This window comes from Burkholderia sp. 9777_1386 (genome assembly GCF_015712265.1).
Taxonomy (GTDB): Bacteria; Pseudomonadota; Gammaproteobacteria; order Burkholderiales; family Burkholderiaceae; genus Burkholderia; species Burkholderia cenocepacia.
On record NZ_JACCQB010000033.1, the window covers coordinates 1 to 55,449 of the forward strand.

Consider the following 55,449-nt stretch of genomic DNA (forward strand, 5'->3'; position numbering starts at 1 on the left):
GCCCTTCCCTCGCTGTTCCCCGCCCTCACCCGCCGCTCGCTGCGAATCTGGCGCCAATATGGTGTTTTCTGGCTCGGCGCGATCGTCGTCGGCCTCGCCGCCGTACTGTACGCCCGGTTGATCGACTGGGGCTACGAGACTTTCCGCGCGATGCGCGATCACGCCGTCTGGCTGCCGCTGCTGCTGACGCCGGCGATCGCCGCGATGTCGGTGTGGGTCACGCGCCGTTTCTTCCGCGGCGCCGAGGGCAGCGGCATCCCGCAGGTGATCGCGACGCTGCATGCGCGCCCGAGCGCATTCGGCGCCCGGCTGCTGACGCTGCGCATCCTGTTCGGCAAGGTACTGATCTCGTTCCTCGGCATCCTCGGCGGCTTCACGATCGGTCGCGAAGGGCCGACGGTACAGGTCGGCGCGGCGCTGATGTTCAACCTGCGGCGCTTCTACCCGCGCTCGAACGCGCAGATCGAACGCCAGCTGGTGCTGGCCGGCGCGGCGGCCGGGCTGTCGGCCGCATTCAATACGCCGCTCGCCGGCATCGTGTTCGCGATCGAGGAGCTGACCCGCAGCTTCTCCGCGCGCGCCAGCGGCGTATTGATCACCGCGATCATCCTCGCCGGCGTGGTCGCGCTCGGCCTGAACGGCAACTACACGTATTTCGGCACCATCGACACGGGCCTCCATTTCCCGAAACTGCTGGCGGTCGCGGTGCTGGTCACCGCGATCGTGACGGGCATCGCGGGCGGCCTGTTCTGCTGGCTGCTGCTCAACACGGGGCGTTGGCTGCCCGCGCAACTGCTGGGCCTGTATCGCGAGCGGCCGGTCACGTTCGCCGCGCTGTGCGGCTTCGCGATCGCCGTCGTGGGGCTCGTGTCCGGCGGCACGACGTTCGGCAGCGGCTACGCCGAAGCGCGCGGCCTGCTCGACGGCAGCCAGCAGTTGTCGGTGTTCTATCCGTTCCTGAAGATGGTGTCGATGGTCGCGTCGTACCTGCCGGGCATCCCGGGCGGGATCTTCGCGCCGTCGCTGTCGATCGGCGCCGGCTTCGGCAATCTGCTGCATGCGGTGTTCACCAACATGAGCCTGCCGATGCTGATCGCGCTCGCGATGGTCGGCTATCTGGCCGCCGTCACGCAGTCGCCGATCACGTCGTTCGTGATCGTGATGGAAATGATCAACGGTCATGCGCTCGTGATTTCGCTGATGGCGACCGCACTGGTATCGAGCCGCGTCTCGCGCTTTTTCGCGCCGCCGCTCTACGAAACGCTCGCGCAGCGCTATCTCGCGCCGCCCGTCGCGGCCGCCGCACCGGCCGCGGCAACCGCTGCGTCCGCTGCGAGCAACGTGACCGATGTGACCGAACCCCAGGACGCGAACGCGGCCCCCGCCGATCCGCTCGACACGCTGCGCGACGAAGATGGCAGCGAGCCGGCCGCCGCTGCGGCAGCCGACAGCGCCGCGCATGCGCCGGCGCCGCACGATGCCGGACCGGCTGCGACCGACGCGAACGGTCCGGCGCAACAGCACGGCCCGCGCGACGCTCAATAGATCACGACGGGCGCCGGCCGGTAGTAGACCGGCCGCGCCGGCACGACGATGCACCCGGCCAGCGTGATCGCGACGAGCACGATGGCGATTGCGGTTCTTTTCATCGCGCGCCTCCATCAGGCCCAGTGGCCACGCGTCCAGAACCAGTTCGGACCGCGCTGGTCCCAATGCCCCGGCACCCATTGCATGCCGACGCGCTCGGTTTCCCAGTGGCCGCCGATCCACACGTAGCGGCCATGATCCCAGCGCCAGTGTCCGCGCTCCCACACATAGCCCACGCGCATGGCCGGTACGACCTCGTAGCGCACGGGCGGCGGCGCATTCGGCGCGACGACGACGATTTCCTCGGTGCGCACGGCGACCGGCTCCGCGATCACCATGCGGCCCTGCGGCGCGACCACGGGCGTGCCGACGAGAATCTCGTCGGCCTGCGCGGCAAACGGGGCGACGACGGCCGACAGGCCCGCGGCGAACAGCGCGAGCGAAACGATACGACGGGAAACGGTAGGGACAGCCATCGGAACCTCCTGGTTGAACAAGTCACGCGAGCGTATTCGTTCAATGCGGGAAGGTCGATTACGGCCGACAGGCGCCGTGTTACGGCGTGCCCGAAAATGCAACAGGGCGTAAGACGCGCACGGCGGCGGACGCCGCCGTGCGGAGGGACACGCGCCAAGCGTCAGGCTTGCGGGATCTCGATCTTCACTTCGAGGACTTCGAGATCGTCCTGGCGCTCGAGGCTCACGCGGATGTCATCGTTCGAAATATGGACGTACTTCGAGATGACCGCGACCAGCTCTTTCTGCAGCGCCGGCAGGTAATCGGCCGGCGGCCGGCCGCCGACCCGCTCGTGCGCGATGATGAGCTGCAGGCGCTCCTTCGCGACCGATGCGGACTTCTTCTTCTCGCCGAGGAGAAACGAAAGGATGGACATGGGCGGCCTCCGTTACTTGCTGCCGAAGAGGCGCTGCAGCAGGCCCGGCTTCTGGTAATCGGTGAAGCGCAGCGGCTTGTCCTCGCCGAGGAAGCGCGAGACGACGTCCTTGTACGCTTCCGCGACGTCGGTGCCGTCGATATGCACGGCCGGCAGACCCTGGTTCGACGCGTGCAGCACGGCTTCCGACTCGGGCACCACGCCGATCAGCTTGATGCGCAGGATCTCGCTGATGTCCTCGAGCGACAGCATCTCGCCTTCGCTCACGCGCTTCGGGCTGTAACGCGTGATCAGCAGGTGTTCCTTGATCGGCTCCTTGCCTTCCGTCGCGCGTTTCGTCTTCGACGACAGGATGCCGAGAATGCGGTCCGAGTCGCGCACCGACGACACTTCCGGGTTCGTGACGATCAGCGCTTCATCGGCGAAGTACATCGCGTGCAGCGCGCCGGCCTCGATACCGGCCGGCGAATCGCAGACGATGTATTCGAAATCCATCGCGACGAGGTCGTTCAGCACCTTCTCGACGCCGTCGCGCGTCAGCGCATCCTTGTCGCGCGTCTGCGACGCCGGCAGGATGAACAGGTTCTCGCACTTCTTGTCCTTGATCAGCGCCTGGTTCAGGTTCGCTTCGCCCTGGATCACGTTCACGAGGTCATACACGACGCGACGCTCGCAGCCCATGATGAGATCGAGGTTGCGCAGGCCGACGTCGAAGTCGATCACGGCCGTCTTGTGGCCGCGCAGCGCGAGACCCGACGCGAAGCTCGCGCTCGTCGTCGTCTTGCCCACGCCGCCCTTGCCCGAGGTCACCACGATGATTTTTGCCATTTACCCAATACCCTGTGTTCGTCAATGAGAGCCGACCGATCCGGAGCGCACCGCGTGAATCACGTCAGGCGCAGCGGTTCGATCATCAGTTTTTCCTCTTCGAGCCGGATCTGCACCGATTTGCCCAGTACGTCGGCGGGCAGCGGGTTCTCGGTCGTTCGATAGATACCCGCGATCGAAATCAGTTCCGGTTCGAGACACGTGCAGAAAATGCGCGCGTCGTGATTGCCGTGCACGCCCGCGAGGGCGCGGCCGCGCAACGGCGCGTAGATGTGGATATTGCCTTCCGCGATGATTTCCGCGCCGTGACTGACCGGCGCGAGCACCACGAGGTCTCCTTTCGCGTAAATCTGCTGCCCCGAACGCAACGGCCGGTCGATCACCAGCGTCTGGCCACCGGCCTGCAAGAGCGTCGGCGCGGGATCCGACGACTGTTCGGGCGCCGCTGCGGCTGCCGGAGCGGCGGCGGCCTCGACGGCTGGCACAGCCGCCGGTTCCGCTTCGTCCGCAGGTTTCGCGGCCGGCGCGCGGCGATCGCGCGCCTCCAGCAACGGCAGGCCGGCTTCCCCCGCCCAGCCCTGCGTTGCCAGTGCGACGACGCCCACCGGACGCATCCGCACGTCGTTCAGCATCTGGCGGATGTCCGCGAGCGCGACGCGTTCGCCGTCAGCCAGGCGGCGGACGTCGATCGCGACGACATCGTCGGCGAAAAACTCGGGAGTCGCTTCGAAGCGCTTGACCAGTTCGGTACGCAACGCATCGAGATCGGTCGTCTTCACGGTGAACAGCAACGTATCGACCGATCCGCTGCGCAGCTCGAAGAATGGCGATTTTTTAAGCGACATGGACACTCTGCAAAAAATTTTTGCGTATTTTACAGGCGTCCACGCGTGCAGCCATTATTTTTGGGACTCGGGGTCGCGGCGGCCCGGGCGGACGCGCGACCGGCAGAGGGCAGGCAGGCGGGCGACCGGGCTGTCATCGCGCCGCGCGGCTGGCGTTTCGGCGTCGCGTCAGTGCTTCACCTGCGATACGAACAGCGATTTCATCGCGCCGGGCATCCGGGCGATCGGCGCATGTTCGCCGGTGTTGCCGAAACCCGCGCGCTCGTAGAAGCGGATCGCGTTGCGGTTCGCATCGGCGATCCACGCGTAGACGTCGGTGGCGCCGCGCTCGGCGAGCCACGCGGTGGCCGTCTCCAGCAGCAGCACGCCGCCGCGCAGGTGACGCACCGCGTGCGCGACCCACAGTTCGCTGACGAACGCGCGCCGATCGGGCGTGTTGTCGAAATACGCGCCGATCATGCCGGCCGGATGGCCTTCGGTGTACAGCAGGAAAGTCGTCGACTCGTCGGACACGGCGCGCTGCGCGGCGATCGCCGACGCTGCGTCCGCTTCGACGGTCAGCAATTCGGCCTCCGGCGCTTCGCCGGGCGCGTAGGGCTCACGCAGCGATGCAGCGCGGAGTTCGCGATACACGCCGCCCTGATCGGCAGCGATACGACGAACGGTCAAGGTCGAACTCATGCAGGCACAGCCCCCTTCGGACAGCAAGCTATTAGCTTCAACCGAAAGCGGGGCATGAGTCAAATCGTAATTTTCAAATGGCGGCGCGGATCGAAAGGCAGCAGGTGTCATCAGCGACGACACGCGCCGATCGGTGTGCAGGTGCAGCATCGGGGCATTGACGCAGGCTGTCGGACGGTGAACGTGCCGTCCTCATTTGGCGCATCGCCCCGTTCTCCTTGCCATGCATGGCCACCCGGTTTCAAGTCGCGCTGAATGGCCGCGCGGCGGCCGTAATGCTGCGTAATATAAGCAAACGAAAAACACGCTGTGCCAATCCTTCGTCACCGTCTTTATTGCGACGCAACATTTGTTGCAGCCCCATCACCCGGCATGCGCTCGCCGCGCGCCGGGCCATTCATCCGACGAACGCGACGCTCCGTGCGGGTCGATCCGCCCTCGCCTGCATGTTTCAATCGGCGCGTGTCGGCCCTTCCCGGCGCGCGGTGCGCGCACCACGCCGTTTGGAGCGACGCGCCTAGCGCCGGGGTTTGGCAAGCGCGCGCACCGGTCGTATAACAGGCAGAACCGGGCGACGATCCGGAGGCCGCCGCGCACGCCGCGGACCACGAGGATTCGAACAATCTTGCATGCGGCCGTCGGCGGGCCGGCCGACTGGAGGGAGACAATGGCAATGACCGACGAATCGGCTTCGGGCTGGTCGGATGGCAAGCGTTACCTGTGGCTGCTCGGCGCGCTGACGATCACGCTGCCGATCCTCGCTGCACAGCTCGCGCTGTCGACGGGCCTGCATGTGTTCTGGTGGTTCGGCCCGCTGTTCGCGTTCGGCGTGATCCCGATCCTCGACACGCTGATCGGCGACGATCGCGACAATCCGCCCGAGGCCGTCGTGCCGCATCTCGAACGCGAGCGCTATTACCGGTACATCGTCTATCTCGCGACCTTCGTCGAATACGTCGCGTTCTTCATGTGCGTGTGGATCGTCGGCACGCATGCGCTCGCGTGGTACGACTATGTCGGCTTCGCGCTGTCGCTCGGCGCCGCGACCGGGATCTCGATCAATACCGCGCACGAACTCGGGCACAAGACCGACCGCTTCGAACGCTGGCTCGCGAAGATCACGCTCGCGCCGGTCGCGTACGGCCACTTCTACGTCGAGCACAACCGCGGCCATCACGTGCGCGTCGCGACGGCCGAGGATCCGGCGAGCGCGCGCTACGGCGAGTCGTTCTGGGCGTTCCTGCCGCGCACGGTGACCGGCAGCATCCGCTCGGCGTGGCGGCTCGAAAAGGCGCGCCTCGAACGGCTCGGACAGTCGCCGTGGACCTGGCGCAACGAAGTGCTGCACGCGTGGGCGATGACCGCCGTCGTGTGGGGCATCGCGATCGCGATGGCCGGCAAGGTCGTGATTCCGTTCCTCGTGATCCAGGCCGTCTACGGCGCGTCGCTGCTCGAAGTCGTGAACTACGTCGAGCACTACGGGCTGGGCCGTCGCAAGCTGCCGAGCGGCCGCTACGAACGCTGCACGCCGCAGCATTCGTGGAACAGCAATCACGTCGTCACGAACCTGTTCCTGTACCAGTTGCAGCGACACGCCGACCATCACGCGAATCCGACGCGCTCGTACCAGGCGCTGCGCCACTTCGACGATGCGCCGCAATTGCCGGCCGGCTACGCGACGATGATCCTGTTCGCGTACGTGCCGCCGCTCTGGTATCGCGTGATGAACCCGCGCGTCGTCGCCCACTATCGCGGCGACATGGCGCATGTCGAACATCAAGCCGTCGATCCGCGACAGGGTGCTGGCGCAGTATCCGGCGGCGGCGTGATGGTTCTGTGAGGGCTGCGTAGAAACTGGTGGGCGCACCGGCTGCCGGTTTTGCACGCGTGCGCGGTGCGGCAGCCATGCAACGACTGTCAGGACTTCCGACGACCGGTTCGTCACGGGGCGATGGTGTTCATCAAGCAGCCGGGCTGCATCGAAGATGCGACCCGATGCGGGCGCGCCGCCGGCCCAAAACGAAAAACCCCTTGATCCTGCCGGATCAAGGGGCTTCGTATTTTGGCGGAGAGGGTGGGATTCGAACCCACGGTACGGGGAAACCGTACGCCTGATTTCGAGTCAGGTACATTCGACCACTCTGCCACCTCTCCTTCCTTACTGCATTTCGCGGCTGGTCGTTTCCGCGAGAAAAAGATTATAAGACGATCACTTCGCGGCTGACAAGCCCTTTCTGCAAATTTTTTGCGAGGGCTTCGAAAGACCCGCGTTACGAGGTCTGTGCCGGCGCGTCGATCCGCTCCATGCCGCCCATGTACGGACGCAGTACTTCCGGCACCGTGACCGAGCCGTCCGCGTTCTGGTAGTTCTCCAGCACCGCGACGAGCGTGCGGCCGACCGCCAGACCCGAACCGTTCAGCGTATGCACGAGCTCCGGCTTGCCCTGCGCGTTGCGGAAGCGCGCCTGCATCCGGCGCGCCTGGAACGCCTCGGTGTTCGAGCAGCTCGAGATCTCGCGATAGGTGTTCTGCGCGGGCAGCCACACCTCGAGGTCGAACGTCTTCGCGGCCGAGAAGCCCATGTCGCCCGTGCACAGCGTGATCACGCGGTACGGCAGGCCGAGCTTCTGCAGGATCGCTTCCGCGTGGCCGACCATCTCGTCGAGCGCCGCGTACGACGTTTCCGGCGCGACGACCTGCACCATCTCGACCTTGTCGAACTGGTGCTGACGGATCATCCCGCGCGTGTCGCGGCCGTACGAACCGGCTTCCGAGCGGAAGCACGGGGAATGCGCGGTGAGCTTGATCGGCAGCGCGGCGCCGTCGACGATCGACTCGCGCACGGTGTTCGTCAGCGAAATCTCGGACGTGGAGATCAGGTATTGCGTGACCGTGTTTTCCGCGCCGCCCTTCTCGACGCGGAACATGTCGTCCGCGAACTTCGGCAACTGGCCCGTGCCGTACAGGATCTCCGGGTTCACGATGTACGGCGTGTACGTTTCGGTATAGCCGTGCTGCTGCGTGTGCGTGTCGATCATGAACTGCGCGAGGGCGCGGTGCAGGCGCGCGATCGGGCCGCGCAGCATCGTGAAGCGCGCACCGGCGAGCTTCGCGCCCGTCTCGAAATCGAGGCCGAGCGGCGTGCCGACGTCGACGTGATCCTTCACCTCGAAGTCGAACTGGCGCGGCGTGCCCCAGCGGCGCACCTCGACGTTGTCGGCTTCGTCCTTGCCGACCGGCACGCTTTCGTGCGCGACGTTCGGCATGCCCAGCATCAGGTCGGACAGGCGCGCCTGGATCTCGCCGAGCTTGGCTTCCGACGCCTTCATGTCGTCGCCGATCCCGCTGACTTCGGCCATCACGACCGACGTGTCCTCGCCCTTCCCCTTCATCGCGCCGATCTGCTTCGACAGGCTGTTGCGGCGCGCCTGGAGCTCTTCGGTGTGGGTCTGGATCGCGCGGCGTTCCGCTTCGAGTGCGGAGAACGCGGCGACGTCGAGGGTGTAGCCGCGATCGGCGAGGCGCTTGGCGACGCCGTCGAGGTCTTTGCGCAGCAACTGGATGTCGAGCATGGGAGGACTTGGAAAATCGTTGTGTAAGACGGGAATTCTAACGCACCGCGCGGCCGCCACGGCACCGTCCGGACGGACAATGCCGCAAATGGGGCGAGCATGGCAGTATCGCATTGCCGGTCTGCGCGTCGGCGGCCGGCGAATTGCCGCGCGACGCGCCATGGCGGATCGCAAACCGCCCGCGCCGGCTGGCGCCAACCGATTCAGGCGGCGCGCCGGCTCCGTATCACAGCACGCCAGAGAATCCGATGACCATCGAACTCGACAAGGATGTACGCGACCGTGCGATCGCGTCGCTGCAACGTTATTTCACAGAAAACATGGACGAGCCGATCGGCAACATCCAGGCCGGCGCGCTGCTGCATTTCTTCGTCCAGGAAATCGCGCCGGCGATCTACAACCTCGCGATCGCCGACGCGCAGGAGCGCCTGCACGCGCGGATCGCCGAACTGGACATCGAATGCCACGAAGAACCGTTCGAATACTGGAAGCAGCAGCCGGGCCGCAAGCGCTGACGCGTCCGCGAGGCGCAGGCCGAACCGGCCCGCGCGGCCTCGTCAGTCCTTCTTGCCGGCTTCGCGATCGAGCTCGCGCAGCCAGGCGAGCTTCTCGGCGATCTTCGATTCGAGCCCGCGCGGCACCGGCTGATACCAGCGCGGCTCGCGCATCCCGTCCGGCAGGTACGTCTCGCCGGCCGCGTACGCATTCGGCTCGTCGTGCGCGTAACGATACGCGTGGCCGTAGCCGAGTTCCTTCATCAGCTTGGTCGGCGCATTGCGCAGGTGCACGGGCACCTCGCGCGACTTGTCCTGCTTCACGAACGCCATCGCCTGGTTGAACGCGTTGTAGCCGGCGTTGCTCTTCGCCGCGCACGCGAGATAGATCACGGCCTGCCCGAGCGCGAGTTCGCCTTCCGGCGAGCCGAGCCGTTCGTAGGTCTCGGCCGCGTCGTTCGCCACCTGCAACGCGCGCGGGTCGGCCAGCCCGATGTCTTCCCACGCCATCCGCACGATGCGCCGCGCGAGATACTTCGGATCCGCGCCGCCGTCGATCATCCGGCAGAACCAGTACAGCGCGCCGTCCGGGCTCGAGCCGCGGACCGACTTGTGCAGCGCCGAAATCTGGTCGTAGAAGTTGTCGCCGCCCTTGTCGAAGCGCCGCGCGTTCAGCGTCATCGCGCTGCTGACGAAATCGGCATCGATCGTCGCGACCCCGGCCGACGTCGCCGCCGTCTGCGCCTGTTCGAGCAGGTTCAGAAAGCGGCGCGCGTCGCCGTCCGCGTAGCCGACCAGCGTGTCGATCGCCTTGTCGTCGAACGCGAGGCCGTCGAGCGCGATTTCCTGCGCGCGCTTGAGCAACTGACGCATCTCGTCGTCGTTCAACGATTTCAGCACGTACACCTGCGCGCGCGACAGCAACGCCGAATTGACTTCGAAACTCGGGTTTTCGGTCGTCGCGCCGATGAAGGTGACGAGACCCGACTCGACGAACGGCAGCAGCGCGTCCTGCTGCCCCTTGTTGAACCGGTGGATCTCGTCGACGAACAGGATCGTGTGGCGACCGGTGCGGTTCAGCGTGTCCTTCGCCTGCTCCATCGACTCGCGGATGTCCTTCACGCCGCCGAGCACCGCGGACAGCGCGATGAACTCGCAGTCGAACGCGAGCGCGGTGAGCCGTGCGAGCGTCGTCTTGCCGACGCCGGGCGGCCCCCACAGGATCATCGAATGCGGCTTGCCCGATTCGAACGCGAGCCGCAGCGGCTTGCCTTCGCCCAGCAAATGCGTCTGGCCGATCACCTCGGCGAGCGTTTTGGGCCGCAGCGCCTCGGCGAGCGGGCGGCGCGGCTCGACTTGAAACAGGTCGGACATGAACCCTCGCTCCACATCAAACGATAGCGGCCGAACCGGCCGCCGGACCCGACATTATGACAGCCGCGCGAGCGCGCCGCCGGGCCCGGGGATGCCCACGCCTGTTACCCGCGCCCGGAAACGACACGGGCCTGCCGTCGCCGGCAGGCCCGTTGCAGGAGAACGGCGCGCGGCGCCGGTCAGCCGTTGATCACGTCCGCGCCCTTCGGCACGACGAACTTGAACGTATCGCCCTTCAGCGCCGGGTTCGTCTGGATGTTCGTGAAGGTCAAGAGCGTGACGTTGCCGAACACGTCGTGCAGCTCCATCGCGGCGAGCGTGCCGTTGCGGAAGCCGATGCCGATCCGCTGGAACTGCGTGTCCTGCGCCTTCGGCAGCATCTCGAGCCACTCGATGCCGCCCTTCTCGCCGGCATCGCGCAGCGTGTAGTTCTTGTCGAGATCGTTGCTGCCGAACAGGATCGCGGCGGGGCTCGCGCCCAGCGCGCCGTTCAGCTTGCGCTCGGTGACTTGGTTCAGGTCGCGGTCGTACACGTAGAGCTTGTCGCCGTCGGCCTGCAGCACCTGCTGGTACGGCTTCTGGTACGTCCAGATGAACTTGCCCGGACGCGCGAACACGAACGTGCCGCTCGAATTGTCGGTGGGCTTCGGTGCGGCCTGTGCGGCGCTCGCGCCCTTGGCCGGCGCCTTGACGATCTGCTGCGTGAAATCGCCCTTCGCCGAACGCACCTGCGACACGAAGGCCTTCAGTTGCTCGGTGCCGCCCGCGAACGCGTGCGTCGCCGCGAGCATCAGCGATGCGCCGGCGAGCGCCGCGCCGAGCCAGCGCCGCGTCGAACGAAGGAAAGGGACGAACGAAAGTTGCTGCATATTGCGGTTTTCTCCCTGGGTGGCCGGCGCTGCGGGCGCCGCGGACTCATTCCGCGTCGCGCGCCGGCACAAGAATTTCGCGGTTGCCGCTCGACGACATCGCCGACACGAGCCCCGACTGCTCCATCTGCTCGAGCAGCCGCGCCGCGCGGTTGTAGCCGATCCGCAGGTGACGCTGCACGAGCGAGATCGACGCGCGGCGGTTCTTGATGACGATCTCGACCGCCTGGTCGTACAGCGGATCAGACTCGCCGCCGCCTTCGCCGGTTCCCGCGCCGGCCGAGCCCTCGTCGCCGTCGGCGGTGCCGCCTTCGAGCAGGCCCTCGACGTAGTTCGGCTCGCCCTGCTCCTTGAGCTTCTCGACGACGCGATGCACTTCGTCGTCGGCGACGAACGCGCCGTGCACGCGCACCGGCAGCCCGGTGCCCGGCGGCAGGTACAGCATGTCGCCCATCCCGAGCAGCGATTCGGCGCCCATCTGGTCGAGAATCGTGCGCGAGTCGATCTTCGACGACACCTGGAACGCGATCCGCGTCGGCACGTTCGCCTTGATCAGGCCGGTAATCACGTCGACCGACGGACGCTGGGTCGCGAGGATCAGGTGGATGCCGGCCGCACGTGCCTTCTGCGCGATCCGCGCGATCAGTTCCTCGACCTTCTTGCCGACGACCATCATCAGGTCGGCCAGCTCGTCGATCACGACGACGATGTTCGGCAGGCGGCCGAGCGGCTCGGGATCTTCCGGCGTCAGGCTGAACGGGTTCGGGATCTTCTCCTCGCGCTTCGCCGCGTCGTCGATCTTGTTGTTGTAGCCCGCGAGGTTGCGCACGCCGAGCTTGCTCATCAGCTTGTAGCGGCGCTCCATCTCCGCGACGGTCCAGTTCAGCGCATGGCCGGCCTGGCGCATGTCGGTGACGACCGGGCACAGCAGGTGCGGAATGCCTTCGTAGACGCTCATTTCGAGCATCTTCGGATCGATCAGGATCAGGCGCACCTGCTCGGCGGTCGCCTTGTACAACAGCGACAGGATCATCGCGTTGATCCCGACCGACTTGCCCGAGCCGGTCGTACCGGCCACCAGCAGGTGCGGCATCTTCGCGAGATCCGCGCACACCGGCTTGCCGCCGATGTCCTTGCCGAGGCTCAGCGTCAGCGCCGACGACGCGGCCGCATACACCTCGGAGCCGATGATCTCGGACAGGTGCACCGTCTGGCGGCGCTGGTTCGGCAGCTCGAGCGCCATGTAGTTCTTGCCGGGAATCGTCTCGACGACGCGGATCGACACGAGCGACAGCGAACGCGCGAGATCCTTTGCGAGGTTGACGATCTGGCTGCCCTTCACGCCGGTGGCCGGCTCGATCTCGTAGCGCGTGACGACCGGGCCCGGATACGCGGCGACGACGCTCGCCTCGACGCCGAAGTCCTTCAGCTTCTTCTCGATCAGGCGCGACGTGAATTCGAGCGTATCGGCGGAAATCGCTTCCTGCGTCTTCGGCGCGGGGTCGAGCAGCGACACCGGCGGCAGCGTCGAATCGCCCGGCAGGTCGGTAAACAGCGGCACCTGGCGCTCGCGCTCGACGCGCTCGGACTTCGCCGGCGTGACGACCGGCGGCACGATCGTCACCGGCTCGTGGTCCTCGATGCGCACGCGCTCCTCTTCGACCTTGCCTTCGCGGCGCACCGCCGCGGCCTCGCCGAGCTTGCGGTCGCGCTCGGCCTCGCGGCGCAGCTTCGCGACGTTGACGGCGGACAGGATCGCACCGCCGACGCGCTCGGCGACCGACAGCCACGAGAAGCGGAAATACAGCGACAGGCCGATCGCGAGCGCGATCAGCAGCAACAGCGTGCCGCCCGTGAAGCCGAACGCATGCGACATCGCGCCCGCGACGGCTTCGCCGACGACGCCGCCCGGTGCACGCGGCAACTGCACCTTCAGCGACCACATGCGCAGCGCCTCGATGCCGTCGCACGCGAGCACGACCAGCACGAACGCAAAGATTTCGGTGAGCCAGCCGATCGGCCGCTCCGGTTCGTCGGGAATCGCCTCGTGGCGCGTGATGCGGCGGTAGTTGACGGCGATGCGCCGCCCGAGCGGCACGATCAGCCAGTAGGCCGACAGGCCGAACAGCAGCAGGATGATGTCGGCCGTCCACGCGCCGACGCGGCCGGCCCAGTTCGAGATGTGATCGACCTGGGCGGCGTGCGTCCAGCTCGGATCGCGCCGGCTGTAGCTCAGCAGGGCCATCACAAGAAAGGCGCAGAGCGCGACCTGGAGAATCCAGCGGATCTCCGTGAGGAGCTTCGACATCCGGTGCGGCAACGCCTGTGCCTGGGCGGAATAAGGAGCTTTTGCCATGAATCCGTATAAAGAGGACGGGCCGTGCGCCCGCCTGTCGTTCGATCGCGCTTATTGTAAACGCTGCACCGCGCCGCCAAGTGTAAATGACGGTTACATCACGGGGACGGAGCGCCGAACCGGCGCCGCCGACGGCCGCAAGCCGGCCGGATGTCCGCGCGTGCGGCAACGCGCCGCCACCCCGGCCGCCTGCCGTCCGGCCCGCGGCCCCGTGTGGGCGAGGCGCCGCGAAACGCTATCGGCACGATTGAAACTCTCGTTCGGCAGCGCAGCAACGGGGCCTTTATAATGCGCGTCTGATACCCATCTATGACGGCATCCCGGTCAATCCCGGATCGTACGGCGAGCCCCACCCCGCCCGCCGCGGCCGCCTTTTACGGATTCGCACATGTCCACGCCCAAACACGCCAAAGTCCTGATTCTCGGTTCCGGCCCCGCCGGCTACACGGCTGCCGTCTACGCGGCACGCGCCAACCTGTCCCCGGTGCTGATCACCGGCATCGCGCAGGGCGGCCAGCTGATGACCACGACCGACGTCGAAAACTGGCCGGCCGACGCGAAAGGCGTGCAGGGTCCGGAGTTGATGGCGCGCTTCCAGGAGCACGCCGAGCGCTTCAACACCGAAATCGTCTTCGACCACATCCACACCGCGAAACTGCACGAAAAGCCGATCCGCCTGATCGGCGACTCGGGCGAGTACACGTGCGATTCGCTGATCATCGCGACCGGCGCGTCCGCCCAGTATCTCGGCCTGCCGTCCGAGGAAGCATTCATGGGCAAGGGCGTGTCGGCCTGCGCGACCTGCGACGGCTTCTTCTATCGCAACCAGGAAGTCGCGGTGATCGGCGGCGGCAATACGGCCGTCGAGGAAGCGCTTTACCTCACCGGCATCGCGAAGAAGGTCACCGTGATCCACCGCCGCGACAAGTTCCGCGCGGAGCCGATCCTGATCGACCGCCTGCTGGAGAAGCAAAAGGAAGGCGTCGTCGACATCAAGTGGGATCACGTGCTCGACGAGGTGACGGGCGAGGAGTCGGGCGTCACGGGCCTGCGCATCAAGAACGTGAAGACCGGCGCGACGGAAGACCTGCAGGTGCAGGGCGTGTTCGTCGCGATCGGCCACAAGCCGAACACCGACCTGTTCCAGGGCCAGCTGGAGATGAAGGACGGCTACATCCTGACGAAGAGCGGCCTGCAGGGCAATGCGACGTCGACGAGCGTGCCGGGCGTATTCGCCGCGGGCGACGTGCAGGACAACGTGTACCGCCAGGCGATCACCAGCGCGGGCACGGGCTGCATGGCCGCGCTCGACGCGCAGCGCTACCTCGAAAGCCTGCACGACAAGAAGTAAGCCGGAAGCCTTTTCGCGGCGGGCGCTACAATGGCGTCCGCTGCCGCGAAGCGGGCTCGACCGGAAAGCCGCTGCCGCCGCGCAGCGGCTTTTTTGTGCCCGCGCGCCCGAACGCGCCTGCCCTGTTATCGAATCATGGCGAAGAACCAGCCCCATCCGAGCGATCCCGCGAAGCGGAAGATCGCTGCCCGTCCCGTGACCCCGGCGCCCGAGGCGCCGCCGCCCGCCCTCGATGCGGCCGCGTTGCGCGGCCAGGGCCTCGCGGGCCTCGGCGCGTTGCGCAAGTCGCTGCAAGGCGAAGCCGACCGTCGCGAACGCGCGCGCATCGAAGCCGCGCAGGCCGAGCGCAAGGCGGAAGCCGACGCGAACCTGTTCCGCAACGAAATCGGCACGATCCGGCCGCTGAACGCGCCGCCGCGCGCGTCGTCCGGCCGCATGCCGCCCGACCCGGTGCCGAAACAGACGCAGCGCGACGAGGAAGCCGTGCTGAACGCGACGCTGTCCGACGAATTCGATCCCGAGACGCTGCTCGACAGCGACGACTCGCTGTATTACCACCGCCCCGGCATCAGCCGCGACGTCGTGCGCAAGCTGAGAAGCGGTGCGTGGATCGTGCAGGCGCAGATCGATCTGCACGGGATGCGGCGCGACGAGGCGCGCGATGCGCTCGCCGAATTCATCCGCGAAGCCGGCAAGAAAGGGCTGCGCTGCCTGCGCGTGATCCACGGCAAGGGGCTCGGCTCGATCGGCAAGGAACCCGTGCTGAAGGGCAAGGTGCGCGCATGGCTCGTGCAGAAGGAAGAAGTGATCGCATTCTGCGAGGCGCGCGGCCACGACGGCGGCGCGGGCGCGGTGCTCGTGCTGCTGCAGCCGCACGCGGCGCCGGCCGACCGGGGGCCGCGTGCCGCATCCTAGGCTGACGCTCGCGATCGCGGTACTGGAGGCGATCGCCACGCTGGCCTTCGCGATTTCGGGGTTCATCGAGGCGCGCAAGAACCGTCTCGATTCGGTCGGCACGTTCGTCGTCGCGCTCGCGACCGCGTTCGGCGGCGGCACGCTGCGCGACATCCTGCTCGAGCGCCGGCCGTTCTACTGGGTCGTGCACGACGACTACGTGATCGCGATCTTCGTGCTCGCGCTGTTCGCGCCGTTCGTGCTGCGCATGCTGTCGCGGCTGTCGGCCGAACGGCTGCTGCTGATCGCCGATGCGATCGGGCTCGGCATCTTCAGCATCTCGGGCACGGCGATCGCGCTCGACGCCGAGATGCCGCGCTTCATCGCGGTGATGATGGGCGTGATTACCGGCGTGGTCGGCGGGATCGTCCGCGACGTGCTGTGCAACGACATTCCGCTGATCCTGCGCGATTCGCGGCCGTACGCGACCTGCGCGTTCGTCGGTTGCTGGTTCTACCTGCTGCTCGTGTGGCTGCAGTTCGACTCGGTGTACAGCGTGCTGCTCGCGACCGGCTTCATCCTCGTCGCGCGGCTCGCGACGTTCAAGTTCGACGTGCGATTGCCGCACTGACCGACGCGTCCGCGGACGCGTCAGCCGCAGCGCCGAAACGAAAAAAGGGGCCGTTCGATACGGCCCCTTTCTGTTTCGTTCAACCCAAGCGCCGCGTCACGCGATCCGCTCTTCCGATGCCGGATCGAACAGCACGGCCTTCGACACGTCGAACAGCAGCGACTGCGTCTGCCCCGGCTGCGGGTTCGCGGCCGGATGCACGCGGCTCACGATCCGCTTGCCGTTCACCTGCGCGAACACGTGCGTGTCCGGCCCGGTCGGCTCGGTCACGTCGACGCGCACGTCGATCGGCTGCAGGTTCGACGCCTCGCCGTTGTGCGCGTTGCGTGCGTCGGTGATGCGTTCCGGACGCAGGCCCAGGATCACCTCGCGGCCGACGTGCGACTTCAGCTTCGCCGCGTCGAACGGCAGGATCAGCGCGCTGCGCGCGAGGCCCGTGTCGATCTCGAGCGCGATTCCGCCGCCCTGCTCGACCAGCTTGCCGTTGATGAAGTTCATCGGCGGCGCGCCGATGAAGCCCGCGACGAACAGGTTCGACGGCGAATCGTAGATCTCCTGCGGCGCGCCGAACTGCTGGACCACGCCGTCCTTCATCACCGCGATCCGGTCGCCGAGCGTCATCGCCTCGATCTGGTCGTGCGTCACGTAGACGATCGTCGTGCCGAGACGCTGGTGCAGCAGCTTGATTTCCGCGCGCATCTCGATGCGCAGCTTCGCGTCGAGGTTCGACAGCGGTTCGTCGAACAGGAACAGCGACGGATCGCGCGCGAGCGCGCGGCCCATCGCGACGCGCTGCCGCTGGCCGCCCGACAGCTGGCCCGGCTTGCGGTCGAGCAGGTGCTGGATCTGCAGCATCGCCGACACGCGGTCGACGATCTGCTGCTGCTCGCTCTTCGGCACCTTGCGGATGTTCAGCCCGAACGAAATGTTCTCGCGCACCGTCATCGACGGATACAGCGCGTACGACTGGAACACCATCGCGATGTCGCGATCCTTCGGCGACAGGTCGTTGACGACCTTGCCGTCGATGCAGATCTCGCCGCTCGTGACGGTCTCGAGCCCGGCGATCATGTTGAGCAGCGTCGATTTCCCGCAGCCCGAGCCGCCGACCAGGATCAGGAACTGTCCGTCCTCGATCTCGATGTCGACACCCTTCAGGACCGGCACCCCGTTCGGGTAGGTCTTGTACACGTCACGGATGGAAAGGCTTGCCATGCTGTGAATCCTCTGTCTCGTCTCGCGCGGCGCGCTCGGGCGCCGCGTCGGGTTCGTTTCGATGCGCCGCGCGTCCTGCGCGGCCGGTTCGTCGTATCGGATGAAGCCGCGCTTACCCCTTCACCGCGCCTGCCGTCAGCCCGCGCACGAAGTAGCGGCCGGCGACGATGTAGACGAGCAGCGTCGGCAGCGCGGCGATGATCGCGCCGGCCATGTCGACGTTGTATTCCTTCACGCCCGTCGACGTGTTGACGAGGTTGTTCAGCGCGACCGTGATCGGCATCGAATCGACGCCGGAGAACACGATCCCGAACAGGAAGTCGTTCCAGATCTGCGTGAATTGCCAGATCAGGCACACCATGAAGATCGGCAGCGACACCGGCAACAGGATCTTCGTGAAGATCGTGAAGAAGCCCGCGCCGTCGATGCGCGCGGCCTTCACGAGTTCGGCCGGCACGCTCACGTAGAAGTTGCGGAAGAACATCGTCGTGAACGCGATCCCGTACACGACGTGCACGAACACGAGGCCCGGAATCGTGTTGGCGAGGCCGAGCATCCCCTGCAGGCGCGCCATCGGCAGCAGGATCACCTGGAACGGAATGAAGCAGCCGACCAGCATCATCGTGAACAGCGCGTCCGCGCCGCGAAAGCGCCAGTGCGTGAGCACGTAGCCGTTGAACGCGCCGATCAGCGACGAGATCAGCACGGCCGGGATCACCATCTGCAGCGAGTTCAGGAAGAACGGCTTCATCCCGTCGCAGCGCACGCCAGTACAGGCGCCGCTCCAGGCCTTCACCCACGGCTCGACGGTCCACGTGGTGGGCGGCGTCAGCAGGTTGCCGGTGCGCAGCTGGTCGAGGTCCTTGAACGACGTCGACAGCATCACGTAGATCGGGAACAGGAAATACAGCGCGAACAGGATCAGTGCCGCATAGATCACTGCCCGGCTGATCGTCATCTTAGGCTGCATTGCGGGTGCTCCTCGATTCCATATACATCAGCGGCACCAGCACCGCGACCACGGTCGCGAGCATCATCACCGAGGACGCCGCGCCGAGCCCGAGCTGGCCGCGGTTGAACGAAAACGTGTACATGAACATGGCCGGCAGCGACGACGACGTGCCCGGGCCGCCCGCGGTCAGCGCGACGACGAGGTCGAAGGTCTTGATCGTGATGTGGCAGAGGATCAGCAGCACCGAGAAGAACACCGGGCGCATGCTCGGGATCACGATCTTGCGGTAGATGGTGGGCAGCGTCGCGCCGTCGACCTGCGCGGCCTTGAAGATCTCGCCGTCGACGCCGCGCAGCCCCGCGAGGAACAGCGCCATCACGAAGCCGGTCGACTGCCACACGGCCGCGATCACCACGCAGAAGATCGCCTTGTCCGGATCGTCGAGCCAGCCGAACGAGAAGCTCGTCCAGCCCCAGTCGTGCATCACCTTCTCGAGGCCGAGGCCCGGGTTCAGTATCCACTGCCACGCGGTGCCGGTGACGATGAACGACAGCGCCATCGGGTACAGGAAGATCGCACGCAGCGCGCCTTCGTTGCGGATCCGCTGGTCGAGCAGGATCGCGAGGAACAGCCCGAGCCCGACGCAGATCGCGATGAACGGAATCCCGAACCAGCCGAGGTTCGCGGCGGAGGTCCACCACACGTCGTTCTGGAACAGGTCCGTGTAACGGCCGAAGCCGTCGAATTCGTAGTTGGGCAACAGCCGCGAGCGGGTCAGCGACAGATAGCCGGTAATCAGGATGAAGCCGTAGATGAACACCACGGCGATCGCGACGCTCGGCGCGAGCACGAGCTTCGGGATCCAGCGATCGGCGAAGGCCGACATCGGCGACGTACGCCGTGCGGCGGCAGCGCCGGATCCGTTTCCGCTAAGAGGGGCAGCCACTTGATTCGACTCCTGGAACGAGGGCGGCGCAGGCCGGGCCGGCGCCGGGTACGGCACGGGCCCGCGGGCGAGCCCGTTTGCTGCACATGCAAAAACGCCCGGCCGATGAAGCGTGTCCGGCCGGGCGCCTGGCGCGCGTTACTTGACCTTCGCGGCCTTCGCGAGCGCGGCGACCGCGCTCTTCGAATCCTGCTGCGAGTTCATGAACTTCGTCACGACGTCGGTGATCGCGCCGGCGGTCGCGTCGCCTTGCGCCATGCCGTGCGCGAGCGACGGCACGAAGCCGCCCGACTTGATCGCGGTCTGCTCGTCGGCATACGACTTCTTCGCGCAGTCGTCGAACTTGTCCATCTTCACGCCGAGACGCACCGGCACCGAGCCCTTCAGCAGGCTGAACTGCTCCTGGAAGTCCGGCGTCATGATCGTCTTCGCGAGCGCGAGTTGGCCCGGCGTCGCGTTCTTCTCGCCCTTCTGCTGGAAGAACACGAACGAATCGACGTTGAACGTGTACGAATTCGCGGTGCCCGGCACCGGCGCGCAGACGTAGTCCTTGCCCGCCTTCTTGCCGGCGTTCTCGAACTCGCCCTTCGCCCAGTCGCCCATGAACTGCATGCCGGCCTTGCCGTTGATGACCATCGCGGTCGCGAGGTTCCAGTCGCGGCCGTTGCGGCCGGTGTCGAAGTAGCCCTGGATCTTGCGCACCGTGTCGAACACCGACAGCATCTGCGGCGACGTCAGCGTCGCCTGGTCGAGGTCGACCAGCGCCTTCTTGTAGAACGCCGGGCCCTGCGACAGTACGACGTCTTCCCACAGCGTCAGGTCCTGCCACGGCTGGCCGCCCATCGCGACCGGCTGGATGCCCGCGGCCTTCAGCTTGTCGGCCACCGCGAAGAATTCGGGCCAGGTGGTCGGCACCTTCGCGCCGACCTTGTCGAGCGCGGCCTTGTTGATGTACAGCCAGTTGACGCGGTGCACCGAGAACGGCGCGGCGACCGTATGGCCCTTGTACTTGATGATCTTGTCGATTTCCGGCGGCAGGTTCTGCTTCCAGTCGCCGGCGGCCGAATCAATGTTGACGAGCACGCCCTGGTCAGCCCAGTCCTGGATCAGCGGGCCCTTGATCTGCGCGGCCGACGGGGAATCGCCGCTGATCACCTTGGTCTTCAGCGCGGTCATCGCCGCGGCGCCAGCGCCGCCCGCGACCGCGAAGTCCTTCCACACGTAGCCCTGCTTCTGCAGGTCGTCCTTCAGCACGCCGACGGCCTTCGACTCGCCGCCCGAGGTCCACCAGTGCAGCACGGTTACGTTCTCGGCTGCCTGCGCCGCCACGGCGCCAGCCATCAGACCCGCGGCGCAGAGCGCGCCCATGATCGAGCGAACTTTCATTACTTATCTCCTCCAGACTGAATCAACTCGTGAGGTTCCCCGACGGGGAACCGGCTTCTTGATAAACGACGGGGAAATCGAGCCGCGGGACGCATGCAGCGTACGGGGCCGATGACCGGCCGGGCTCTTACAGAAAGCGTGAATCGAGATTCAACGGCGTGTCTCCTCTTTGTGTTTCTGGCCCACCGCGATGCCGCGGCGCGAGCCCGGGGGCGACGGCGCGCGATGATGCGCTCCGTCAATGTCCGATACCATTCGGCACAAGGCGTTCCCGAAGGCGAAGCTCGCGCAGTTCATCGACCGCACTTCTTTTTTTCTTCACCCAGGTGCTACCCCTTGCGGCGGATTGTAGTTAAACTACAATTCAGTGTCAAAAATATTTTTATCGCACTACGGATCGCTTCCCAGCACCCCCAACACGGCGGAGACACATGCATACCGATTCCAGCTTTACCTTCGTACTTTTCGGCGGCACCGGCGATTTGTCGATGCGCAAGATCCTGCCCGCGCTGTTCGAAGCGCACCGCGCGAACATGCTGGCGGACGGCGGCCGGATCGTGGCCGTCGCGCGGCACGAATCGGATCGGGCAGGCTATCTCGAATGGGTCGATACGCACGTGAAGCCGCATGCGGCGAAGGCGGCCGGCAACGCGTTCGACGACGCGGCATGGAAGTCGTTTCTCGAGCGTATCGAATACGTGAAGCTCGATCTCGGCCGTGCGGAGGACTACGTCGTGCTGCGCGACGCGATCGCATCGCTGCCCGGCATCCGCGTGTTCTATCTCGCGACCGGCCCGTCGCTGTTCGTGCCGATCTGCAAGGCGCTCGCGTCGGTCGGCCTGAACGAAGGCTCGCGCATCGTGCTCGAGAAGCCGCTCGGCTACGACCTGAAGTCGTCGAACGCGATCAACGACGCGGTCGGCGAGATCTTCGCGGAAGGCCAGATCTACCGGATCGACCACTACCTCGGCAAGGAGCCGGTACAGAACCTGCTCGCGCTGCGCTTCGGCAACGCGCTGTTCGAGCCGCTGTGGCGCCGCGAATGGGTCGAGAGCATCCAGATCACGATCGCGGAAGAGCTCGGCGTCGAGGCGCGCGGCGATTTCTACGACAATACGGGCGCGCTGCGCGACATGGTGCAGAACCACCTGCTGCAGCTGCTGTCGATCGTCGCGATGGAGCCGCCGCACTCGATGGATTCCGACTCGGTACGCGACGAGAAGCTGCGCGTGCTGCGCGCGCTGAAGCCGGTCGATCCGCGCGACATCGGCAAGGTTGCGGTGCGCGGCCAGTATCATGCGGGCGTGATCAAGGGCGCGCAGGTGCCGGCCTACGCGACCGAGCCGGGCGTGAAGCCCGACAGCCAGACCGAAACCTTCGTCGCGCTGAAGGTCGAGATCGAGAACTGGCGCTGGGCCGGCGTGCCGTTCTTCCTGCGCACCGGCAAGCGTCTGGCCGACCGGGTCGCGGAGATCGTCGTCAACTTCCGCCCGGTGCCGCATTCGGCGCTCGGCCCGACCGCGCTGCGCCCCGGTTCGAACCGTCTCGTGATCCGGCTGCAGCCGAACGAAACGATCCGCCTGTACTGCCTCGCGAAGCAGCCGGGCGAAGGGATGAACCTCGCGAGCGTGCACCTCGACCTCGCGTTCGACCAGTTCTTCAAGGAAGGGCAGATGGAGGCGTACCAGCGCCTGCTGCTCGACGTGATCAACGGCCGGCTCGCCCTGTTCGTGCGGCGCGACGAACAGGAGGCCGCATGGCAGTGGGTCGAGCCGATCCTGAACGAATGGGCGCGCACGCTGAAGCCGCCGAAGCCCTACGCGGCGGGCACGTGGGGGCCGGCCGCGTCGAGCGCGATGCTCGCGCAGCACGACACCTGCTGGCTCGAAGAAGAAAACTGATGCAGACCGTTGCCGCGTACGCCACCGTACGCGGCAACGTGCCCCACGATTCGTACGATTTGAACAGACAAAGCAGTCCGGAGGAGATGTGATCGAGATCCACGCTTTCGACACCCAGGAAGCGCAAAGCGAAGCGCTCGCGCGCGCCGTCGGCGACGCGCTGCGCGCGGCGCTCGCCGGCCCCGCGCGCCCGACGCTCGCGGTGTCCGGCGGCACCAGCCCGCGCCCGTTCCTGCACACGCTGTCGCATGCGGCGCTCGACTGGGCCGGCGTCGACGTCACGCTGGTCGACGACCGCTGGGTGCCGGACGACGACGCAGCCAGCAATGCGCAACTCGTGCGCGACACGCTGCTGCAGCACGCGGCGGCCCCTGCCCGCTTCCTGCCGCTCGTCGACACGCGCAGCACGCTCGACGCGCACGTCGCCGCGTTGAACGCGAACCCCGACTACCGTGTGCCGACCGTCGCCGTGCTCGGCATGGGCGAGGACGGCCACACCGCGTCGATCTTCGCCGACGCGCCCGAATGGGACCACGCGATCACGACGCCCGAGCGCTTCGTCGCCGTGCATCCGGGCGCGGCGCCACATGCCCGCGTGAGCTTTTCGCTCGATGCGCTCAAGCGCGTCGACCGGCTGTTCCTGCTGATCGCGGGCGCCCGCAAACGCGACGTGCTCGACGCCGCGGCCGCGTCGCTGCAAAAGAACGCGATTTCCCAACTGGCCAACGACAAGGGGACCCAGCTCGATGTCTACTGGTGCGCAAAGTAAGGCGGTCGTCGCGGGTCAGCATGCCGACGGCCCGCGCCTGCTCGCGGACGTCGGCGGCACCAACGCGCGCTTCGCGCTGGAAACCGGCCCCGGCGAGATCACGCAGATCCGCGTCTATCCCGGCGCCGACTATCCGACGCTCACCGACGCGATCCGCAAATACCTGAAGGACGTGAAGATCAGCCGCGTGAACCACGCGGCGATCGCGATCGCCAATCCGGTCGACGGCGACCAGGTCACGATGACCAACCACGACTGGAGCTTCTCGATCGAGGCGACGCGCCGCGCGCTCGGCTTCGACACGCTGCTGGTCGTCAACGACTTCACCGCGCTCGCGATGGCGCTGCCGGGCCTGACCGACGCGCAGCGCGTGCAGATCGGCGGCGGCACGCGGCGCCAGAACAGCGTGATCGGCCTGCTCGGGCCGGGCACGGGGCTCGGCGTGTCGGGGCTGATTCCGGCCGACGACCGCTGGATCGCGCTCGGCAGCGAAGGCGGCCACGCATCGTTCGCGCCGCAGGACGAGCGCGAGGATCTGGTGCTGCAGTACGCGCGCAAGAAGTTTCCGCACGTGTCGTTCGAACGCGTGTGCGCGGGCCCCGGCATGGAGATCATCTATCGCGCGCTCGCCGCGCGCGACAAGAAACGTGTCGCCGCGACCGTCGACACGGTCGAGATCGTCGAGCGCGCGCATGCGGGCGACGCGCTCGCGCTCGAGACGGTCGAATGCTTCTGCGGAATTCTCGGCGCGTTCGCGGGCAGCGTCGCGCTGACGCTCGGCGCGCTCGGCGGCGTGTACATCGGCGGCGGCGTCGCGCTGAAGCTGGGCGAGCTGTTCACGCGCTCGTCGTTCCGCGCGCGCTTCGAGGCGAAGGGCCGCTTCACGCACTATCTCGAGAACATCCCGACCTACCTGATCACCGCCGAATACCCGGCGTTCCTCGGCGTGTCGGCGATTCTCGCGGAGCAGTTGTCGAACCGCTCCGGCGGCGCGTCGTCGGCCGTGTTCGAGCGGATCCGCCAGATGCGCGACGCGCTGACGCCGGCCGAGCGCCGCGTGGCCGATCTCGCGCTGAACCATCCGCGCTCGATCATCAACGATCCGATCGTCGACATCGCGCGCAAGGCCGACGTGAGCCAGCCGACCGTGATCCGCTTCTGCCGCTCGCTCGGCTGCCAGGGGCTGTCGGACTTCAAGCTGAAGCTCGCCACCGGGCTCACCGGCACGATCCCGATGAGCCACAGCCAGGTGCATCTCGGCGACACGGCCACCGACTTCGGCGCGAAGGTGCTCGACAACACGGTGTCCGCGATCCTGCAACTGCGCGAGCACCTGAATTTCGAGCACGTCGAGAACGCGATCGAGATCCTGAACGGCGCGCGCCGCATCGAGTTCTACGGGCTCGGCAACTCGAACATCGTCGCGCAGGACGCGCACTACAAGTTCTTCCGCTTCGGGATTCCGACGATCGCGTACGGCGACCTGTACATGCAGGCCGCGTCGGCCGCGCTGCTTGGCAAGGGCGACGTGATCGTCGCGGTGTCGAAGTCGGGCCGCGCGCCCGAGCTGCTGCGCGTGCTCGACGTCGCGATGCAGGCCGGCGCGAAGGTGATCGCGATCACGTCGAGCAACACGCCGCTCGCGAAGCGCGCGACCGTCGCGCTCGAGACCGACCACATCGAGATGCGCGAGTCGCAGTTGTCGATGATCTCGCGGATCCTGCATCTGCTGATGATCGACATCCTCGCGGTCGGCGTCGCGATCCGTCGCGCGTCGACGAATGGCGAGCTGCCCGAGGCCGTTGCCCAGGCGAAGGCGCGCGCCAGCGACGACGAAACGGCAGACGTGCTCGACTGGCTGAGCCACGGCGCGTCGCCGGCGGCGAAGGACGTCGCGCGGGACTGACGCATCGCGCGGCGTCCGCCGCTTCACGCGTCCCGACGAACAACGCCACCGGCGCATCGCGCGCGGTGGCGTTTTTCATCGTGCGGCCCGCCGGGCGATGCGGCTCAGGCGCCCGCTTTCACCGGCCGGCCGTGCCAGCGCAGCACGAGATAGCGCCCGGCGAAGCACAGCACGCCGCAAACGCCGATCGTCACGCCCATCGCGAACGGCGTGCCGTCCGCGAGCGCGCCGATCGCGACGCTCGCCAGCGCGCCGAGCGCGAGCTGCATCGCGCCGAACACGGCCGCCGACGCGCCCGCGTTGTGCGGATAGCGGTGCATCAGGTCGGTCGTGCAGTTCGCGGACAGGATCCCGACCACGCCGACGACGAAGAACAGGCACACGACGATCGACCACAGCCCGCCCCACCCCGTCAGCGCGACGAGCGCGACCGCGAGCGACGCTATGCAGCTCACGAGCGACGCGGCCGCGATGATGCGCAGCGAACCGATGCGGCCGACGAGGCGCGTATTCGCGAAGTTGCCGATCATGATCCCGACGACGTTCAGGCCGAACAGCAGCCCGTAGTGCTGCGGCGACACGTGGAAATACTCGATGTACACGAACGGCGTCGCGGTGATGTACGAGAACATCGACGCGAACGCCATCCCGCCGCACAGCATGTGCCCCCATGCGACGGGGTCGGACAGGATGCGCCCGTACGACGCGAACGACGCGAGCACGGCCGCGCTCTTGCGCCGCTCCTTCGGCCAGGTTTCGGGCACGCGCAAGTACGCGGTCGTCGCGCAGATCGCGCCGAACACGGCCAGCACGACGAACACGCCGCGCCAGCCGGAGAAGCGCAGGATCTGGCCGCCGATCAGCGGCGCGAGCAGCGGCCCGACCGCGGTGACGATCGCGACCATCGACAACACCTTCGCCGCGTCGCTCGGCTCGTGCGCGTCACGCGCGATCGCCCGCGCGAGCACCGACGCGGCACCGGCGCCGAGCGCCTGCAGAAAGCGCACGACGATCAGCATGTCGATCGAACCCGACACGAAGCAGCCGATGCTCGCGAGCGTGAACAGCGCGATCCCGCCGAGCAGCACGGGACGGCGGCCCCACGTGTCGGACAGCGGGCCGTACAGCAGCATGCCGATCGAGAAGCCCGCCATGAAACTGGTCAGCGTGCGCTGCGCGGCGCCGGGGCTCACGGAGAAGCTGCCGGCGATCGACGGCAGGCTCGGCAGGTACATGTCGGTGGCGATCGGCCCGCAGGCCGCGAGCGCGCCGAGCAACAGGATCAGCCGGGCATCGGGCCGGCGCCGGACGACGTGGGACATGGGTATCCGGAATGGGAGCCCGCGCGCATCGGGGCGCGCGTGGCGGTGAAGACGGGAAGCCGCGCCGCAAGCGGCGCGTTCAGGCCCATGATTGTACGCGCAACTTTTTTGCCTGCCTCGGGCCGCGTCCGGCGGCGGGCGCGGCGACGTCCGCGCCTGCCGTTTGCCGGACGAACGCGCGGGCGGATTCGATTAAGCTTGCTGCTGCTTGTTTCTCTTGTCTGACCCATTCGACGTACGACCGAACCGATGACCGCTTTCCTGCTGATCTGGAGCCCCAAGAAATGGCCGTGGCCCGAGTTGCCCGACGTCGCCGCGCGCGTGAAGGCCGGCGAGGCCGTGCATGACGTGTGGGGTTGCGGCTTCGCGCGCGGCATCCTGCCGGGCGACCGCGTGTTCCTGCACCGCGTCGCGAAGGAGCCCAAGGGTGTATTCGGCTCCGGCTACGTGACGCGCGCGCCGTACGAGGTGCCCGATCCGTCGACGAAGCGCGGCTACCGGCTGTGCATCGACTTCGTGTACGACTGGCTGGTCGATGCGCACCAGGACGTCGTGATCGCGCGCGACGCGCTGCGCGTTCACCCGTATTCGGTACAGACCTGGGATGCACAGACGTCCGGCACGTCGATCAAGCCGATGGTCGAAGGTCCGCTCGAAAAGCGCTGGGCCGAGTTGACCGGCAAGCGCAAGCCGCCGCGATAGCCGAAAACCGGGTCGAATCCCGCGCGCCTTTTTCGCCCGACTGATTCCCCCGCGCGCCGAAAGGCCGCAGACCGGCCCGCGGGCCTGCCGCGCGTGTCTCCGGTACAATCGGACGATCGTTCCGCCCAGGCGCCGCGGCCCGTGCACAGGCCTCCGCGCCCTTCTCTCGCAGGTTTCGCCCATGTCCAACAATCAGATCCTCTTCGAACGCGCCCAGAAGACCATTCCCGGCGGCGTCAACTCGCCGGTGCGCGCCTTCCGCTCGGTCGGCGGCACGCCGCGCTTCGTCGCGCGCGCGCAAGGCCCGTATTTCTGGGACGCCGACGGCAAGCAGTACATCGACTACATCGGCTCGTGGGGCCCGATGATCGTCGGCCACGTCCATCCGGAAGTGCTGTCGGCCGTGCAGAACGTGCTCGCCGACGGCTTCTCGTTCGGCGCGCCGACCGAAGCCGAGATCGAGATCGCGGAGGAAATCTGCAAGCTCGTGCCGTCGATCGAGCAGGTGCGGATGGTGTCGAGCGGCACCGAGGCGACGATGAGCGCGCTGCGTCTCGCGCGCGGCTTCACGGGCCGCAGCCGCATCGTCAAGTTCGAAGGCTGCTACCACGGCCACGCGGACAGCCTGCTGGTCAAGGCCGGCTCGGGCCTGCTGACGTTCGGCAACCCGACGTCGGCCGGCGTGCCCGCCGACATCGCGAAACACACGACCGTCCTCGAATACAACAACGTCGCCGCGCTGGAAGAAGCCTTCGGCGCGTTCGGCGACGAGATCGCCGCGGTGATCGTCGAGCCGGTCGCCGGCAACATGAACCTCGTGCGCGGCACGCCCGAATTCCTGAACGCACTGCGCGCGCTGTGCACGAAGCACGGCGCCGTGCTGATCTTCGACGAGGTGATGTGCGGATTCCGCGTCGCGCTCGGCGGCGCGCAGGCGTACTACGGCATCGCGGCCGACCTCACCTGCCTCGGCAAGGTGATCGGCGGCGGGATGCCGGCCGCCGCGTTCGGCGGCCGCCGCGACATCATGGCCCACCTCGCGCCGCTCGGCGGCGTCTACCAGGCCGGCACGCTGTCGGGCAACCCGATCGCGGTCGCCGCGGGCCTGAAGACGCTGCAACTGATCCAGGCGCCCGGCTTCTACGATGCGCTCACCGCGCAGACGAAGCGGCTCGCCGACGGCCTCGCGGCGGAAGCGCGCGCGGCCGGCGTGCCGTTCGCGGCCGACTCGATCGGCGCGATGTTCGGCCTGTACTTCGCCGAGCGCGTGCCGACCAGCTTCGCGGAAGTCACGAAGAGCGACGTCGCGCGCTTCAACCGCTTCTTCCACCTGATGCTCGACGAGGGCGTGTACTTCGCGCCGTCCGCGTACGAAGCCGGCTTCGTATCGAGCACGCACGACGACGCGGTGATCGACGCGACGCTCGCGGCCGCGCGCCGCGCGTTCGCGGCCCTCGCCGCCTGACCCGGGGCCGCGCGCATGTTCTCGGATACCGATTTCGCCCACATGCAGCGCGCGCTCGCGCTCGCCGCGCGCGGCATGTACACGACCGCGCCGAATCCGCGCGTCGGCTGCGTGATCGTCAAGGACGGCGACGTGATCGGCGAAGGCTTCACGCAGCCGGCCGGCCAGGACCACGCGGAAGTCCAGGCGCTGAAGGACGCGCGCTCGCGCGGCTACGACGTCGCGGGCTCGACCGTCTACGTGACGCTCGAACCGTGCAGCCATTTCGGCCGCACGCCGCCGTGCGCGAACGCGCTGATCGACGCGCGCGTCGCGAAGGTGGTCGCGGCGATGGAAGACCCGAACCCGCAGGTGTCGGGGCGCGGCCTCGGAATGCTGCGCGACGCCGGCATCGACGTGCGCTGCGGGCTGCTCGCGCATGAGGCCGGCGAACTGAACATCGGCTTCGTGTCGCGGATGACGCGCGGCCGCCCGTGGGTGCGGATGAAGACCGCCGCGTCGCTCGACGGCCGCACTGCGCTGCCGTCCGGCGAAAGCCAGTGGATCACCGGCGAGGCCGCGCGCCTCGACGGCCACGCGTGGCGCGCCCGCGCGTGCGCGATCCTCACCGGTATCGGCACCGTGCGCGAGGACAATCCGCTGCTGACCGTGCGCGGTATCGACACGCCGCGTCAGCCGCAACGCATCCTGGTGGACAGCCGCCTCGACCTGCCGCTCGACGCGCGGCTGCTCGAAGGCGCGCCGCTGCTGATCTTCTGCGGCCGGCTCGACGCCGCAGGCGAGGTACGCGCGAACGTGCTGAAGTCGCGCGGCGCGGAAATCGTGCCGCTCGCGAATGCGCACGGCAAGGTCGACCTGCCCGCGATGCTGGCGGCGCTCGGCGCGCGCGGCGTCAACGAGCTGCACGTCGAGGCCGGCCACAAGCTGAACGGTTCGCTGCTGCGCGAACGGTGCGTCGACGAATTGCTGGTGTATCTGGCGCCGAGCCTGCTGGGCGCCGACGCGGCCGGCATGTTCGATCTCGCCGCGCCGGCCAGCCTCGATGCGCGTACCCGGTTGTCGTTCCACGGTATCGAGCGGATCGGCGACGATCTGCGGATCCTCGCGCGTATCGCGCCGCCCGACGCCTCTCACTGAACGGAATCGTCACGATGTTTACCGGAATTGTCGCGGCCGTCGGCCGCATCGAATCGATCGCCCCGCTCGGCACGTCGGCCGACGCCGGTGTGCGCCTGACCGTGCAGGCCGGCGGGCTGGATCTGGCCGATGTCGCGCTCGGCGACAGCATCGCGATCCAGGGCGCATGCATGACGGTGATCGAGAAGACCGACACCACGTTCGACGTCGACGTGTCGCGCGAAAGCCTGAACCGGACGGTCGGCCTCGCGCAACCCGGCGAGGTGAACCTCGAGAAGGCGCTGCGCGCGCACGACCGCCTTGGCGGGCATATCGTATCGGGCCATGTGGACGGACTCGGTACCGTGTCGCGCTTCGCGCCCGTCGGCGAGTCGCACGAACTGCGAATCGTCGCGCCGCGCGAACTCGGCCGCTATCTCGCGTACAAGGGCTCGATCACGGTGAACGGCGTGAGCCTGACCGTGAATGCGGTCGACGATCGCGCGGACGGCTGCGAATTCTCGATCAACCTGATTCCGCATACGGTCGACGTCACGACGCTGCGCCACGTGAAGGCCGGCGACAAGGTCAACCTCGAAGTCGACATGATCGCGCGCTATGTGGAGCGGATGCTGTCGGCGTCGCAGGGCGTGCATCAGGACTGACCGGGCAGCGCCGCCGCGTCCTATACAGGGAATGACGGCCGACGGTGCGGCCGGCCGCCGCATCAATCGTCGGCGTCGGCCGAGCAGGCCGCGCCGAGCAGGGATCCCGCCCTACTTCGTGCCGTGCCACTCCGTCGCCGGCCATCCGACACGCTTGCATCGGAATCGCGTTCGGTCGATGGCCGTCGGGCCAGCCGACACCTGGCCGAACAGCCAACGACGCGCACGGGTCATGCCGTCGCGCTAAGATGCGTCGACAGCGGTTTCCACGCCGCCACGCACGACGCGCCGCATCGCGGCCGCGCCTCTTCCCACAGGAGTTCGTCCCCATGTCCATCTCGATGTACCAGGCTTCGCTGCCCGTCCTGATCCGCGGCCTCACCAACCTGCAGCACATCCTCGGCAAGGCGCAGGCGCATGCGGCCGAAAAGCAGATCGACCCGTCGGTATTCATCGGCGCACGCCTCTACCCGGACATGCTGCCGCTCGTCCGTCAGGTCTACATCGCGACCGACACGGCGAAGGGCTGCGCCGCGCGGCTCGCCGGCGCCGAGATCCCGAGCTACCCGGACGTCGAGCAGAGCTTCGACGAGCTGCACGCGCGCATCCAGAAGACGATCGACTACCTGAAAAGCTTCGACGCCGCACAGATCGACGGCAGCGAGACGCGCCAGATCGTGCTGAAGATGCGCGTCGGCCCGATCGAGTTCACCGGCCAGTCGTACCTGCTGAACTTCGTGCTGCCCAACTTCTTCTTCCACGTGACGACCGCGTACGACATCCTGCGCCACAGCGGCGTCGAGCTCGGCAAGCTGGACTACCTCGGCGGGCGCAACGAGCAAGCGTGACGCGCGGCCGGGCAACGCCCGGCCCGCAACCGTCCGCGCCCGCGCGCAGGCCGGCCGCAGCGCTTTCTGGAGCACGCGCGGGCCCCGCGCGGCCCGCGCCAGCCGAAACGCCGTCCGGCTGGCGTAAAATACGCACTTTCCTCTTTCTCGCCCCCTTATGACGCTCGCCTCCACGCTCGACATCATCGCCGAGCTGAAAGCCGGCCGGATGGTGATCCTGGTCGACGAAGAAGACCGCGAAAACGAGGGCGACCTCGTGATCGCCGCCGAATTCGTCACACCGGAAGCGATCAACTTCATGGCCAAGTACGGCCGCGGCCTGGTTTGTCTGACGTTGACGCAGGAACGCTGCAAGCAGCTTCACCTGCCGCTGATGACCTACCGCAACGGCACGCAGTACGGCACCGCGTTCACGGTCAGCATCGAAGCGGCCGAAGGCGTGACGACCGGCATCTCGGCCGCCGACCGGGCGCACACGATCGCCACGGCGGTCGCGCACGACGTGCGCCCCGAGCACATCGTGCAGCCGGGCCACGTGTTCCCGATCATGGCGCAGCCGGGCGGCGTGCTCGTGCGCGCCGGCCACACCGAGGCCGGCTGCGACTTCACCGCGCTCGCGGGCCTCACGCCGGCCGCGGTGATCTGCGAGATCATCAAGGACGACGGCACGATGGCGCGCCTGCCGGACCTGATCGAATTCGCGAAGGAACACAACCTGAAGATCGGCACGATCGCCGACCTGATCCAGTATCGCAGCCGCACCGAATCGATCATCGAGCGGATCGCCGAGCGCACGATGCAGACCGCGCACGGCACGTTCCGCGCGGTGCTGTACCGCGACCAGCCGAGCGGCTCGCCGCACATCGCGCTGGTGCGCGGCGCCCCGTCGCCCGACGTCGATACGCCGGTGCGCGTGCACGAGCCGCTGTCGGTGCTCGACCTGCTCGAAACGGGCGTGTCGACCCACTCGTGGACGCTCGACGCCGCGATGCGCGACATCGCGGAGCGCGACCTCGGCGTGATCGTGCTGCTCAATTGCGGCGATACGAAGGAACACCTGATCGACGTCTTCAAGGCGTTCGACGAGGAAGAAAAGGCCGCTGCGCTCAAGCGCCGGCCGGTCGATTTCAAGACGTTCGGCATCGGCGCGCAGATCCTGCGCGATGTCGGCGTCGGCAAGATGCAGGTGCTGTCGAATCCGCGCAAGCTGGGCAGCATGTCCGGCTACGGCCTCGAAGTCACGGGCTTCATTCCGATGCCCGGCGGCGAAGCCAAGTCCTGCCCGGCGTCCCACGCGTAACCCGCCACGGCGCTTTCGCCCTATAACCGTTCATCCACACCACGGACCAGATCATGGAAATCGGACAATACCAACCGAATCTCGAAGGCGACGGCCTGCGTATCGGCATCGTGCAATCGCGCTTCAACGAACCCGTGTGCAACGGCCTCGCCGACGCGTGCGTCGAAGAACTGGAGCGCCTCGGCGTCACCGGTGAAGACGTGCTGCTCGTGTCGGTGCCCGGCGCGCTGGAAATCCCGCTCGCGCTGCAAAAGCTCGCCGAAAGCGGCCAGTTCGACGCGCTGATCGCGCTCGGCGCGGTGATCCGCGGCGAGACCTACCACTTCGAACTCGTGTCGAACGAGAGCGGCGCGGGCATCACCCGCATCGGCCTCGACTTCAACCTGCCGATCGCGAACGCGGTCCTGACCACCGAAAACGACGAGCAGGCCGTCGCGCGCATGACCGAAAAGGGTCGTGACGCCGCACGCGTCGCCGTCGAGATGGCCAACCTGACGATGGCGCTCGACCAGCTCGGCGACGACGAGGACGAAGAGGAAGACGAAGACGACGAAGAGGAGCGCGCATGAAGAAGAGCGCCCGCCGACAATCGCGCGAGCTGGCGACGCAGGGCCTGTATCAGTGGCTGCTGTCGAACGCGCCCTCCGGCGAGATCGACGCGCAACTGCGCGGCGCGCTCGGTTACGACAAGGCTGACAAGGAACTGCTCGAAGCGATCCTGCACGGCGTGATCCGCGAGCATGCGACGCTCGTCGAAGCGCTGGCGCCGTCGCTGGACCGTCCGATCGATCAGCTGTCGCCGGTCGAACGCGCGGTGCTGCTGATCGCGACGTTCGAGCTCACGCACCACGTCGAAACGCCGTACCGCGTGATCATCAACGAAGCCGTCGAACTCGCGAAGACGTTCGGCGGCTCCGACGGCTACAAGTACGTGAACGGCGTGCTCGACAAGCTGGCCGCGAAGCTGCGCCCCGCCGAAACGCAGGCGCGTCGCAACGGCTGATACCGTTGGTTGGTCCACGGGCGCGCAAGCGCCCGTTTTTCATTCCTTTCTCCCTCCGCCCTGCCCGCCGATGAATACCACCGCCGATTCGCTCGTCACGCTCGCCGCACGCGTCGACGCGATCCAGCCCTTTCATGTGATGGAACTGATGAAGGAGGCACAGCGGCTCGAGTCCTTGGGGCGCGATGTTATCCACATGGGCATCGGCGAGCCCGATTTCACCGCGCCGGAGCCGGTGGTCGAGGCCGCGGCGGCCGCGCTGCGCCGCGGCGTCACGCAATACACGAGCGCGCTCGGGATTGCGCCGCTGCGCGAGGCGATCGCCGCGCACTATGCACACGCGTACGGCCTCACGATCAGCCCCGAGCGGATCGTCGTGACGGCCGGCGCATCGGCCGCGCTGCTGCTCGCGTGCCTCGCGCTGGTCGGCCGCGACGACGAAGTGCTGATGCCCGACCCGTCATACCCGTGCAACCGGCACTTCGTCGCGGCGGCCGAAGGCCGTCCGGTGCTCGTGCCGAGCGGCCCGGACGCGCGCTTCCAGCTCACCGAGCACGACGTCCGCACGCACTGGAACGAGCGCACGCGCGGCGTGCTGCTCGCGTCGCCGTCGAACCCGACCGGCACGTCGCTCGAACCGGACGAACTGAAGCGGATCGTCGAAGCAGTGCGCGCACGCGGCGGCTTCACGATCGTCGACGAGATCTACCAGGGGCTCAGCTACGATGCCGCCCCCGTGTCGGCGCTGTCATTCGGCGACGACGTGATCACCGTGAACAGCTTCTCGAAGTATTTCAGCATGACCGGCTGGCGGCTCGGCTGGCTCGTCGTGCCGCCCGCCCTCGTCGGCACGTTCGAGAAGCTGTCGCAGAACCTGTTCATCTGTCCGTCCGCCCTCGCGCAACACGCGGCGCTCGCCTGCTTCGAACCGGCCACGCTCGACATCTACGAAACGCGCCGGCTCGAATTCAAGCGCCGCCGCGATTTCATCGCACCGGCGCTCGAGCGGCTCGGCTTTACGGTGCCGGTGATGCCGGACGGCGCGTTCTATGTATATGCGCATTGCGGCGGCGTCGCCCACCCGGCGGCCGGCGACAGCGCCGCGCTCACGCAGGCGATGCTGCACGACGCAGGCGTGGTGCTGGTGCCGGGCATGGACTTCGGCGTCCATGCCCCGCGCGACTATATCCGCCTGTCCTATGCGACGGCCTACTCGCGGCTCGAAGAGGCCGTCGACCGGCTCGCGACGCTGTTCGGCCAGCATTGACGCCGCGGCCGGCACGCCGGCCGCTTCCCGCACCGCAAAAGAAAAAGGCACCCGAATCGGGTGCCTTTTCTTCATCTGCGCTTCATCTGCGCCAGCCGGAGCCGCACGGAACGCGACGTTACGCGCCGAGCTCCGAATGATCGCCGTGCGACTGCTTCGCGGTATCGACGCTCGCGTCGTCCTGCGGGGCCGCTTCCTTCGGCGCTGCCTTGACCGTCGTCGCGCCGTCGAGCGTCGCATGCACGCGCTTCGCGCCGCCTGCCGCGGCCGTCACGGCTGCGGCGGTGACAATCGGCTTCGCGGGTTGCGCGGGCGCCTGCGGTGCGTTGATCGGCACGCTGCGGCCACGCGCGACGTCGCGCAGGCGGCCGCGCTCGGCCATCACCTTCGAACCGTAGCCGTTGTCGTCGGGATTCGTCGAGCCGTTGTACAGGCGCAGGCCGTTCGCGAGCGAGCCGCCGCGCGCGATGCAGTCCTTCAGCACGAGTGCGCCGACCTGCAGGTTCGCGAGCGGTTGCAGTGCGGTGTCGGTGCCGCCGAAATACTCGAACTTGTCGGAATGGACCTTCGACATCACCTGCATCAGGCCCTTCGCGCCGACGCCGCTTTCAGCGTACGGGTTGAAGCCCGACTCGATCGCCATCACGGACAGCAGCAGCAGCGGATCGAGGCCGACGTCACGACCGGTCTGGAACGCCGCCTTGACGAGCTGGCCGAGCGGCTCCTGGGCGACGCGGTAACGGCGCGACAAATACGTGGCGACGAGCGCCTGTTCGCGGTTCGACGCGAGCGCGCGATCGTCGCGGGCATCGGCCGCCACGCGCTGGATCGGAATCAGCTTGGCCAGTGCGACCGGCGACGGACCGTTGCGGGCCGGATCGGACGCATCACCCTGGACGCCTTGCGCGGTGGCTTCCGGTGCGACATCGAGGCCGACCGCAAGCGCATCCGTTTCGGGCGCGTCGTCCTGCTGCGGCTGCGCACCGGCAGGCGCGAAGTTCGGCAGCGGATGGCCGGACAGCAGACGGGCCGGACCGGCCTGCACGGCCGCGGATACGACCGGCATCAGCTTCGCGGCGAGCGTGCCGCGGACGGTTGGCAGCAGCCACAGTGCAAGCGCAACCGCGACAGCGAGACAGCCGACAACGCTGAATAGATGGTGACTGACACGCGTCCCGCGACGCAGCAAGTTGCGCACGATTTGCGCATGCTGCTCAGTGGGACGCCACGATAACCAAGCGTTCATTCAGATCATCTCCCATGAACATGACTCGTGCGGCTCGCTCAGCTCGATGGCGAGACAGAAAACGCGCCGCGGAATCACGACGCCGCACGCCTTGGTTGGGACGCGCAAGCATCGGGGAAACGGTATAAGTACCGTTCGAGGCCACGGTGTAAGAGGGCCGGCGCCTTCGCACACTGGGCGAGGCGGGCATACGCGGTGGCACCCACGCAAAAAACCAGCGTCTGGTGGCGCTGGCTGGGACTACGACAAAAGCCGTCGAAGACGCCGTGCAGGATTCGGCGGACGGTGACGCGCTGCGTCAAAGATCGGTGATTGGCGGCTCGAAGCCTTTTACCCTGCAACCAATGTGAGCGGATTCTAGCAGGGTTTTATAGATCGTCAACACTATAAAACCTCGAAATTATAACAAAAAGTAATTTAAAACCCCTCTTCAGAACGCAAGCCCCGTGCCGTAGGGGGTTTGCGCGCGGTCGACTTTTTTCTCCGCCGGGCGGTCGTGCGGCTGCCCGGGTAAAATCGTCGGTCGATTCGGGGTCGCAGCCGGCCGCTGCGCCCGCCCATCGCTGCCCGTGCATACGGGCGGCCCGGACCTTCTTCATGAAATACAAAGACTTACGCGATTTCATTCAGCGCCTCGAGGCGCTCGGCGAACTGCGGCGCGTCACGCAGCCCGTGTCGCCCGTGCTCGAAATGACCGAGCTGTGCGACCGCGTGCTGCGCGCCGGCGGCCCCGCGCTGCTGTTCAACGCGCCGCCCGGCAACGCATTCCCGGTGCTCGGCAACCTGTTCGGCACGCCGCGCCGCGTCGCGCTCGGGATGGGCGTCGATGCGGGCGACGATGCCGCGCTCGGCTCGCTGCGCGACCTCGGGCGCCTGCTGTCCGCGCTGAAGGAGCCCGATCCGCCGAAGAGCCTGAAGGATGCCGGCAAGCTGCTGTCGCTCGCGAAGGCGGTGTGGGACATGGCGCCGAAGTCGGTGTCGTCGCCGCCGTGCCAGGAGATCGTCTGGGAAGGCGCGGACGTCGACCTGAACAAGCTGCCGATCCAGACCTGCTGGCCCGGCGATGCGGGGCCGCTCGTCACGTGGGGCCTGACGGTCACGCGCGGGCCGAACAAGTCGCGCCAGAACCTCGGCATCTACCGCCAGCAGTTGATCGGCCGCAACAAGCTGATCATGCGCTGGCTCGCGCACCGCGGCGGCGCGCTCGATTTCCGCGAGTTCGCGCTGCAGAATCCGGGCAAGCCGTATCCGGTCGCGGTCGTGCTCGGCGCCGATCCGGCCACCACGCTCGGCGCGGTGACGCCGGTGCCCGATTCGCTGTCCGAGTATCAGTTCGCCGGCCTGCTGCGCGGCAGTCGCACGGAGCTCGCGAAGTGCCTGACGCCCGGCGTCGACACGCTGCAGGTGCCCGCGCGCGCGGAGATCGTGCTCGAAGGCTTCATTCATCCGCAGGACGGCGCCCCTGCCCCCGCTCCGGCCGGCGCGCCGCCGCGCCCGGCCGGCAACGCGGCGGCCGCGTACGAGCACGCGCTCGAAGGGCCGTACGGCGACCACACCGGCTATTACAACGAGCAGGAGTGGTTTCCGGTGTTCACCGTCGAGCGCATCACGATGCGCCGCGACGCGATCTACCATTCGACCTACACGGGCAAGCCGCCCGACGAACCCGCGGTGCTCGGCGTCGCGCTCAACGAGGTGTTCGTGCCGCTGCTGCAGAAGCAGTTCACGGAAATCACCGACTTCTACCTGCCGCCCGAAGGCTGCAGCTACCGGATGGCCATCGTCCAGATGAAGAAGAGCTACGCGGGCCATGCCAAGCGCGTGATGTTCGGCGTGTGGAGCTTCCTGCGGCAGTTCATGTATACGAAGTTCATCGTGGTCGTCGACGAGGACGTGAACATCCGCGACTGGAAGGAAGTGATCTGGGCGATCACGACGCGCGTCGACCCCGTGCGCGACACTGTGATGGTCGACAGCACGCCGATCGATTATCTCGACTTCGCGTCGCCGGTGGCCGGACTCGGCTCGAAGATGGGGCTCGACGCGACCAACAAGTGGCCGGGCGAAACCAGCCGCGAATGGGGCCGCCCGATCGAGATGGACGCGGCCGTGAAGGCGCGTGTCGACCGGCTGTGGCAGGAGATCGGCCTCTGACGCCAGGCGGCCGGCGCCCGCCGGCTCGCGCATCGCAATCGCCGCAAGCACCCAGAAGATGAGCTTTCCGCCCGCGTCCATGCTGTCCGACGGATTCTTTCTGTCGCTATCGTTGTGTCTCGACATCGGCCTCGTGAACGTCGCGATGCTGTCGCTCACGCTATCGCACGGCTTCCGGCCGGGCTTCTGGCTCGGCCTCGGGTCGTGCGTCGGCGATCTCGTCTATGCGGCGCTCGCGCTCGCGGGAATGGCCGTGCTGCTGCAGTTCGAACCCGTGCGCTGGATCGTGTGGATCGGCGGCGGCGCGGTGCTGCTGTTCCTCACGTGGAAGATGGCGCGTGAAGCGCTGACGCCGGTCAAGGCGGCTGGCGACGAAGCAGACGACGCCCCCCAGCCGCGGGCGAGCGCGCGGCGCAGCTTTCTGCGCGGGATGCTGCTCGCGATGTCGTCGCCGAGCGCGATCCTGTGGTTCGCGGCGGTCGGCGGCGCGCTGATCGCGAAAGCCGGTGCGACCACCCCGGCGACCGCGTCGGTGTTCCTGTCGGGCTTCTTCCTCGGCGGCCTCGCATGGACGCTGTTCATGTGCACGCTCGCGAGCCAGGGCCGCAAGCGCGCGGGCGCCGGGCTGATGCGGGCCTGCCACATCGCGTCCGCGCTGCTGTTCGCGTACTTCTCGTACAGCGTGATCGTCGGCGGCTACCGCGACCTGATCGTGCACGCGGTGTAATCGCGGCCGCCCTGCGCGAGCCGGGCACGGTATCGCCGCCCCCAAAGAAAAACGGCGCAGCGCCCCTCGCGGGACGTTGCGCCGTTTTGCCACGCGCGGTCAGGCCGCGCGGGACGAATCAGCGACGCCAGTAGCCGTGGTGGCCCCAGCCGCCATAACCATGGCGCCAGTACGGGCGACCGTAGTAACCGCCGACGACCACGGCGGGCGGCGGCGCATAGTAGGCCGGCGCGGGCGCGTAGTACACGGGCGGAGGCGGCGGCGCGTAGTACACGGGCGGCGGCGGTGCATAGACGGGATACGCGGGTGCGACCGGGATACCGATGCCGACCCCGATCGACACGTGAGCCTGCGCGGCGCTTGCGGCACCCAGGCCCAGCGCGGCGGCGGCGATGAACGGAATGAGCTTTTTCACTTCGATTCTCCTGCTGGAGCGGTATTTTAGGCGCTCCTGTCGGCAACGGCGGACATGCACGTCGCATGCAAGCAATGTAGCGAAAACCCGCCCCGCGCGTATCGTGCATTTGTTGCAAATTGCAATTGCACGCGGCCGGAGCCGCCGCGCGGCGCGGCGCCCGGTGCGGGCGATGACCCTTGCGGGTCGCGCGATTCCGTCCGAGGAGTCGGGTCGCAACACGACGGCCGGTCAGTCTTACCGGATCCGGCGCGTGCAACCGGCCGGCATGCGTAATGAACGATTACAAATTCGAGACAAGATGCCGACGTTTCAAGCGGGAGGCAGGCGCGTGGCATTTCGGGGTCGGATTCCATGATGCTGACGCCGCTGCGATACCGGCCGTCGGCCTGCGTACAGATCGCCGCGCCTACCGGTAATTCATACATGCGACCGCTCCGCAACCGGCCTTCCACGACACCGCCGTCATTCCTGCGATACTGGCGGTTGCTTCGTTTTTGCTTACATCCGCTGCCATGCCCCTTCCGGACCCACCCCGCCTCGGCTTCATCGGCGCCGGCCGCCTCGCGCGCTGTGTCGCGCAGCGCTTCGCGCAGGCCGGCTTCCCGGTCGTCGCGATCGCGAGCCGCACGCCCGCGTCGGCCGCCGGCCTCGCCGCGCGCATCGACGGCTGCCGCGCGGTCGACACCGCGCAGCAGGTGGTCGACGCCGCCGACCTGATCTTCCTGACGACGCCCGACGATCATCTCGCGTCGAGCGCCGCCGCACTGCGCTTCGACGCATCGCGCGCCGCCAGTCAGGCGCTCGTCCATTGCAGCGGCGCGTCGGCGGTCGCGCTGCTCGATCCGGCGAAGCAGCAAGGCGCGGCCATCGGCGGCTTTCATCCGCTCTATCTGTTCGGCGGCACCGACGCCGACCTCGCGCGCATCGACGGCTGCTCGGTCACGATCGAAGCGGACGGCGCGCTGCACGCGGCGCTGATGCGACTTGCCGCCGCACTCGGCTGCCATCCGCTGTCGATCCCGGCCGGCGGCCGGATGCTGTATCACGCGGCCGCGCACTACGCGGCGAGCTTCGCGCTGTGCGGGCTGTCGGAAGCGGTCGAGCTGTGGCGCGGCCTCGGGTTCGACGAGGACGCCGCGCTGCGTGCGCTGTTGCCGATGCTCGCCGGCACGATCGAGACCGCGCGCGACAAGGGGCTCGCGAATGCGCTGTCGGGCCCGGTGTCGCGCGGCGACACGGGCATCGTCGAGCGCCAGCTCGCGCTGCTCGAGGCGCGCGGCGGCGATCACGCGGCGCTGTATGCGCTGCTGACGCGCCGCGCGGTCGCGCTCGCGGCGAAGCGCGCGACGCCGCCGGCGTCGTTGCCGGCGCTGGCCGAAGCCGTCGAAACCTCGCTCGCACGGGTGGCCGCGCGCCCCTCCCCGTCGCGCGACGAGGCGTGATAAGGTGTCGGCCGATGCGCCGCCAACCGGCGTTGGCGGCCGCACGCTACTGACTGTATAAAAAGGATGCCAACGATGTTCGGCGAGATCGCCCGTTTTCTGCTCAATACCGTCTTCACGCTATTCGGCGCCGCGCTGATCCTGCGCGTCTGGATGCAGGCCGTCCGCGTGCCGCCGTACAACCCCGTCACGCAAGCCGTGCTGCAGGCGACCAACTGGCTCGTGCTGCCGCTGCGCCGCGTGATCGCGGGCGTACGCGGCATCGACTGGGCCAGCGTCGTCGCCGCGCTGCTCACCGCGCTCGTCTACGTCGTGCTGATGGTCGTGATGGCCGGCTTCGATCCGGCCGCCGTGATCGCGACGCTCGTCGTGGTCGCGCTGCTCACCGTCGTGAAGTGGGCGCTCAACCTCGTGATCTGGATGACGATCCTGATGGCGCTGCTGTCGTGGCTCAACCCGCGCTCGCCGGCGATGCCGATCCTCTACCAGCTCACCGCGCCGTTCCTGAACCCGCTGCGCCGCGTGATCCCGAATCTCGGCGGCATCGACCTGTCGCCGATCCTGCTGTTCGTGATCGTGCAGGTGCTGCTGATGATCGTCACGCGCGCCGCCGTGTCGCTGACGATGTTCGGCATCTGATCGGCGCGGCGCCCTACGCCGCCGGCCCCGGCGCCGGCGGTGCGCCGAGCGTGTCGATCACGCCGAACTGCGCGGGCATCATCGCGTAGCACACCCGCACTTTCTCGCGCGACAGCCGCTCGAGCAGCCGCTGCGCTTCGTCCTCGGTGACGATGAATTCCACCTCGACCGCCAGCGAACCCTGCAGCTCGAAGAAGCGATCCTCGTGCAGCACGCGATGCTGGCCGAAACCGGCCATCGCGCGAAACGCGGAACCGCCCGCGACGCCCATCCGGTTCGCCTCTTCCAGCAGCCATTCCCACAGCGGCTTCCAGTGCAGCCGGTGCTGCTCGTGCACATAGAAGCGCAACAAGACCCTGTCCATCGCTCCCTCCGATGGCGGCCCCGCTCAGGCCGCAGCCAGCCACGCGCGCGCGGTCCACATGCCGAGCGCCGTCAGCGCGAACGATCCAGTCAAGTGTAGGGCAGCCACCGCCAACGCCCATCCGAATTCGCCCTCGAGCGCGTGCGTCATCACTTCGACCGAATAGGTCGAGAACGTCGTGAGACCGCCGAGAAAGCCCGTGATCACGAACAGCCGCCACTCCGGCGGCAACCCGACGCGAACCGTGAATACGACCGCAGCCACGCCGATCACGTAGCCGCCGAGCAGGTTCGCCGCGAGCGTGCCGAGCGGCACCGCGGGAAAGAACGCGTTGAGCGTGAGGCTCAGGCACCAGCGCAGCAACGCGCCGAGCCCGGCGCCGACGAAGATCGCGACGATCGAATAGAACAAGGGCACTCCTCACTGACGGCGCCGCGCGGCGGACGCGGCCTACGCTGAACTGTATGCGGAATCGCGCCGCACCGGCAATGCCGGCGGCCCGAACCGGCAGGCAGCGCGCCGGCGCTCGTGCAGGCGCTCGTCGCGCGGCCGCAATCGCGCGACGTCGGCCAATCGATACGAGGCGCGGTGCTCAGCCGCCGCGCCACGCGCGATCGAGCGCGTTCAGCGTCGCCAGCGCACCGCCCTTCAGCCCGATCACGTCCGCGCGGCGCGCATGCGCTTCGCGCGCGTTGATGCGGATCACGTCGGCACCGAGCCGTTCGCTCAGCAGGCGCACGGTCGGAATCGCGGTGCCCGCGCCGATCTCGACCACGGCGACACGCCCCGCCTGCGCGATCCAGTCTTCCAGCGCGCGCTCCTGCGCGTCGTAGCGCGCACCGAGCCAGCCGGTGTCGCCGAACATCAGGATGTTCGGCCGCGCGAGCCCGCCGCAGTGCGGGCAGCGCGGCATGTCGCCCACCAGGCGGCACGTCGCTTCGTCGACCACCGGCACGAACGGCGCCGCGTTCCACGTGTCGTCCGTGCACGGTCGCAGGCACTGCATCGCATGAATCGAACCGTGGATCTCGACGATGCGCGCCGGATCGAAGCCGGCTTTCTGGAACTGGCCGTCGACGTTGCTCGTCAGCACGAAGCCGCCGTTCGGCATCGCGTCGATCCAGCGACGCAGGATCGCGAAGCCCGCGTGCGGCACCGTCGCGCGGTAGAGCGCGAGACGGTGCCCGTAGAACCCCCATGCGAGCGGCGCACGCGCACGAAACGCGTGCGGCGACGCGATCTCGTGGAACTCGAAACGCTCGTGGCGCAGTGCCGGATACGCACGCCAGAAACCGTCCGTACCGCGAAAATCGGGCAGCCCGGAATCGACGCCGATGCCCGCGCCGGCCGTGACGAGCAAGGCGTCGGCGCGCGCGAGCGCGTCGACGGCGGACGCGACGAGAGCGGCGGGAAGCGACGCGGCGGCGGCGGAATCGGCGGGATCGGAAAACGGCATGATGGAGAAGCGGTGGCGTCGAACGTTGCGCGAGTGGCGTCGCGATCATACGCCGGTTCGCGCGTCGCGCAGCATCGACCCAGCAATCGCGTGACGCCGTGCGCGTACGGCTACCGGCAATGCGACCGCCGGCCGTCCGCAAGCATCGCACCGGCGATGCCGCGACCCGGCGCCCACGCTTGCTCAGTCAGCCGCATCGTCCTGCGCGACCGGCATCTCGTCGACCGAGAAATAGACCGGCTTGCCGAGTTGCCGCGCCAGCGCCACGTCCGCATCCGCGCCGCGCGACGCGCCGTCGATGCGCAGCACCGCATCGCAGCGGCGCAGCAACCGGTGCGCGGCCGGATACAGGAACGTTTCGCCGATCGCGTCGCCGACCTGCGTCGACCCGGCCGCGGCCGCGAGCGGCAACGACAGCCATTCGCCGATCATCGACACGTGCCCGCGGCGATACACGGCGAGCGCTGCCGCTTCCAGCCGGTGCAGGTTCGCGGCGATGCGCGCGGGGTCGCCGTCCGTGCCGCTGCGATAAGGGCCGGCGACCAGCACGAGTTGCGGCGTCATGCGGCGCGTGCCCCAGCGGTTTCCCGCAGCGCGACGTACTGGAGCAGCATGATCGTCTTCGCATCGACGATCTCGCCGCGCTCGACCGCGTCCAGCGCCGCCTGCAGCGGCATCTCGACGACCTCCAGATCCTCGCCCTCTGCCGCGACGCCGCCGCCCGCGCCGGTGCGCAGCGACGCATCGTATTCGCCGACGAAGAAATGCAGCTTCTCCGTCACGGAACCCGGGCTCATGAACGCCTCGAACACCTTGCGCACGCCGCGCACGCGGTAGCCGGTCTCTTCCTCGGCTTCCGCGCGGATGCGCGCTTCGGGCGTGGCGTCGTCGAGCAGCCCGGCGGCCGCTTCGAGCAGCATGCCGTCGTGCCCGCTCACGAACGCCGGCATCCGGAACTGCCGTGTCAGCAGCACGTCGCCCGTCTCGGCATGACGCAGCAGGATCGTCGCGCCGTTGCCGCGATCGTAGGTCTCGCGGCTCAGGCGCTGCCACGTTCCGTCGCGGCGCAGGAAATCGAACGTCACCTTCCGCAGCACATACCAGTCGTCGGACAGCACCGTCGTATCGACGATGCGCACCCGCTCCCGCGTTGCAGCCATTGCAGCCTCCGGTTCGACAAAGGACGGCGCCCATGGTAACGTGCAGATTCGTGCAATTTCAAGAATTTTCGTGCAATCACGATGCTGACGACGCAACGCAAGAAAGCGATCCTCGATGCGCTCGCACGCGACGGCCAGGTACTGGCCGCCGAGCTGAGCGTGCAATTCGGTGTATCCGAAGACACGGTGCGCCGCGACCTGCGCGAACTCGCGGCCGAAGGACTGCTGCAGCGCGTGCATGGCGGCGCGCTGCCGGCGTCGCCGGCCATCGCGCCGTTCGCACAGCGCGAGGCGCTCGAAGCCAGGGAGAAGCGGCGCATCGCACGGCGGGCCGCGCAGATGATCGCGCCCGGGCAGGTGGCGATCGTCGACGGCGGCACGACCTCCGCGCTGCTCGTCAGCCAGTTGCCGGCCGACCTGCGCGCGACGATCGTCACGCACAGCCCGAGCGTCGCGGTTGCGCTGGCCGCACATCCGTCGATCGACGTGATCCTGATCGGCGGGCGGCTCTACAAGCACTCGATCGTCGCGGTCGGCGCGGCGGCGATGGAAGGCATCGCGCGCATCCATGCGGACCTGTACTTCATGGGCGTCACGGGCGTGCATCCGGTCGCCGGCCTGAGCACCGGCGATTTCGAGGAAGCGGCGATCAAGCGCGCGCTGGCCGAACGCGCGGCCGAGACGGTCGTGCTCGCGTCGCAGTCGAAACTGCGTGCGGCGTCGCAGTTCGTGATCGGCGACATCACGCTCGCGCAGACGATCGTCGTCGAACAGGAAACCGACGCCGCGCTGACGAAGCCGATCGAGGCCGCGGGCGTGACGGTGGTGCGCGCGTAGCGCGCGGTACAGGCGGGCCGCCCGCGCAATCGAACTGCGAATGCGTCGACGCGGTGCGTGATCGATACGCGCGCGTTCAGGCGCGACCGCTGATCGCCCCCGGCGTGCGCATACTCGGCGGCGCATAACGCGTGCCGCCATCGTCACACCGAAACCCCGCCGGTCCGCCTAAATCCCGCGAAACGCCGGCGCGCGGCGTTCCGCGAACGCACGCAGCCCTTCGTCGAAATCCGCGCCTTCGCACGCGTGCCGGCGCAACTCGGCGATCCGTTCGAACGCATCGGCCGGCAACGGCCGCGCATCCTGCAGCACGCGCAACTGCTCCTTCACCGCGTGCACCGCGAGCGGCGCCTTCGCGGCGATCGTGCGCGCGACGTCGAGTGCCGCGTCGTCGACCCCGCCGGCGTCTGCCAGCCGGTTCACGAGCCCGTGATGCGCGGCGCGTTCCGCATCGAGCGGCTGCGCGCAGAAGAACATCTCCTTCAGCACGTGGATCGGCAGGTTGTCGTAGAAGCGCAGCAGGCCGCTCGTCGAATACGGCAGGCCGATGTTCGCCGGCGTCATCGCGAAGCGTGCGTCGCGCGCCGCCACGACGAGATCGCAGCTCATCACCAGATCGACCGCCCCGCCCCATGCCGATCCCGCCACCGCCGCGATCACCGCGCCGGGATAGGTCCGCACGCGCCGCAGCGCGCGTTCGAGCGGCTTGCCGTACGCGAGCGGATCGCGGTCGTCGGCCAGCTCGCGCAGGTCGTGCCCCGCGCTCCACACGTCGCCGCTGCCGTCGTTCGACAGGATCACGACGGGCGGCGGACGGCGTGCGGCCAGCGCATCGAGGTGCGCGACGAGCGCATCGAGCAACGGTGCGTCGAGCGCATGCCGTCGCGCCGGATTCGCGAACCGCACGCGCGCGATCCGCTCGCCGACCAGGTCCACCGTCACGGTCGACGCCGCATCGTGTTTCGTCATGTCGGTCATTGCACGGCCTCCGCCACCGCATCCGCCTGGAAGATCGCGCGCGCGGCCAGCAGTGCGTCGATCGCCTCGTCGCCGTAGCCGGCTTCGCGCAGCACGTCGACCGTATGCTCGCCGAGCAGCGGCGGCGCATGGCGCGTGCGCGGCGCCGGCACGGCGTCGCCCATCCCGCCGAGCGGCGTGACGACCTGGCGCAGCGTACCGAGCGTCGGATGCGCGACCGGCTCGACCAGCCCGCAATGCGCGAGCTGCGGATCGTCGAACACTTCGTCGAGCGTATGGATCGGCCCGGCCGGCAGCCCGGCCTCGACGAACCGTTGCGTCCACTCGCGCTTGCCGCGCGTGCGCAGCCGGCTTTCGAGCAGCGCCTTGAGTTCATCGCGATGCGCGACGCGCGCGTCGTTGGTCGCGAAGCGCGGATCGTTCGGCAGCTCGGGCAGGTCCAGCAACTGGCACAGCCGCAACCACATGTCGGTCGTGATCGGCGCGAGATTGAGCGGGCCGTCGGCCGTCTCGAACACGCCATACGGCGCGATCACCGCATGCGCATTGCCGGTGCGGCGCGGCACGTCGCCGAGGCTCAGGTAGCGTTGTCCGTGCACGCTCAGCAACGCAACGAGGCTTTCGAGCAGCGACGTGCCGACATGCTGGCCGCGCCCGGTACGCTCGCGCTCGAACAGCGCGGCCATCACGCCGGTCGCGACCCACATCCCCGAGCTGAGATCGCCGATCGCGGTGCCCGTGCGGGTCGGCTCGCCGTCCGGGAAGCCGGTGACGCTCATCAGCCCCGCATAGCCCTGCGCGATCTGGTCGAAGCCCGGCCAGTCGCGCAGCGGGCCGCGCGGGCCGAACGCGGTGACGCTGCCCATCACGAGCCGCGGGTCGCGCGCGCTCAGCGCTTCGTAGCCGAGCCCCATCGCGTCCATCGTGCCCGCCTTGAAATTCTCGATCACGACGTCGGCCTGCGCGATCAGCCGCCGCACGACGTCGAGGCCGGCCGGCTGCCGGAAGTCCACGCAGATGCCGCGCTTGTTGCGGTTGCAGGACAGGTAGTACGTGCTCACGCCGCGATCGAACGGCCCCCACGCGCGGCTCATGTCGCCGTGCGGCCCCGACTCGACCTTGATCACGTCGGCGCCGAGATCGGCGAGCACCATCGAGCAGAACGGCCCCGACAGCGCGCGACTCAGATCAACGACCCTGATTCCTGTTAATGCCTGCATTCCGGACTCCTGATAGGGATGACGAGATGTGTGTTGCTTGCGAACGACTGCCGCGCCGTTCATTCGGGCAGCGTCTGATGCCGCGTTTCGACCGCGAACGGCAGGATCAGGATGCCGAGCCCGAACACGGCCGCGGTCCACGCGACCGGCACGCCGAGCGATCCGTAACCGTGTATCGCCGCGCCGAGCAGGAAGTTCACGCCCGCGCCGATGAAGCGGCCGACCGACGCGTTGAACGCGAACGCGGTGGCCCGCACGCGCGTCGGATATTGCTCGGGCAGCCACAGCGAGAAGATCGCGAAGTTGCCGCCGAAGAAGCCGAGGAACGCGAGCGACACCATGAATGCGGCGAGCCCGTTCGGCTGGTAGAACGCCCAGCCGAACGCGAACACGATCGAGCCGGCCATCCCCGCGAAATACACGCCGAGCGCGGTACGCCGGCCGAGCCGTTCCGACAGCCACGGCGCCGCCAGGCAGCCGGCGATCGTCGCGCACGACAGGATCGCCGCGCCGATCGACGCAAGCCGCAATGCGCCGACGTGATCGATGCCCGCGCGCGCCGCCAGCGTGGTGACCGCGCTCGCCTCGTAGACGGAGCCGGCCCACAGCCCGACGATCGCGACGCCGACGAGGCTCGCGCTCGTCAGCGTGCGGCGCAGGAACGCCGGCGCGAAGATCTCGCGCAGCGGATGCGCGCGCCGCGTGTCGGCCACGTCGCCGTCGCGCGCATCGTGCCGGCGCCACTGCCCCGGCTCCTTCACGCGCATCACCGTGAACACCGCGAGCAGCGCGGGCGCCAGCCCGCACAGGAACATCGCGCGCCAGCCGTAGGTCGCGCCGATCGTGTAGTTCAGGCAGGCCGCGATGAAGAAGCCGAAGTAGTAGCCCGTCTGCAGGTAGCCGGCGCCCATCTTGCGGCGGTCTTCCGGCCAGCTCTCGGCGACGTAGGTGCCGGCGAGCGCCCATTCGCCGCCGACGCCGATCCCGGCGATCAAGCGGCACGCGGCCAGCGCCCACACGTCGTGCACGAACGCGGCCGCGCCGGTGAACACCGAATAGATCAGGATGCTCGCGGCGAGCGTGCGCACGCGGCCGAAGCGGTCGGCGAGCGGCCCCCAGATGAACGACAGCCCCCAGCCGATCAGGAACAGCGCGAACAGGATCGAGCCGTACATCCCGAGGTTCGCGGGCGTCGCCGCGATGCCGGAGGCCGGCAGCAATTCGGTCAGCGCGGGAATCAGCACGAGCGCGTAGATCACCGAATCCACGCCGTCGAGCACCCAGCCCGCGTACACGGCCCAGAAGCCCTTGACCTGCTCGCGCGTGAGCGGCGTGCGCCGCGGCTTCGCGCCGGCCGCCGGCGCGTCGATCGCCTTGAACATCTTCGTCTCCTTGCCGGCGGGGCCGGCTCCGTCGCCGCGTCCGGTCCGGGATGGCCGGCAGTCGGGCTCTTTTGTGAGACGAGTATAGAAACGCCATCGATCGCTGAAAAATATGATATTCATCTTGTTCGATCGAATTGGCTTATGGCTCGAAACGCGCGTGAATCGGGGAGACGGCGGCGATGGACTTGAGACAGTTGCGCTATTTCGTGAAGGTCGTCGAATGCGGCAACGTCACGCATGCGAGCGAGGCGCTGCACGTCGCGCAGCCGGCGGTGAGCCAGCAGATGCGCAATCTCGAGCAGGATCTCGGGATGCAGCTGCTCGAACGGAGCGTGCGCGGCGTCGCGCCGACCGCCGCCGGCCGCACGCTGTACCAGCACGCGCTCGAACTGCTGCGCCAGGCCGACGGCACGCGCGAGCTGCTGCGCCGCGACGCCGATACGCCGCAGGGCCGCGTGACCGTCGGCATGCCGTCGAGCACCGCGCGCGTGCTGGCCATTCCGCTCGCGCGCGCGGTGCGCGACCGCTTTCCCGGCATCATGCTGGAGCTGATCGAAGCGCCGAGCGCCGATCTCGACACGTTGCTCGAGCGCGCGCGGCTCGATCTCGCGATCGTCGTCGATGCGGTCGGTACGCGCGGGATCGCGATCCACCGGCTGCTGACGGAAACGCTGTACCTGATCACGTGGCCCGAATTCCCGGTGCCGGACGACCCCGTGCCGCTCGACGCGATCGCGCGGATGCCGCTCGTGCTGCCGAGCGCGCCGAACACGATCCGCAACCGCGTCGACTGGGCGATGCGCGAGGCCGGCCTGTCGTATGAAATCAGCTTCGAGGCAAGTTCGACCGGGCTGCTGTTCGCGGCCGTGATGGCGCAGCTCGGCGTGACGATCCTGCCGTGGACGGCCGCGCACGTCGAGATCGAGGAGCGCAAGCTGAAGCTGTCGACGGTCGCGCACCGGCTGTTCGCGCGCGACCTGTCGCTGTGCTGGCACGACACGGCGCTCGTCAGCAACGCGGTGCAGAAGGTGAAGGGCGAAATCGTCCGGCTGTTCGACACGCTCGGGCAGCGGCCGGAATGGGCGGCCGGCCGGGCATTGACAACGCCCCCCGGCGCCCCTTAACGTGGCTCCATCGTAACCATCACCGGTTCAGCTTAAGAGGTTGTCGGCCCGCTCGTGCTCGACACCTCTGCCTTCCTCGAAGGCCTGCTGCTTGGCGCAGGCCTGTTCACGTCGGTCGGTCCCAAGGACGCCTTCGTCATCAAGCGCTCGCTTTCGAGCCCTCACCTGCTCTCCATCGCCCTCGTCTGCGCAGGCAGCGACGCATTGCTGATCGTGCTCGGCGCGCACGGGCTGTCGGCATTGCTGTCGCGCCATGCCGCCGTGGTGGCAGCCGCGCTGTGGGCCGGTATCGCGTATCTCGCCGGCTACGGCCTGCTCGCGCTGCGCTCGGCGATCGTCGGACGGGAGCCTGAGCATGTAGATGGCTCATGCGTCGCTAGCGAACCCATGCGGTCGCGCACGCTGCTCGCGACCGCCGCGGTTTCGCTGCTCAATCCGTATGCATGGATCGATACGGTCCTGCTGCTCGGGACCGTGATCGTGAGCCACGCGCCGTCTGCCCGCGCACCGTTTGCGATCGGCGCGATGACTGCTTCGCTGGCGTGGTTCCTGATGCTCGCCTATGGCGCACGCGCGTGCCGTGCGTGGTTCGCCCGTACGCTCGCGTGGCGCGTGCTCGATGGCTTCGTCGCGGTGATGATGCTCGGCTTCGCGGTGCGTTTCGCGATCGACGCGCTTTAGGTGTCAGCGGCCCGATAGCCCGATAGCGATATCGCGCGGAACGCGTCGTGCGCGTGGGCATGCAGCTCGAATCCGATACCCGGTGCCTGCGGCACGCGCGCGTATCCCGCGTCGACGATTTCGCCATCGGCCAGTCCGCTGAACGGCTGGAACGCGAACGGGCTGACTTCCGCGCCGCCGAGCCCGAGCGCCGCGACGACGTGCAACGAGAACAGATGGCCCCCATGCGGCCAGAACGCGTCACGCCGCCAGCCGCGCGACACGAAGTGATCGACGATCTGCAGATAGCCCGGCAGCCCGTAGCTGTGCACGGGATCGAACACCAGCACGTCGCGGTCGGCACGCAGGCCGCCGTAGCGGTCGAGCAGCTTCGCTTCCGCGAGCGAAAACAGCGCTTCGCCTGCTGCGATCGGCGGTGCGTATCGCGTGGCGACGTCTGCCTGGAGCGGCAGGTCGAGCGGGTCGCAGATGTCCTCGAACCACCAGAGGCCGAACGGCGCGAGCATGTCGGCCGCCTCGTGGGCGGTCGTCGCGTCGTACGTGTTCATCGCGTCGACCGCGAGATGCGAAGGGCCGGCAAGGTGCGCGGCCGCGGCGTCGATGCGGCGCTGGTCCTGATCGAGATCCGCGCCGCCGATCTTGATCTTCGCGTGCGTGTAGCCGAGATCGACGATCCGTCGTATCTCGTCCGACAGGCGCGCGAGATCGTCATGCGGATAGCGGTAGCCGCCGCCCGCGTAGACGCGCACGCGTGGTGCTGCCGTGCGTTGGAGACGATCGGCGAGAAAGCGATGCAGCGGCAGATCGGCGATCTTCGCGGCGGCGTCCCAGATCGCCATGTCGAGCGTGCCGACCGCAACGCAGCGTTCGCCGTGCCCGCCCGGCTTCTCGCCGGCCATCATCGCGCGCCACGCGCGGAACGGGTCGAGGTTCGTGCCGGCTTCGTCGGCGAGCGTATCGGCGGCGGCGAGCAGACGCGGCGCGAAGCGTTCGCGGATCAGGCCGCCCTGCGCGAAACGGCCGATCGACGCGTAGCCGTAGCCCGTCACCGGGCGGCCGGCGCGCACGACATCGGTGACGACCGCGACGACGCTCGTGGTCAGGCCGCCGGACGGGATCGCCGGATCGGCATAGCGGGATACGGGAATCGCGCGTTCGTGGATCGCGGTGATGCGCATGGTCGGGGTTCCGGTGGGGCGTCCGGCGCAGGCGGGAGATTCGTGCGCTGCAGCGGAAACGGTGGACGGATCGCTGCATCTTAGGGGTTTGCGCGACCGCGTGCACGACCGGCGAGCGTCATCGTGTCGCCGCCGGACAACCGCGCGTTGAATTCAGCACCGGGTACGGTCGGATAGCGAGAGCCGCCGAGCGGGTGACCATGCTCGGCGCGCCATTTTTCGAACCGGATCGAGTCCGATTGAACCGGCATCCGCCGCTTGCCCTCCCGGCTCCGTGAACCGGAAGGATGTCGAGCGACGACGGTATGCTTGGATCGACCAGCCCGCTCAGGCGAAGACGAAGTACTTGCGCACCGTCTCCACCACTTCCCATGTCCCTTTCATGCCGGGTTCGATCACGAATACGTCACCGGCTTTCAGGTGCTGCGGCTCCTCGCCTTCCGGCGTGATGATGCAGTAACCATCGAGGAAGTGGCAGTACTCCCATTTTTCGTAGTTCACCTCGAACTTGCCCGGCGTGCAGATCCAGGTGCCCATGATCTTGCTGCCGTCCTTCGAGACGTACGCGTTGAGGTTGACGGTATGCGGATCGCCGCTAATGCGCCTCCACTTGGTCGCATCGAGGACAGGCGTCGGGCAGGTTTTGCGCAGAACGGTGATGAAATCGGACATGTCGGCTCCAGACTGACGATCGTGTAAGAGGCTTGTCACGTTAGTTCGAAAGCGTTGTCGCGACTTGTATGCTTCCGACACCGACTCGTCTATTTTCGACATGGGCTTGCGTGCAAAGGAAGGCAGGTTTCCTCCTCTGTCGGAAAGCTGCCATCCCGGTAACGCATGTCTTCCCACAGCAGTCGCCAGCGCACCGCATATTCGTCGTTGGTACCTTCCAGCAGGTACTTGTGAGCCACGCTGCCCTCGAGGAAGTAGCTCGGACAACCGACCTTGCCGCCCGGAAACCATGGCTCCCAGATACCGTCGACAGGGATCTCCCGATCGCTGCAAATCTCGCCGCTTGCGGATTCGTTCCTGGGCGGACACGGAGGAAGCGATGCCGGATATGCACGACCGAGAGGCCAATAGCGCCACGCAGGAAGGGGCGCGTCCGCGAACATGGATTCATAGGTCCAGTGCTCGAAAACACGGGTTCCGCCATCCGCACGCGTTCCGTATGCAAGCATCCCGGTAAAACCGGATCCGACCGTGCACTTGAGCGCGTAGCAAATCAATCTCTCGATCCATACGCCCTCCGCGAACCCGGTGGCATACACGGGATCCGCGAAGCTGGTGTCCTTCAGTCCCAGCGAATGGAAAAACGGATCGTATTTCCGGCCGATTTCAAGTGCGCTCCGTCCAAACAACAGGTCGCCGCCTTGCTGACTTCCTGCAAGCAGCGCGTCGTATGCCGCTCGTTTGTCGAGACCTCGGCGTAATGCGTCAATGCCCCGCTCCATTTGCGCGAGTGCCGCCAGGAAATCGTGCGTATACGCGGCCTCCAGCTCTGCCTGATTTGGGCTCGGTGTGTTCAATTGTTTGGCGTACGCGCCGAGGAAATCCCGATACAGACCAACGGCGTACTCGAGGAACGTGAAGCTCGTCCATTGCTTGAGCAGATAGAACGCCTTCGCCCGCGCTTCGTGTTCCTGCTCGGGAGTGATCGTCAATGCATTCAACATCATGGAACCTGTCCGCCCGTGGCCTCTTTGCCGGCATGAGCCACCGCTCGCCGCGCGTGGGCCTGTCGCCTGATCTTGGCCGATCGTTCGCGCTCTGCCGGGAAGAATGCCCGGGCCTCTGCTGGCGACTCGGCCATGAAATCCGACATCGATGCCACCGCTCCGCCCCGGATCCGGACTCGATTCGATACCGTCAGCCGAAACTCCCCGCTTGCCATATCGACTCGAATCCTTGTAGAATTACGCGTTCTGCGGGCGTCGTATAATGGCCATTACCTCAGCTTCCCAAGCTGATGACGTGGGTTCGATTCCCATCGCCCGCTCCAGTCCTTCTCAAACCCTTGCCGCGCAAAGCTCACTGGGTTTCCGGCAGCCGCCGAATCTCCCCCCTTCCAGCGATATCCGCCCCTGAATGTGAGTGGCGAAGCATTTCCGTCGCTCGTCCGTCGCAAGATCACCCAATCGCTCGTTCGTGACGAAAAATCCGGCGCCTGCTCCAGCCGCCTCGCGCACGCCGCCTCTACCTTGCAGCAAGAATCACGACGAGAATGGGCAGACACAGCAAACCGTGAAGCACGATCGCGCAATACGCCGGCCTTGCATCCGCTCCAGCATCGCCGTTCGCGTGGAGCAACGCACCTATCGCCCAAACGAGCCCACCGAGCGAAACGACGCCGCACAGGGCCACGACCGCCAGCGCCGCGCCGATCGCGCCGAATCCCGACGAACCGGCAAAGCTCCCCGAATCATTCACGATCGACATGCCGGCGATACCGGCGATCACGCACTCGGCCAGCGCGAGCATGGCCGGGCTGCTGCCGACCTTGCGGCGCACGGAAATCGTTTCACTCATGGCTTTTCTCTCCAAACGCCATTGATCGTGGTTCAAGCCGACGCATCATTTCTCACGACCGTTGCGAAAGCAACCACCGGAGGAACATGAAGCGCCATGTCGGCCGTTACCGCTTCTTGTCGTTCCAGTTGAACTGAAAACGCGCACGGTTCATTGTCATCATGCTGCGCGCGCGTCTGACACGTCCAGCCATGCCGGCTGCGTCAGCGATTCTACTCAATCGCCCCGCAGCGAGACATGGCCGTGCACTCACGGTCCGCACCAAGAAAAAAGGACACGCCCTCCGTCACCGGGAAAGCGTGTCCTAAAACCAGTGCCAGGGAGTGCGCCGTCAGCGCCGGCACCGGTCAACCTTGCGTCGCGCGAGCCGATCGCTCAGCTACCCTGCGCCACTTGCCAGGCCTCGTACAGATCGGGCCCGTCATCACGCGCACGGTGATAAACCAGCTTCATCTCGCGCTCATGCAGCGGCCGCGCAATCTCTACATACCCGCGCGCGGCCGACAGGTCGTACGGCTCGCCGTCCTCGTTCGAATACGCGTAATACACCTCGCTGACGCCCGCCAGATACATCGCCGACAGGCACATCGAACACGGATACCCGCTCGCGTACATCACCGCGCCGCTCAAATCGGTGCTGCCGAGCGCCTTGCTGGCGGCACGCACGGCCTGCATCTCGGCATGCGCGCTCGGGTCGCACGTCGCCTCCACTTCGTTGACCGAACGCGCGAGCACCTTGCCGTCGCGCACGAGCACGGCGCCGAACGGCCAGGT

General features: G+C 67.6%; 53 protein-coding genes, 2 tRNA genes and 1 pseudogene (1 of these 56 only partly in view). 26 read left to right on the forward strand and 30 right to left on the reverse strand.

What is annotated here, in order from left to right; genetic code table 11:
• On the forward strand, positions 1–1,545 hold a 1,545-nt coding region (locus H0X91_RS22490; RefSeq protein WP_196433358.1), incomplete at its 5' end, for a chloride channel protein.
• Positions 1,546–1,661: 116 nt separating this feature from the next.
• Here the strand turns inward: H0X91_RS22490 and H0X91_RS22495 are convergent.
• From H0X91_RS22495 to H0X91_RS22515, 5 genes are all read right to left on the reverse strand, one after another.
• On the reverse strand, positions 1,662–2,063 hold the full coding sequence (locus tag H0X91_RS22495; RefSeq protein WP_006486632.1) for a YXWGXW repeat-containing protein: 402 nt from the start codon (positions 2,061–2,063) through the stop codon (positions 1,662–1,664).
• A gap of 161 nt (positions 2,064–2,224) precedes the next feature.
• Positions 2,225–2,479 carry a cell division topological specificity factor MinE gene (gene minE / locus H0X91_RS22500; protein ID WP_006486661.1) on the reverse strand — a complete coding sequence of 85 codons (255 nt, stop codon included), beginning with the start codon at positions 2,477–2,479 and terminating at the stop codon, positions 2,225–2,227.
• 12 nt (positions 2,480–2,491) lie between these two features.
• On the reverse strand, positions 2,492–3,307 hold the full coding sequence (gene minD / locus H0X91_RS22505) for a septum site-determining protein MinD (protein WP_006486674.1): 816 nt from the start codon (positions 3,305–3,307) through the stop codon (positions 2,492–2,494).
• Positions 3,308–3,366: 59 nt separating this feature from the next.
• Complete coding sequence (gene minC / locus H0X91_RS22510; protein WP_006496586.1) at positions 3,367–4,152, reverse strand: septum site-determining protein MinC; 786 nt, start codon at positions 4,150–4,152, stop codon at positions 3,367–3,369.
• 168 nt (positions 4,153–4,320) lie between these two features.
• Entirely contained in the window at positions 4,321–4,944 is a 624-nt protein-coding gene (locus H0X91_RS22515; protein ID WP_227739793.1) for a GNAT family N-acetyltransferase, read from the reverse strand.
• A gap of 556 nt (positions 4,945–5,500) precedes the next feature.
• Between H0X91_RS22515 and H0X91_RS22520 the strand changes: the two are divergent.
• Positions 5,501–6,662 (forward strand): annotated as a pseudogene (locus H0X91_RS22520) (alkane 1-monooxygenase).
• Positions 6,663–6,896: 234 nt separating this feature from the next.
• On the opposite strand, the gene H0X91_RS22525 reads toward H0X91_RS22520, so the two are convergent.
• Positions 6,897–6,987 (reverse strand) — tRNA-Ser (locus tag H0X91_RS22525).
• Positions 6,988–7,103: 116 nt separating this feature from the next.
• Positions 7,104–8,405, reverse strand: coding sequence for a serine--tRNA ligase (gene serS / locus H0X91_RS22530; protein WP_196433359.1), 1,302 nt, complete (start codon positions 8,403–8,405; stop codon positions 7,104–7,106).
• A 248-nt stretch (positions 8,406–8,653) separates the two neighbouring features.
• Here serS and H0X91_RS22535 point away from each other — a divergent pair, with 248 nt between their 5' ends.
• Positions 8,654–8,920 (forward strand): DUF2164 domain-containing protein, encoded by a 267-nt coding sequence (locus H0X91_RS22535; RefSeq protein ID WP_006486638.1) that lies wholly within the window; start codon positions 8,654–8,656, stop codon positions 8,918–8,920.
• 42 nt (positions 8,921–8,962) lie between these two features.
• Here H0X91_RS22535 and H0X91_RS22540 read toward each other — a convergent pair whose 3' ends face one another.
• The 3 genes from H0X91_RS22540 to H0X91_RS22550 form a co-directional block, all read right to left on the reverse strand.
• Positions 8,963–10,273, reverse strand: coding sequence for a replication-associated recombination protein A (locus H0X91_RS22540; protein WP_006486630.1), 1,311 nt, complete (start codon positions 10,271–10,273; stop codon positions 8,963–8,965).
• Between the two features lie 179 nt (positions 10,274–10,452).
• Positions 10,453–11,142 carry an outer membrane lipoprotein chaperone LolA gene (gene lolA, locus H0X91_RS22545; RefSeq protein WP_006486626.1) on the reverse strand — a complete coding sequence of 230 codons (690 nt, stop codon included), beginning with the start codon at positions 11,140–11,142 and terminating at the stop codon, positions 10,453–10,455.
• 46 nt (positions 11,143–11,188) lie between these two features.
• A complete protein-coding gene (locus tag H0X91_RS22550; protein WP_006486612.1) occupies positions 11,189–13,498 on the reverse strand; it encodes a DNA translocase FtsK in 2,310 nt (769 codons plus the stop codon).
• A 388-nt stretch (positions 13,499–13,886) separates the two neighbouring features.
• Between H0X91_RS22550 and trxB the strand changes: the two genes are divergently transcribed.
• The 3 genes from trxB (at position 13,887) to H0X91_RS22565 (ending at position 16,374) form a co-directional block, all read left to right on the forward strand.
• The gene (gene trxB / locus H0X91_RS22555; RefSeq protein WP_006491171.1) at positions 13,887–14,849 is read left to right on the forward strand and encodes a thioredoxin-disulfide reductase; all 963 of its coding nucleotides are present in this window, start codon (positions 13,887–13,889) and stop codon (positions 14,847–14,849) included.
• 135 nt (positions 14,850–14,984) lie between these two features.
• Positions 14,985–15,764, forward strand: a complete 780-nt coding sequence (locus H0X91_RS22560; RefSeq protein WP_006496592.1) for a Smr/MutS family protein — start codon at positions 14,985–14,987, stop codon at positions 15,762–15,764.
• Positions 15,751–16,374 carry a trimeric intracellular cation channel family protein gene (locus H0X91_RS22565; protein WP_006491172.1) on the forward strand — a complete coding sequence of 208 codons (624 nt, stop codon included), beginning with the start codon at positions 15,751–15,753 and terminating at the stop codon, positions 16,372–16,374. The genes H0X91_RS22560 and H0X91_RS22565 overlap by 14 nt, the downstream gene beginning before the upstream one ends.
• Positions 16,375–16,470: 96 nt before the next feature.
• On the opposite strand, the gene H0X91_RS22570 is transcribed toward H0X91_RS22565, so the two are convergent.
• The 4 genes from H0X91_RS22570 to H0X91_RS22585 all read right to left on the reverse strand — a co-directional run bounded on the left by H0X91_RS22570 (position 16,471) and on the right by H0X91_RS22585 (position 20,873).
• A complete protein-coding gene (locus tag H0X91_RS22570) occupies positions 16,471–17,589 on the reverse strand; it encodes an ABC transporter ATP-binding protein (protein ID WP_006496593.1) in 1,119 nt (372 codons plus the stop codon).
• 112 nt (positions 17,590–17,701) lie between these two features.
• Positions 17,702–18,559 carry a carbohydrate ABC transporter permease gene (locus tag H0X91_RS22575; RefSeq protein ID WP_006496594.1) on the reverse strand — a complete coding sequence of 286 codons (858 nt, stop codon included), beginning with the start codon at positions 18,557–18,559 and terminating at the stop codon, positions 17,702–17,704.
• Positions 18,549–19,487, reverse strand: coding sequence for a carbohydrate ABC transporter permease (locus H0X91_RS22580; RefSeq protein WP_011544827.1), 939 nt, complete (start codon positions 19,485–19,487; stop codon positions 18,549–18,551). The genes H0X91_RS22575 and H0X91_RS22580 overlap by 11 nt, the downstream gene beginning before the upstream one ends.
• A gap of 138 nt (positions 19,488–19,625) precedes the next feature.
• Positions 19,626–20,873 (reverse strand): ABC transporter substrate-binding protein, encoded by a 1,248-nt coding sequence (locus tag H0X91_RS22585; RefSeq protein ID WP_006491170.1) that lies wholly within the window; start codon positions 20,871–20,873, stop codon positions 19,626–19,628.
• Between the two features lie 431 nt (positions 20,874–21,304).
• Between H0X91_RS22585 and zwf the strand changes: the two genes are divergently transcribed.
• From zwf to H0X91_RS22600, 3 genes are all read left to right on the forward strand, one after another.
• The gene (gene zwf / locus H0X91_RS22590; protein ID WP_006491174.1) at positions 21,305–22,774 is read left to right on the forward strand and encodes a glucose-6-phosphate dehydrogenase; all 1,470 of its coding nucleotides are present in this window, start codon (positions 21,305–21,307) and stop codon (positions 22,772–22,774) included.
• An 88-nt stretch (positions 22,775–22,862) separates the two neighbouring features.
• Positions 22,863–23,543, forward strand: coding sequence for a 6-phosphogluconolactonase (gene pgl / locus H0X91_RS22595; RefSeq protein ID WP_006496597.1), 681 nt, complete (start codon positions 22,863–22,865; stop codon positions 23,541–23,543).
• Positions 23,521–25,449 (forward strand): bifunctional transcriptional regulator/glucokinase, encoded by a 1,929-nt coding sequence (locus H0X91_RS22600; RefSeq protein ID WP_006484254.1) that lies wholly within the window; start codon positions 23,521–23,523, stop codon positions 25,447–25,449. The genes pgl and H0X91_RS22600 overlap by 23 nt, the downstream gene beginning before the upstream one ends.
• Before the next feature lie 104 nt (positions 25,450–25,553).
• On the opposite strand, the gene H0X91_RS22605 is transcribed toward H0X91_RS22600, so the two are convergent.
• Positions 25,554–26,771 carry a Bcr/CflA family multidrug efflux MFS transporter gene (locus tag H0X91_RS22605; RefSeq protein WP_006496598.1) on the reverse strand — a complete coding sequence of 406 codons (1,218 nt, stop codon included), beginning with the start codon at positions 26,769–26,771 and terminating at the stop codon, positions 25,554–25,556.
• Positions 26,772–27,020: 249 nt separating this feature from the next.
• Here H0X91_RS22605 and H0X91_RS22610 point away from each other — a divergent pair, with 249 nt between their 5' ends.
• The 9 genes from H0X91_RS22610 (at position 27,021) to H0X91_RS22650 (ending at position 35,137) form a co-directional block, all read left to right on the forward strand.
• Entirely contained in the window at positions 27,021–27,473 is a 453-nt protein-coding gene (locus tag H0X91_RS22610) for a hypothetical protein (RefSeq protein WP_006484248.1), read from the forward strand.
• Between the two features lie 181 nt (positions 27,474–27,654).
• Positions 27,655–28,938 (forward strand): glutamate-1-semialdehyde 2,1-aminomutase, encoded by a 1,284-nt coding sequence (hemL, locus tag H0X91_RS22615; RefSeq protein ID WP_006496599.1) that lies wholly within the window; start codon positions 27,655–27,657, stop codon positions 28,936–28,938.
• 15 nt (positions 28,939–28,953) lie between these two features.
• Positions 28,954–30,075: a bifunctional diaminohydroxyphosphoribosylaminopyrimidine deaminase/5-amino-6-(5-phosphoribosylamino)uracil reductase RibD gene (ribD, locus tag H0X91_RS22620; protein ID WP_006484247.1), complete on the forward strand. Its 1,122-nt coding sequence runs from the start codon at positions 28,954–28,956 to the stop codon at positions 30,073–30,075.
• A 14-nt stretch (positions 30,076–30,089) separates the two neighbouring features.
• Positions 30,090–30,719, forward strand: a complete 630-nt coding sequence (locus tag H0X91_RS22625; RefSeq protein WP_006484245.1) for a riboflavin synthase — start codon at positions 30,090–30,092, stop codon at positions 30,717–30,719.
• A gap of 329 nt (positions 30,720–31,048) precedes the next feature.
• The gene (locus H0X91_RS22630) at positions 31,049–31,567 is read left to right on the forward strand and encodes a DUF1993 domain-containing protein (protein WP_006484244.1); all 519 of its coding nucleotides are present in this window, start codon (positions 31,049–31,051) and stop codon (positions 31,565–31,567) included.
• Positions 31,568–31,724: 157 nt separating this feature from the next.
• On the forward strand, positions 31,725–32,867 hold the full coding sequence (gene ribBA, locus H0X91_RS22635; RefSeq protein ID WP_006496602.1) for a bifunctional 3,4-dihydroxy-2-butanone-4-phosphate synthase/GTP cyclohydrolase II: 1,143 nt from the start codon (positions 31,725–31,727) through the stop codon (positions 32,865–32,867).
• 53 nt (positions 32,868–32,920) lie between these two features.
• Positions 32,921–33,436: a 6,7-dimethyl-8-ribityllumazine synthase gene (gene ribH / locus H0X91_RS22640; protein WP_006476661.1), complete on the forward strand. Its 516-nt coding sequence runs from the start codon at positions 32,921–32,923 to the stop codon at positions 33,434–33,436.
• Positions 33,433–33,870 (forward strand): transcription antitermination factor NusB, encoded by a 438-nt coding sequence (gene nusB / locus H0X91_RS22645; protein ID WP_006476662.1) that lies wholly within the window; start codon positions 33,433–33,435, stop codon positions 33,868–33,870. The genes ribH and nusB overlap by 4 nt, the downstream gene beginning before the upstream one ends.
• A 70-nt stretch (positions 33,871–33,940) precedes the next feature.
• Positions 33,941–35,137: a pyridoxal phosphate-dependent aminotransferase gene (locus H0X91_RS22650; protein WP_058902060.1), complete on the forward strand. Its 1,197-nt coding sequence runs from the start codon at positions 33,941–33,943 to the stop codon at positions 35,135–35,137.
• A gap of 118 nt (positions 35,138–35,255) precedes the next feature.
• Here H0X91_RS22650 and H0X91_RS22655 read toward each other — a convergent pair whose 3' ends face one another.
• Positions 35,256–36,383, reverse strand: a complete 1,128-nt coding sequence (locus tag H0X91_RS22655) for a lytic transglycosylase domain-containing protein (RefSeq protein ID WP_006496604.1) — start codon at positions 36,381–36,383, stop codon at positions 35,256–35,258.
• A gap of 597 nt (positions 36,384–36,980) precedes the next feature.
• Here H0X91_RS22655 and H0X91_RS22660 point away from each other — a divergent pair.
• Together H0X91_RS22660 and H0X91_RS22665 are read left to right on the forward strand one after the other, a co-directional pair.
• Positions 36,981–38,537, forward strand: a complete 1,557-nt coding sequence (locus tag H0X91_RS22660) for a UbiD family decarboxylase (RefSeq protein ID WP_058901927.1) — start codon at positions 36,981–36,983, stop codon at positions 38,535–38,537.
• A gap of 58 nt (positions 38,538–38,595) precedes the next feature.
• A complete protein-coding gene (locus tag H0X91_RS22665; protein WP_048985380.1) occupies positions 38,596–39,264 on the forward strand; it encodes a LysE family translocator in 669 nt (222 codons plus the stop codon).
• Between the two features lie 118 nt (positions 39,265–39,382).
• Here H0X91_RS22665 and H0X91_RS22670 read toward each other — a convergent pair whose 3' ends face one another.
• Positions 39,383–39,679 (reverse strand): hypothetical protein, encoded by a 297-nt coding sequence (locus tag H0X91_RS22670; protein WP_006488565.1) that lies wholly within the window; start codon positions 39,677–39,679, stop codon positions 39,383–39,385.
• Between the two features lie 515 nt (positions 39,680–40,194).
• Here H0X91_RS22670 and H0X91_RS22675 point away from each other — a divergent pair.
• Together H0X91_RS22675 and H0X91_RS22680 are read left to right on the forward strand one after the other, a co-directional pair.
• Positions 40,195–41,124, forward strand: a complete 930-nt coding sequence (locus tag H0X91_RS22675; protein WP_006496606.1) for a Rossmann-like and DUF2520 domain-containing protein — start codon at positions 40,195–40,197, stop codon at positions 41,122–41,124.
• Positions 41,125–41,199: 75 nt separating this feature from the next.
• Complete coding sequence (locus tag H0X91_RS22680) at positions 41,200–41,763, forward strand: YggT family protein (RefSeq protein ID WP_006488584.1); 564 nt, start codon at positions 41,200–41,202, stop codon at positions 41,761–41,763.
• Between the two features lie 13 nt (positions 41,764–41,776).
• Here H0X91_RS22680 and H0X91_RS22685 read toward each other — a convergent pair whose 3' ends face one another.
• The 5 genes from H0X91_RS22685 to H0X91_RS22705 all read right to left on the reverse strand — a co-directional run bounded on the left by H0X91_RS22685 (position 41,777) and on the right by H0X91_RS22705 (position 44,743).
• Positions 41,777–42,127: a DUF190 domain-containing protein gene (locus H0X91_RS22685; protein ID WP_196433360.1), complete on the reverse strand. Its 351-nt coding sequence runs from the start codon at positions 42,125–42,127 to the stop codon at positions 41,777–41,779.
• Positions 42,128–42,151: 24 nt separating this feature from the next.
• Positions 42,152–42,538, reverse strand: a complete 387-nt coding sequence (gene crcB, locus H0X91_RS22690; protein WP_006488542.1) for a fluoride efflux transporter CrcB — start codon at positions 42,536–42,538, stop codon at positions 42,152–42,154.
• A gap of 181 nt (positions 42,539–42,719) precedes the next feature.
• Positions 42,720–43,583: an SIR2 family NAD-dependent protein deacylase gene (locus tag H0X91_RS22695; protein ID WP_080330724.1), complete on the reverse strand. Its 864-nt coding sequence runs from the start codon at positions 43,581–43,583 to the stop codon at positions 42,720–42,722.
• Between the two features lie 183 nt (positions 43,584–43,766).
• Positions 43,767–44,147: a DUF4406 domain-containing protein gene (locus tag H0X91_RS22700; protein ID WP_196433361.1), complete on the reverse strand. Its 381-nt coding sequence runs from the start codon at positions 44,145–44,147 to the stop codon at positions 43,767–43,769.
• Positions 44,144–44,743, reverse strand: coding sequence for an NUDIX domain-containing protein (locus H0X91_RS22705; protein ID WP_006496610.1), 600 nt, complete (start codon positions 44,741–44,743; stop codon positions 44,144–44,146). The genes H0X91_RS22700 and H0X91_RS22705 overlap by 4 nt, the downstream gene beginning before the upstream one ends.
• An 81-nt stretch (positions 44,744–44,824) precedes the next feature.
• Between H0X91_RS22705 and H0X91_RS22710 the strand changes: the two genes are divergently transcribed.
• Complete coding sequence (locus tag H0X91_RS22710) at positions 44,825–45,580, forward strand: DeoR/GlpR family DNA-binding transcription regulator (protein ID WP_196433362.1); 756 nt, start codon at positions 44,825–44,827, stop codon at positions 45,578–45,580.
• Positions 45,581–45,748: 168 nt separating this feature from the next.
• Here the strand turns inward: H0X91_RS22710 and scpB are convergent, their stop codons facing one another.
• The 3 genes from scpB to H0X91_RS22725 are packed head-to-tail and all read right to left on the reverse strand — an operon-like array spanning position 45,749 to position 49,160.
• Complete coding sequence (gene scpB, locus H0X91_RS22715; RefSeq protein WP_196433363.1) at positions 45,749–46,558, reverse strand: methylmalonyl-CoA decarboxylase; 810 nt, start codon at positions 46,556–46,558, stop codon at positions 45,749–45,751.
• Entirely contained in the window at positions 46,555–47,778 is a 1,224-nt protein-coding gene (locus tag H0X91_RS22720; RefSeq protein WP_196433364.1) for a CaiB/BaiF CoA transferase family protein, read from the reverse strand. Before H0X91_RS22720 ends, scpB begins: the two co-directional genes overlap by 4 nt.
• A 59-nt stretch (positions 47,779–47,837) precedes the next feature.
• A complete protein-coding gene (locus tag H0X91_RS22725; RefSeq protein ID WP_006488552.1) occupies positions 47,838–49,160 on the reverse strand; it encodes an MFS transporter in 1,323 nt (440 codons plus the stop codon).
• A gap of 182 nt (positions 49,161–49,342) precedes the next feature.
• Between H0X91_RS22725 and H0X91_RS22730 the strand changes: the two genes are divergently transcribed.
• Positions 49,343–50,287 carry a LysR substrate-binding domain-containing protein gene (locus tag H0X91_RS22730; RefSeq protein ID WP_006496614.1) on the forward strand — a complete coding sequence of 315 codons (945 nt, stop codon included), beginning with the start codon at positions 49,343–49,345 and terminating at the stop codon, positions 50,285–50,287.
• A 54-nt stretch (positions 50,288–50,341) separates the two neighbouring features.
• On the forward strand, positions 50,342–50,968 hold the full coding sequence (locus tag H0X91_RS22735; protein WP_196433365.1) for a LysE/ArgO family amino acid transporter: 627 nt from the start codon (positions 50,342–50,344) through the stop codon (positions 50,966–50,968).
• Here H0X91_RS22735 and H0X91_RS22740 read toward each other — a convergent pair.
• The 3 genes from H0X91_RS22740 to H0X91_RS22750 form a co-directional block, all read right to left on the reverse strand.
• Positions 50,965–52,146, reverse strand: a complete 1,182-nt coding sequence (locus H0X91_RS22740) for an enolase C-terminal domain-like protein (protein WP_196433366.1) — start codon at positions 52,144–52,146, stop codon at positions 50,965–50,967. The genes H0X91_RS22735 and H0X91_RS22740 overlap by 4 nt on opposite strands.
• Before the next feature lie 327 nt (positions 52,147–52,473).
• Complete coding sequence (locus H0X91_RS22745) at positions 52,474–52,818, reverse strand: cupin domain-containing protein (RefSeq protein WP_196433367.1); 345 nt, start codon at positions 52,816–52,818, stop codon at positions 52,474–52,476.
• 89 nt (positions 52,819–52,907) lie between these two features.
• Entirely contained in the window at positions 52,908–53,825 is a 918-nt protein-coding gene (locus H0X91_RS22750) for an Imm72 family immunity protein (protein ID WP_058901936.1), read from the reverse strand.
• A gap of 248 nt (positions 53,826–54,073) precedes the next feature.
• On the opposite strand from H0X91_RS22750, the gene H0X91_RS22755 reads away from it, so the two are divergent.
• Positions 54,074–54,148 (forward strand) — tRNA-Gly (locus H0X91_RS22755).
• Positions 54,149–54,342: 194 nt separating this feature from the next.
• On the opposite strand, the gene H0X91_RS22760 is transcribed toward H0X91_RS22755, so the two are convergent.
• A complete protein-coding gene (locus tag H0X91_RS22760) occupies positions 54,343–54,675 on the reverse strand; it encodes a hypothetical protein (protein ID WP_006496619.1) in 333 nt (110 codons plus the stop codon).
• 375 nt (positions 54,676–55,050) lie between these two features.
• Positions 55,051–55,449: the 3' portion of a nucleoside deaminase gene (locus tag H0X91_RS22765; RefSeq protein WP_006488558.1), read on the reverse strand. Its footprint extends 69 nt past the window's final position; 399 of the gene's 468 nt are visible here — the last part of the coding sequence; its start codon lies off the right edge, out of view — the gene reads right to left on this strand; its stop codon occupies positions 55,051–55,053.

What these genes read in the sequence shown, in the direction of transcription:
- H0X91_RS22540 (WP_006486630.1), bottom strand. Translation starts at nt 10,273, where the DNA reads ATGTCCGACCTGTTTCAAGTCGAGCCGCGCCGCCCGCTCGCCGAGGCG.
- H0X91_RS22680 (WP_006488584.1), top strand. Translation starts at nt 41,200, where the DNA reads ATGTTCGGCGAGATCGCCCGTTTTCTGCTCAATACCGTCTTCACGCTA.
- H0X91_RS22695 (WP_080330724.1), bottom strand. Translation starts at nt 43,583, where the DNA reads ATGCCGTTTTCCGATCCCGCCGATTCCGCCGCCGCCGCGTCGCTTCCC.
- minC (WP_006496586.1), bottom strand. Translation starts at nt 4,152, where the DNA reads ATGTCGCTTAAAAAATCGCCATTCTTCGAGCTGCGCAGCGGATCGGTC.
- H0X91_RS22665 (WP_048985380.1), top strand. Translation starts at nt 38,596, where the DNA reads ATGAGCTTTCCGCCCGCGTCCATGCTGTCCGACGGATTCTTTCTGTCG.
- lolA (WP_006486626.1), bottom strand. Translation starts at nt 11,142, where the DNA reads ATGCAGCAACTTTCGTTCGTCCCTTTCCTTCGTTCGACGCGGCGCTGG.
- H0X91_RS22720 (WP_196433364.1), bottom strand. Translation starts at nt 47,778, where the DNA reads ATGCAGGCATTAACAGGAATCAGGGTCGTTGATCTGAGTCGCGCGCTG.
- H0X91_RS22705 (WP_006496610.1), bottom strand. Translation starts at nt 44,743, where the DNA reads ATGGCTGCAACGCGGGAGCGGGTGCGCATCGTCGATACGACGGTGCTG.
- H0X91_RS22625 (WP_006484245.1), top strand. Translation starts at nt 30,090, where the DNA reads ATGTTTACCGGAATTGTCGCGGCCGTCGGCCGCATCGAATCGATCGCC.
- H0X91_RS22600 (WP_006484254.1), top strand. Translation starts at nt 23,521, where the DNA reads ATGTCTACTGGTGCGCAAAGTAAGGCGGTCGTCGCGGGTCAGCATGCC.
- minD (WP_006486674.1), bottom strand. Translation starts at nt 3,307, where the DNA reads ATGGCAAAAATCATCGTGGTGACCTCGGGCAAGGGCGGCGTGGGCAAG.
- H0X91_RS22550 (WP_006486612.1), bottom strand. Translation starts at nt 13,498, where the DNA reads ATGGCAAAAGCTCCTTATTCCGCCCAGGCACAGGCGTTGCCGCACCGG.
- H0X91_RS22750 (WP_058901936.1), bottom strand. Translation starts at nt 53,825, where the DNA reads ATGATGTTGAATGCATTGACGATCACTCCCGAGCAGGAACACGAAGCG.
- scpB (WP_196433363.1), bottom strand. Translation starts at nt 46,558, where the DNA reads ATGACCGACATGACGAAACACGATGCGGCGTCGACCGTGACGGTGGAC.
- H0X91_RS22675 (WP_006496606.1), top strand. Translation starts at nt 40,195, where the DNA reads ATGCCCCTTCCGGACCCACCCCGCCTCGGCTTCATCGGCGCCGGCCGC.
- serS (WP_196433359.1), bottom strand. Translation starts at nt 8,405, where the DNA reads ATGCTCGACATCCAGTTGCTGCGCAAAGACCTCGACGGCGTCGCCAAG.
- minE (WP_006486661.1), bottom strand. Translation starts at nt 2,479, where the DNA reads ATGTCCATCCTTTCGTTTCTCCTCGGCGAGAAGAAGAAGTCCGCATCG.
- H0X91_RS22585 (WP_006491170.1), bottom strand. Translation starts at nt 20,873, where the DNA reads ATGAAAGTTCGCTCGATCATGGGCGCGCTCTGCGCCGCGGGTCTGATG.
- H0X91_RS22560 (WP_006496592.1), top strand. Translation starts at nt 14,985, where the DNA reads ATGGCGAAGAACCAGCCCCATCCGAGCGATCCCGCGAAGCGGAAGATC.
- zwf (WP_006491174.1), top strand. Translation starts at nt 21,305, where the DNA reads ATGCATACCGATTCCAGCTTTACCTTCGTACTTTTCGGCGGCACCGGC.
- H0X91_RS22730 (WP_006496614.1), top strand. Translation starts at nt 49,343, where the DNA reads ATGGACTTGAGACAGTTGCGCTATTTCGTGAAGGTCGTCGAATGCGGC.
- H0X91_RS22495 (WP_006486632.1), bottom strand. Translation starts at nt 2,063, where the DNA reads ATGGCTGTCCCTACCGTTTCCCGTCGTATCGTTTCGCTCGCGCTGTTC.
- H0X91_RS22700 (WP_196433361.1), bottom strand. Translation starts at nt 44,147, where the DNA reads ATGACGCCGCAACTCGTGCTGGTCGCCGGCCCTTATCGCAGCGGCACG.
- H0X91_RS22710 (WP_196433362.1), top strand. Translation starts at nt 44,825, where the DNA reads ATGCTGACGACGCAACGCAAGAAAGCGATCCTCGATGCGCTCGCACGC.
- H0X91_RS22685 (WP_196433360.1), bottom strand. Translation starts at nt 42,127, where the DNA reads ATGGACAGGGTCTTGTTGCGCTTCTATGTGCACGAGCAGCACCGGCTG.
- H0X91_RS22535 (WP_006486638.1), top strand. Translation starts at nt 8,654, where the DNA reads ATGACCATCGAACTCGACAAGGATGTACGCGACCGTGCGATCGCGTCG.
- H0X91_RS22515 (WP_227739793.1), bottom strand. Translation starts at nt 4,944, where the DNA reads ATGACACCTGCTGCCTTTCGATCCGCGCCGCCATTTGAAAATTACGAT.
- ribD (WP_006484247.1), top strand. Translation starts at nt 28,954, where the DNA reads ATGTTCTCGGATACCGATTTCGCCCACATGCAGCGCGCGCTCGCGCTC.
- H0X91_RS22745 (WP_196433367.1), bottom strand. Translation starts at nt 52,818, where the DNA reads ATGTCCGATTTCATCACCGTTCTGCGCAAAACCTGCCCGACGCCTGTC.
- ribH (WP_006476661.1), top strand. Translation starts at nt 32,921, where the DNA reads ATGGAAATCGGACAATACCAACCGAATCTCGAAGGCGACGGCCTGCGT.
- H0X91_RS22630 (WP_006484244.1), top strand. Translation starts at nt 31,049, where the DNA reads ATGTCCATCTCGATGTACCAGGCTTCGCTGCCCGTCCTGATCCGCGGC.
- H0X91_RS22650 (WP_058902060.1), top strand. Translation starts at nt 33,941, where the DNA reads ATGAATACCACCGCCGATTCGCTCGTCACGCTCGCCGCACGCGTCGAC.
- nusB (WP_006476662.1), top strand. Translation starts at nt 33,433, where the DNA reads ATGAAGAAGAGCGCCCGCCGACAATCGCGCGAGCTGGCGACGCAGGGC.
- H0X91_RS22570 (WP_006496593.1), bottom strand. Translation starts at nt 17,589, where the DNA reads ATGGCAAGCCTTTCCATCCGTGACGTGTACAAGACCTACCCGAACGGG.
- H0X91_RS22575 (WP_006496594.1), bottom strand. Translation starts at nt 18,559, where the DNA reads ATGCAGCCTAAGATGACGATCAGCCGGGCAGTGATCTATGCGGCACTG.
- H0X91_RS22655 (WP_006496604.1), bottom strand. Translation starts at nt 36,383, where the DNA reads ATGAACGCTTGGTTATCGTGGCGTCCCACTGAGCAGCATGCGCAAATC.
- trxB (WP_006491171.1), top strand. Translation starts at nt 13,887, where the DNA reads ATGTCCACGCCCAAACACGCCAAAGTCCTGATTCTCGGTTCCGGCCCC.
- H0X91_RS22725 (WP_006488552.1), bottom strand. Translation starts at nt 49,160, where the DNA reads ATGTTCAAGGCGATCGACGCGCCGGCGGCCGGCGCGAAGCCGCGGCGC.
- ribBA (WP_006496602.1), top strand. Translation starts at nt 31,725, where the DNA reads ATGACGCTCGCCTCCACGCTCGACATCATCGCCGAGCTGAAAGCCGGC.
- H0X91_RS22740 (WP_196433366.1), bottom strand. Translation starts at nt 52,146, where the DNA reads ATGCGCATCACCGCGATCCACGAACGCGCGATTCCCGTATCCCGCTAT.
- H0X91_RS22605 (WP_006496598.1), bottom strand. Translation starts at nt 26,771, where the DNA reads ATGTCCCACGTCGTCCGGCGCCGGCCCGATGCCCGGCTGATCCTGTTG.
- H0X91_RS22610 (WP_006484248.1), top strand. Translation starts at nt 27,021, where the DNA reads ATGACCGCTTTCCTGCTGATCTGGAGCCCCAAGAAATGGCCGTGGCCC.
- H0X91_RS22660 (WP_058901927.1), top strand. Translation starts at nt 36,981, where the DNA reads ATGAAATACAAAGACTTACGCGATTTCATTCAGCGCCTCGAGGCGCTC.
- hemL (WP_006496599.1), top strand. Translation starts at nt 27,655, where the DNA reads ATGTCCAACAATCAGATCCTCTTCGAACGCGCCCAGAAGACCATTCCC.
- H0X91_RS22760 (WP_006496619.1), bottom strand. Translation starts at nt 54,675, where the DNA reads ATGAGTGAAACGATTTCCGTGCGCCGCAAGGTCGGCAGCAGCCCGGCC.